The 49545-nt window shown below is 64.8% G+C and carries 45 protein-coding genes and 1 pseudogene (1 of these 46 running past the window's edge); 19 read left to right on the top strand and 27 right to left on the bottom strand.

The genetic code is table 11. The features are described from left to right. Positions 1-396: 396 nt before the first annotated feature. Entirely contained in the window at positions 397-1059 is a 663-nt protein-coding gene (locus D1Y85_RS20120) for a hypothetical protein (RefSeq protein WP_124152832.1), read from the bottom strand. A gap of 754 nt (positions 1060-1813) precedes the next feature. Here D1Y85_RS20120 and D1Y85_RS20115 point away from each other — a divergent pair. Then, complete coding sequence (locus D1Y85_RS20115; RefSeq protein WP_124152831.1) at positions 1814-2794, top strand: aldo/keto reductase; 981 nt, start codon at positions 1814-1816, stop codon at positions 2792-2794. A gap of 34 nt (positions 2795-2828) precedes the next feature. Here D1Y85_RS20115 and pdxR read toward each other — a convergent pair whose 3' ends face one another. Beyond that, entirely contained in the window at positions 2829-4307 is a 1479-nt protein-coding gene (gene pdxR / locus D1Y85_RS20110; protein WP_185219052.1) for a MocR-like pyridoxine biosynthesis transcription factor PdxR, read from the bottom strand. A gap of 169 nt (positions 4308-4476) precedes the next feature. Between pdxR and D1Y85_RS20105 the strand changes: the two genes are divergently transcribed. Continuing rightward, on the top strand, positions 4477-4938 hold the full coding sequence (locus D1Y85_RS20105) for a GNAT family N-acetyltransferase (protein WP_124152830.1): 462 nt from the start codon (positions 4477-4479) through the stop codon (positions 4936-4938). Positions 4939-4945: 7 nt separating this feature from the next. On the opposite strand, the gene D1Y85_RS20100 is transcribed toward D1Y85_RS20105, so the two are convergent. The 3 genes from D1Y85_RS20100 to D1Y85_RS20090 all read right to left on the bottom strand — a co-directional run bounded on the left by D1Y85_RS20100 (position 4946) and on the right by D1Y85_RS20090 (position 7564). Further along, positions 4946-5536, bottom strand: a complete 591-nt coding sequence (locus tag D1Y85_RS20100) for a DUF3501 family protein (RefSeq protein WP_124152829.1) — start codon at positions 5534-5536, stop codon at positions 4946-4948. Positions 5537-5582: 46 nt separating this feature from the next. Further along, complete coding sequence (locus D1Y85_RS20095; RefSeq protein ID WP_124152828.1) at positions 5583-6920, bottom strand: heterodisulfide reductase-related iron-sulfur binding cluster; 1338 nt, start codon at positions 6918-6920, stop codon at positions 5583-5585. A 221-nt stretch (positions 6921-7141) separates the two neighbouring features. Further along, a complete protein-coding gene (locus tag D1Y85_RS20090) occupies positions 7142-7564 on the bottom strand; it encodes a rubrerythrin family protein (protein ID WP_124152827.1) in 423 nt (140 codons plus the stop codon). 315 nt (positions 7565-7879) lie between these two features. On the opposite strand from D1Y85_RS20090, the gene D1Y85_RS20085 reads away from it, so the two are divergent. Then, a complete protein-coding gene (locus D1Y85_RS20085) occupies positions 7880-8239 on the top strand; it encodes a DUF3564 domain-containing protein (RefSeq protein ID WP_124152826.1) in 360 nt (119 codons plus the stop codon). A gap of 370 nt (positions 8240-8609) precedes the next feature. Then, entirely contained in the window at positions 8610-9386 is a 777-nt protein-coding gene (locus tag D1Y85_RS20080; protein WP_124152825.1) for a DNA/RNA non-specific endonuclease, read from the top strand. Between the two features lie 33 nt (positions 9387-9419). Here D1Y85_RS20080 and D1Y85_RS20075 read toward each other — a convergent pair whose 3' ends face one another. The 3 genes from D1Y85_RS20075 to D1Y85_RS27965 are packed head-to-tail and all read right to left on the bottom strand — an operon-like array spanning position 9420 to position 11014. Then, complete coding sequence (locus D1Y85_RS20075) at positions 9420-10007, bottom strand: BPSL1445 family SYLF domain-containing lipoprotein (RefSeq protein ID WP_124152824.1); 588 nt, start codon at positions 10005-10007, stop codon at positions 9420-9422. A 51-nt stretch (positions 10008-10058) separates the two neighbouring features. Next, positions 10059-10841 carry a peptidoglycan DD-metalloendopeptidase family protein gene (locus D1Y85_RS20070; protein WP_246024992.1) on the bottom strand — a complete coding sequence of 261 codons (783 nt, stop codon included), beginning with the start codon at positions 10839-10841 and terminating at the stop codon, positions 10059-10061. 50 nt (positions 10842-10891) lie between these two features. Then, a complete protein-coding gene (locus D1Y85_RS27965; RefSeq protein ID WP_281278307.1) occupies positions 10892-11014 on the bottom strand; it encodes a hypothetical protein in 123 nt (40 codons plus the stop codon). A gap of 270 nt (positions 11015-11284) precedes the next feature. Between D1Y85_RS27965 and D1Y85_RS20065 the strand changes: the two genes are divergently transcribed. Then, complete coding sequence (locus D1Y85_RS20065) at positions 11285-11545, top strand: hypothetical protein (protein ID WP_124152822.1); 261 nt, start codon at positions 11285-11287, stop codon at positions 11543-11545. Positions 11546-11625: 80 nt separating this feature from the next. Here D1Y85_RS20065 and D1Y85_RS20060 read toward each other — a convergent pair whose 3' ends face one another. From D1Y85_RS20060 to rarD, 3 genes are all read right to left on the bottom strand, one after another. Next, positions 11626-12330 (bottom strand): dienelactone hydrolase family protein, encoded by a 705-nt coding sequence (locus tag D1Y85_RS20060; protein ID WP_124152821.1) that lies wholly within the window; start codon positions 12328-12330, stop codon positions 11626-11628. Positions 12331-12474: 144 nt separating this feature from the next. Beyond that, positions 12475-13116, bottom strand: a complete 642-nt coding sequence (locus D1Y85_RS20055; protein ID WP_124152820.1) for an HAD family hydrolase — start codon at positions 13114-13116, stop codon at positions 12475-12477. A gap of 364 nt (positions 13117-13480) precedes the next feature. Further along, positions 13481-14374: an EamA family transporter RarD gene (gene rarD / locus D1Y85_RS20050; protein WP_124152819.1), complete on the bottom strand. Its 894-nt coding sequence runs from the start codon at positions 14372-14374 to the stop codon at positions 13481-13483. A gap of 338 nt (positions 14375-14712) precedes the next feature. Between rarD and egtD the strand changes: the two genes are divergently transcribed. Then, positions 14713-15699, top strand: a complete 987-nt coding sequence (gene egtD / locus D1Y85_RS20045) for an L-histidine N(alpha)-methyltransferase (protein ID WP_124152818.1) — start codon at positions 14713-14715, stop codon at positions 15697-15699. Between the two features lie 18 nt (positions 15700-15717). On the opposite strand, the gene D1Y85_RS20040 is transcribed toward egtD, so the two are convergent. Beyond that, complete coding sequence (locus tag D1Y85_RS20040; protein ID WP_124152817.1) at positions 15718-16014, bottom strand: acylphosphatase; 297 nt, start codon at positions 16012-16014, stop codon at positions 15718-15720. 369 nt (positions 16015-16383) lie between these two features. Here D1Y85_RS20040 and hpnA point away from each other — a divergent pair, with 369 nt between their 5' ends. Further along, positions 16384-17397, top strand: a complete 1014-nt coding sequence (gene hpnA, locus D1Y85_RS20035) for a hopanoid-associated sugar epimerase (RefSeq protein ID WP_124152816.1) — start codon at positions 16384-16386, stop codon at positions 17395-17397. 190 nt (positions 17398-17587) lie between these two features. Next, on the top strand, positions 17588-18280 hold the full coding sequence (locus D1Y85_RS20030) for a hypothetical protein (RefSeq protein ID WP_124152815.1): 693 nt from the start codon (positions 17588-17590) through the stop codon (positions 18278-18280). A 105-nt stretch (positions 18281-18385) separates the two neighbouring features. On the opposite strand, the gene D1Y85_RS20025 is transcribed toward D1Y85_RS20030, so the two are convergent. Both D1Y85_RS20025 and hpnC read right to left on the bottom strand, forming a co-directional pair. Then, positions 18386-19564 carry a glycosyltransferase gene (locus D1Y85_RS20025; protein ID WP_124152814.1) on the bottom strand — a complete coding sequence of 393 codons (1179 nt, stop codon included), beginning with the start codon at positions 19562-19564 and terminating at the stop codon, positions 18386-18388. Continuing rightward, positions 19561-20430 (bottom strand): squalene synthase HpnC, encoded by an 870-nt coding sequence (hpnC, locus tag D1Y85_RS20020; protein WP_124152813.1) that lies wholly within the window; start codon positions 20428-20430, stop codon positions 19561-19563. Before hpnC ends, D1Y85_RS20025 begins: the two co-directional genes overlap by 4 nt. Before the next feature lie 349 nt (positions 20431-20779). Between hpnC and ispH the strand changes: the two genes are divergently transcribed. Beyond that, positions 20780-21724, top strand: coding sequence for a 4-hydroxy-3-methylbut-2-enyl diphosphate reductase (gene ispH / locus D1Y85_RS20015; protein ID WP_124152812.1), 945 nt, complete (start codon positions 20780-20782; stop codon positions 21722-21724). An 11-nt stretch (positions 21725-21735) separates the two neighbouring features. Further along, on the top strand, positions 21736-22887 hold the full coding sequence (hpnH, locus tag D1Y85_RS20010; RefSeq protein ID WP_124152811.1) for an adenosyl-hopene transferase HpnH: 1152 nt from the start codon (positions 21736-21738) through the stop codon (positions 22885-22887). Between the two features lie 140 nt (positions 22888-23027). Here hpnH and D1Y85_RS20005 read toward each other — a convergent pair whose 3' ends face one another. From D1Y85_RS20005 to D1Y85_RS19990, 4 genes are all read right to left on the bottom strand, one after another. Continuing rightward, complete coding sequence (locus tag D1Y85_RS20005; RefSeq protein WP_124152810.1) at positions 23028-24143, bottom strand: succinylglutamate desuccinylase/aspartoacylase family protein; 1116 nt, start codon at positions 24141-24143, stop codon at positions 23028-23030. 182 nt (positions 24144-24325) lie between these two features. Continuing rightward, positions 24326-25099: an ABC transporter substrate-binding protein gene (locus D1Y85_RS20000; RefSeq protein ID WP_124152809.1), complete on the bottom strand. Its 774-nt coding sequence runs from the start codon at positions 25097-25099 to the stop codon at positions 24326-24328. Between the two features lie 521 nt (positions 25100-25620). Continuing rightward, entirely contained in the window at positions 25621-25827 is a 207-nt protein-coding gene (locus tag D1Y85_RS19995) for a YbdD/YjiX family protein (protein ID WP_124152808.1), read from the bottom strand. A gap of 26 nt (positions 25828-25853) precedes the next feature. Further along, the gene (locus tag D1Y85_RS19990; protein ID WP_124152807.1) at positions 25854-27947 is read right to left on the bottom strand and encodes a carbon starvation CstA family protein; all 2094 of its coding nucleotides are present in this window, start codon (positions 27945-27947) and stop codon (positions 25854-25856) included. Positions 27948-28168: 221 nt separating this feature from the next. On the opposite strand from D1Y85_RS19990, the gene D1Y85_RS19985 reads away from it, so the two are divergent. Together D1Y85_RS19985 and D1Y85_RS19980 are read left to right on the top strand one after the other, a co-directional pair. After that, a complete protein-coding gene (locus D1Y85_RS19985) occupies positions 28169-29611 on the top strand; it encodes a cache domain-containing protein (RefSeq protein WP_124152806.1) in 1443 nt (480 codons plus the stop codon). After that, the gene (locus D1Y85_RS19980) at positions 29608-30246 is read left to right on the top strand and encodes a response regulator (protein ID WP_124152805.1); all 639 of its coding nucleotides are present in this window, start codon (positions 29608-29610) and stop codon (positions 30244-30246) included. The genes D1Y85_RS19985 and D1Y85_RS19980 overlap by 4 nt, the downstream gene beginning before the upstream one ends. 55 nt (positions 30247-30301) lie before the next feature. On the opposite strand, the gene D1Y85_RS19975 is transcribed toward D1Y85_RS19980, so the two are convergent. Then, on the bottom strand, positions 30302-30901 hold the full coding sequence (locus tag D1Y85_RS19975) for an MlaC/ttg2D family ABC transporter substrate-binding protein (RefSeq protein ID WP_124152804.1): 600 nt from the start codon (positions 30899-30901) through the stop codon (positions 30302-30304). 190 nt (positions 30902-31091) lie between these two features. Here D1Y85_RS19975 and hpnN point away from each other — a divergent pair, with 190 nt between their 5' ends. Beyond that, positions 31092-33728, top strand: coding sequence for a hopanoid transporter HpnN (gene hpnN, locus D1Y85_RS19970; RefSeq protein ID WP_124152803.1), 2637 nt, complete (start codon positions 31092-31094; stop codon positions 33726-33728). Continuing rightward, positions 33718-34737, top strand: a pseudogene (locus D1Y85_RS19965) (MlaA family lipoprotein); the annotation flags it as partial. The gene hpnN and the pseudogene D1Y85_RS19965, both read left to right, overlap by 11 nt. A gap of 704 nt (positions 34738-35441) precedes the next feature. On the opposite strand, the gene D1Y85_RS19960 reads toward D1Y85_RS19965, so the two are convergent. After that, a complete protein-coding gene (locus D1Y85_RS19960; RefSeq protein ID WP_124152802.1) occupies positions 35442-35942 on the bottom strand; it encodes a MarR family winged helix-turn-helix transcriptional regulator in 501 nt (166 codons plus the stop codon). Between the two features lie 190 nt (positions 35943-36132). Between D1Y85_RS19960 and D1Y85_RS19955 the strand changes: the two genes are divergently transcribed. From D1Y85_RS19955 to D1Y85_RS19945, 3 genes are all read left to right on the top strand, one after another. Next, complete coding sequence (locus D1Y85_RS19955; RefSeq protein ID WP_124152801.1) at positions 36133-37182, top strand: alpha/beta fold hydrolase; 1050 nt, start codon at positions 36133-36135, stop codon at positions 37180-37182. A 64-nt stretch (positions 37183-37246) separates the two neighbouring features. Continuing rightward, positions 37247-37663 carry an organic hydroperoxide resistance protein gene (locus tag D1Y85_RS19950; protein WP_124152800.1) on the top strand — a complete coding sequence of 139 codons (417 nt, stop codon included), beginning with the start codon at positions 37247-37249 and terminating at the stop codon, positions 37661-37663. 106 nt (positions 37664-37769) lie between these two features. Next, entirely contained in the window at positions 37770-38870 is a 1101-nt protein-coding gene (locus D1Y85_RS19945) for a thioredoxin family protein (protein ID WP_124152799.1), read from the top strand. Between the two features lie 54 nt (positions 38871-38924). On the opposite strand, the gene D1Y85_RS19940 is transcribed toward D1Y85_RS19945, so the two are convergent. From D1Y85_RS19940 to D1Y85_RS19910, 7 genes are all read right to left on the bottom strand, one after another. After that, complete coding sequence (locus D1Y85_RS19940; protein ID WP_124152798.1) at positions 38925-39665, bottom strand: phosphorylase; 741 nt, start codon at positions 39663-39665, stop codon at positions 38925-38927. Then, positions 39662-41713, bottom strand: coding sequence for a squalene--hopene cyclase (shc, locus tag D1Y85_RS19935; protein WP_185219051.1), 2052 nt, complete (start codon positions 41711-41713; stop codon positions 39662-39664). The genes D1Y85_RS19940 and shc overlap by 4 nt, the downstream gene beginning before the upstream one ends. Beyond that, positions 41710-42978, bottom strand: coding sequence for a hydroxysqualene dehydroxylase HpnE (hpnE, locus tag D1Y85_RS19930; protein WP_124152797.1), 1269 nt, complete (start codon positions 42976-42978; stop codon positions 41710-41712). The genes shc and hpnE overlap by 4 nt, the downstream gene beginning before the upstream one ends. Further along, positions 42978-43829, bottom strand: coding sequence for a presqualene diphosphate synthase HpnD (gene hpnD, locus D1Y85_RS19925; RefSeq protein WP_124152796.1), 852 nt, complete (start codon positions 43827-43829; stop codon positions 42978-42980). The genes hpnE and hpnD overlap by 1 nt, the downstream gene beginning before the upstream one ends. Positions 43830-44060: 231 nt before the next feature. Further along, positions 44061-45017, bottom strand: a complete 957-nt coding sequence (locus D1Y85_RS19920; protein ID WP_124152795.1) for a sensor domain-containing diguanylate cyclase — start codon at positions 45015-45017, stop codon at positions 44061-44063. Beyond that, entirely contained in the window at positions 45014-45637 is a 624-nt protein-coding gene (locus tag D1Y85_RS19915; RefSeq protein ID WP_124152794.1) for a chemotaxis protein CheC, read from the bottom strand. The genes D1Y85_RS19920 and D1Y85_RS19915 overlap by 4 nt, the downstream gene beginning before the upstream one ends. Further along, a complete protein-coding gene (locus D1Y85_RS19910; RefSeq protein WP_124152793.1) occupies positions 45630-46007 on the bottom strand; it encodes a response regulator in 378 nt (125 codons plus the stop codon). The genes D1Y85_RS19915 and D1Y85_RS19910 overlap by 8 nt, the downstream gene beginning before the upstream one ends. Positions 46008-46592: 585 nt before the next feature. Between D1Y85_RS19910 and D1Y85_RS19905 the strand changes: the two genes are divergently transcribed. Further along, positions 46593-48866: a hybrid sensor histidine kinase/response regulator gene (locus tag D1Y85_RS19905; protein WP_124152792.1), complete on the top strand. Its 2274-nt coding sequence runs from the start codon at positions 46593-46595 to the stop codon at positions 48864-48866. Between the two features lie 170 nt (positions 48867-49036). Then, positions 49037-49545, top strand: partial view of a hypothetical protein gene (locus D1Y85_RS19900; protein WP_124152791.1) — the 5' portion only. It continues 178 nt past the right edge of the window; the window shows 509 of its 687 coding nt (coding positions 1-509); its start codon is at positions 49037-49039; its stop codon lies off the right edge, out of view.

Genomic DNA, 49545 nt, shown 5'->3' with positions numbered 1-49545 from the left:
TTCGGCTTCCGCGCACAGCGCCTGGTAGGCGTCCATGCCGGACACCGTGGCACTCGCTACGATCTGTGCGGACGGCGCGAAAACGCGGTCTTCCCGCAGTACGGATTCCAGCATTTGATTGTCTCCATCATCTGTTCTACCGCTGCGTGAGCGATAGCTACCTTATTTATTGGTTACATCGAAACTGCAGGCGACTCTTGTTTTTATGGAATGTCGCGTTACGTATTCATAACCGCATTCACTTACCTCAAACTTACGCAATGCCCTTCAGAACGCCGTGGTTTGATCTGCGCACGGGTCACGGCGAAGGACGCAGCGTCGCACGCAGTGATGGACACGGCCACCTGTGCGGCACCACGCTCGTTCCGCGCAGCATCGTGCACGTTGTGCAGGGTTTCAGTGGATCGTCCGCGTTGTTTGCGATGCACCGCACGATCGTGCGGGCGTCGATATCCAGCACACCGTATCAGCGTCGTAGACAGTCCAGTGATCGCCATCGGGCTCCGCGCGTGTCAGCGAAGCAACCTCCAGCGCGACGCTGAGCGCACACGCGAATGTCATGTCGTCCATCATCGCAGTACGATCGATCGATTCCGGGTAGCCGTGCGCGCCAACGCACTCCCATAGCTCGCGCATGATGTCGAACGCCCACTGGCTGAAGTTGAAGACCGGATCGAGACCGAGGTCGGGCAGCTCGAATGTGGTTTCGAGATAGCACAGGCCCGGCGCGCCATTTGCAACGGTCAGCGCACCTGTCGAATCGCATGCGAACGCGAACGTCATTGCGCAGTTGAGCGCTCCGTTCACGTCGCGGATATCACCATGCAGATCGAAGGCCTGCAGCGGAATGCACCTCCAGTCGTCCGTGTCGTCCTGCGCACGATGGATATTGCGCAGCGTGGCGTAGACGCAGGCATGAAGGCGCGAGACGAATACGGCGAGGCCGCCATGTCCGCCCCATCCTGCACACGCGGGTTCGGCGAAACACGAACCGTCACGCCGATGTACGCGGCGCACGACAACCCAGAGAGCGAATGGCGCGATGTAGTCAGTCGGCATCGGGCAGAAGGGAGAAGTTAGTAGAGTCTTGAGCGCGAAAACAGGCGGCTGAGACGTCGCCACCACACAAGGCGATTGCCCAGAGCGGAAACGATCGATCCCTGCCTGTTCGCGCGAAGCGCTGCCGCAACGTCGTCCCCGACCCAGAACGTGCTTGTGATTCGTCGGTGATCCGCTGCCGGTGTGTCTTGTCCCGGCGCCAACGCCGCACTAGAAGTCGGTGAATGCGGTCTCGCGTGTTCCGGGTGCTTTGTCAGGTTCGCCATAGACAACGCATGGTCAAGAAGCGCAAATCCTTGACGATACGTTGTGCTTTCCATGCAACCGGCGTCTTGTGGCGCGACACGCGGTTCTCTGTCATCGACGGACACGAATCCGAATTCGTCGACCGGAATGCAGTAGTCAGCATTGTTTTGTCCCACAGTGGCTCCCACCGGATCGAAACGGTCACAATGCAGCGGGCCAATGGACCAAGGCCGATACGCACTCCGAATCATATTGGTTTGATTATCCTGCTCAGGATAAATATTACCCGACACAAATTAACACATAATTCGTTAACCTAGCTTTCTCGAAATTCGACACTTGATCGCCATACATCCTCGCCGAGGGTAACGCGCTTGCTGCGCAATCGCTCAGGCTGAGATACGCTGGCGAAATCGTCGTCAGGCGCCAGGCGGGAATCGCACTGCCTGCGCGCGACATCGCGACAACGTCGCTTGAGTCATCCGCTTTCGCACAAGGAGCAACAGCAATGGACTACGTCAGATTCGGCTCGACCGGCCTGGAAGTTTCGCGTCTGTGTCTCGGTTGCATGACCTACGGCGTACCCGGGCGCGGCACACACCCGTGGACGCTCGACGAAGACGCCGCGCGCCCGCTCATTCGCCAGGCGCTCGACGCCGGTATCAACTTCTTCGACACCGCCAACACTTACTCAGACGGTACCTCCGAGGAAATCGTGGGCCGCGTGCTGCTCGACTCCGTGAAGCGCGACGACGTCGTGATCGCGACGAAGGTCTACAACCGCATGCGTCCTGGCCCGAACGGCGCGGGCCTCTCGCGCAAGTCGATCTTCGCGGAGATCGATAACAGCCTGCGGCGCCTCGGAACCGATTACGTCGATCTCTACCAGATCCATCGCTGGGATTACGACACGCCGATCGAAGAAACGCTCGAAGCGCTGCACGATCTCGTGAAGGCGGGGAAAGTGCGCTATATCGGCGCTTCGTCCATGCACGCATGGCAGTTCAGCAAGGCGCTCTATACCTCGTATCTGAACGGCTGGACGCCGTTCGTGAGCATGCAGGATCACCTGAACCTGCTTTATCGCGAGGAAGAGCGCGAAATGCTGCCGCTGTGCGCCGATCAGGGCATCGCCGTCATGCCGTGGAGCCCGCTCGCACGCGGCCGCCTCACGCGCGACTGGAACGAGACGAGCGAGCGCGAGCGTAGTGACGCCTATGGCAAGCGGCTCTACGAAGCCACCGCCGATTCCGATAGCTCGGTCATCGCTGCCGTTTCGGCGGTTGCGAAGGCGCGCAACGTGTCGCGCGCGCAGGTTGCGCTCGCGTGGTTGCTGCAGAAGCAGGAGGTGACTTCGCCCATCATCGGCGCCTCGAAACCGCTGCATCTCGAAGATGCCGTCGCGGCGCTCTCGCTCGATCTCACCGACGAGGAGGTCGACGCGCTCGAAGCGCCGTACGTCCCGCACCCGGTGGCCGGGCACGAGTGAGCCGCAGGTCGGCGTCGTCAGTTAGCCCCGTCGGTCAGCCGGCACCGCCCAGCATCGCGCGCACCACGCGCGCGAGCGTCGCCATCAGTGTGTCGGCGACGCCTGGCGGCGCTTCGGCATAGCCGAGCAGAAAGCCGTTGTAGCGCGCGATGTCCGGACCGGGGAGGCAGTATGCGCTAAGCGGCGACAGATTGAGGCCATGCGCGTGCGCGGCCTCGCTCACGTCGATATCGCACAACGGCACGTCGAGGCGCACGGTTAGATGCATGCCACCCGCGTCGGCGGACACCGTCACGATTCCCGCGAGATGCCGCTCGATCGCGGCGACCAGACCATCGCGGCGCTGCTCGTAAAGCTTGCGCATACGACGCAGATGCCGCGCAAAACGCCCGCTTTCGATGAACTCGGCCAGCGCCATCTGCTCGGCTACGCGCCCTTGCCGCCAGAGCGCGCCGACGGCCTTAGCAACCTGCTGCGCCACGCCCTGCGGCACCACCATGAAGCCGATGCGCAACGCCGGAAAAATCGTCTTGCTGAAGGTGCCGAGGTAGACCACGGGCGTGTCATCGGCCAGCCCCTGGATAGACGGCAGCGGCGGGCCGCCATGGCGCAGCTCGCTGTCGTAGTCGTCTTCGATGATCCACGCGCCGCACGCGCGAGCATGCTCGATAAGCACGAGGCGGCGCTCGAGGCTCAGCACGCTGCCAAGCGGATACTGATGGGACGGCGTGAGATACACGAGACGCGGCGGCGCGTCGCGCCAGTCCGCCGCACTCGGCGCCATACCTGTTGCATCGACGCTCACCGGCACGAGTTGCAATCCCGCTGCCAGCATGGCGACACGCGCGCCGAGATAGCCGGGATTTTCGATCCACACGCGTTCGCCCTGATCGGCAAAGAGGCGCGCGCACAGGTCGAGGCTCGACTGGGTGCCATCGGTGATGAACACCTGTTCCGGCTGGCAACGCACGCCGCGCGACACGCGCACGTACTGCGCAATCGCCTGACGCAACGCCGGATGGCCCGCGCTGTCGCCGTAACTCATATCGCTCGCGCGCAGACGGCGCATCGCTCGTTCGACCGACGTGCGCCACTGCACGAACGGAAACGCGTCGAGCGCGGGGACACCGGGGCGCAACGCCGTGACGCCGCCAGGGCTGCCGCGTCGCGGCGGAAGTTCGCGCACGCGGCGCGACAGAAGCGGCCCACCTTCGCTCGCCCGCGCCGCATGCGCTTGCAGCGCCGCATCGCCGTGCGTCACTGCATTGACGATCGAACCGTGGCGCGTGGCCGTGACGAAGCCCTCTTCCACGAGCCGTTCGTACGCGTACAGCACCGAATTGCGCGCGATGTCCAGTTGCTCGGCGAGCGCGCGGCTTGACGCGAGCCGCGTGCCCTCACCGATGTCACCGTCGAGAATCGCGCGGCGCAAACTCTCGTATAGCAGGTCCTGTTGCGTGAGCTTGCGCGCCGTGCGGCGCGCATAGGCCGCCATCATTAAAGCGTAGTCCAACCCGTGGCTCCATGAATTCTCGCTGTCGTGGGACTAACAATGGTGCCACAGATCGCTTACGCTTGGACGTGTCGTCGGCCGAAGGGCGCCGGTTTGCCACGTGCGCCCGCTCACCGCACTGACTCACCGATTCCCCACGGCATTCCAAAACGAACGAAGGAGAACGATCTTGACCGACACCCTCGAAGTGCGCGCCGTCACACGCGCCGACTACGACGCCTGGCTACCGCTGTGGGATGGCTACAACCGTTTCTACGGTCGCTTCGGACCGACCGCGCTGCCGGAATCGATCACGCGCACGACGTGGTCACGCTTCTTCGACGGCATCGAACCGATGCACGCGCTCGTCGCGCTGCGCGGGGGGCGTATCGTCGGCCTCGTGCACTACATCTTTCACCGCAGCACGACACTCGACGGCCCGATCTGCTATCTGCAGGATCTGTTCACCGTCGAGGCCGAACGTGGCAAAGGCGTGGGGCGCGCACTGATCGAAGGTGTCTACGCCGCCGCGAAGGCGGCGAACTCACCGCGCGTGTACTGGCACACGCACGAGACGAACCACACGGCGATGCGCCTCTACGATGGCGTCGCCGACAAGCCCGGCTTCGTCATGTACCGCAAGGACGTTTGAGACGGCGTCAGTCGAGATCGGCGACAAGCGATGCGCGCGTGTCGCCGTCGATCGTCTGCGTGGCCACGCGATAGTTCGGATGATCGCAGCCGATCATGAGCGCGGCGCCCTCGCGCAATCGCGCCTTCATTTCAGGCGTTAGCTCGAAGCGCACGAAATGGACCGCCGAGGTCTTCTCGGCGTTCTCGCGTTCGAGGTCTTCGTCGGCGATCGCATAAACCGGCGCTTCGCCCTCCACCTGCACGAAGATGCGATCCTCGATGCCGATGAGCCGCGCCAGCGCGGCGCGGCGCTCAATCTCGCTTTCGTACTCGATCTGCATCGTCGCCTTGAGATTGCTGCCATCGGGCACGAGCGGCAGATACGCTTCCAGCTCGCCCTGAATGCCGTCCTCGTCGAAAATCTTTTCGATGTGCAGCATCTCCTGGATCTGATAGCGGATCGTCGCTTCGTCTTCGAACAGGAACGTCAAGTGATTGCCGAGCGCGACAGCGCGCCGCTTCTTGTGTTCGATGATGCGGTTGCGCATGTCGCCGCGCACTTTGGCGTAAGCCTCCAGCGTCAGCAGCGAATTTCTCGCGATTCTCGCAATAGTCATCGTCAGAGCCTCATGTCGTCAATGGACATAAATTGCTTCGGATACCTTAGATACCATAAGCGCGACGCAGCAGCGTGAGCGGATGCGCGAGTGGCGGATCGCCGAGCTGATTCTCGCCGATGCCCTGCGCAATATGATGACCCGCCAGCGCGCAATCCGATGAGATAAACGCCGGCTCACCCTGCGCCATCTGCTTGAAGACGGGCTTGCCGATCTTCATCGACATCGCGTGAAATTCCTTCTTCACGCCGAACGTGCCCGCGTGTCCCGAGCAGCGCTCTACCACGTTGACCTTCGTTTCGGGCACAAGCGACAGCAGATCGGATGTCTTGCGCCCGATGTTCTGCACGCGCGCGTGGCACGGCACGTGATACGAAACGTTGCCGAGCGGCGTCCGGAAATCGGTCTTGAGCAGGCCGTCGCGATGCCGCGAAACGAAGTATTCGAACGGATCCCAGAACGCTTCGCTCACCGCGCGCGTGTCGGGGTCGTCGGGAAACATGAGTGGAAGCTCGTGCTTGTACATCAGCACGCAACTCGGTACGGCGCCGATCAACGCGTAACCTTCGCGCGCGTACTGCGCGAGGACGGGCATGTTCTGCGCCTGCTTCTGTGCGACGCCCTCCAGATTGCCCTGTTCGAGCAACGGCATGCCGCAGCACGCTTCGCTCTTCACGAGCACCCAGGGAATGGCGTTGTGATCGAGCACGGCGAGCAGGTCGTGGCCGATGCCGGGCTCGTTGAAGTTCACATAGCAGGTCGCGTAGATCGCCACCTTGCCCGGTGTGCGCTCGCCGTCGCGCACTTCGCTCGATGCGGCACGCTTCGCAGCGCTGCGGAACTTGCGCGCCGCGAAGTCGGGCAGCCATGCCTTGCGGTCCACACCGAGCGCGTCCTCCATCAGGCCGCGCATCGCCTTTGTGTGATTCACGGCATTAACGGTCTGCGTGACGACCGGAATGCCCGCGAAATGCCCGAGCGCATCCGTGTTCGACAACACACGGTCGCGCAGCTTCACCTCGCCGTTGCGATAGTCGATGGCCTTCGCGCGCAGCATCAGGTGCGGGAAATCCACATTCCACGGATGCGGCGGCACGTAAGGGCATTTCGTCATGTAGCAGAGGTCGCACAGGTAGCATTGATCGACGACCTGACCGAACTTCGACTTGTCGACGTCGTGCGCCTCGCCGCTGTCCGTTTCGTCGACGAGATCGAAGAGCGCCGGAAACGCGCCGCACAGCGACACGCAGCGGCGACAGCCCGCGCATATGTCGAATACGCGGGCCAGTTCCGTGTCGAGCTTTTCCTTGTCGTAGAACGCTTCAGACTGCCAGTCGAGTGGATGCCGCGTCGGTGCTTCGAGACTGCCTTCCTTGTGGGGCATGACGTCTCCAGTTCTAGTTATGAGGGCGCGAGCGCGGGTGGCCAGCCATGCGTTTGCCGCGCACCGGTGCGCAACCGGCGCGCCAATCGGCAACAACCCGGACACAGGCCGGACACATTCCGTGTTCAACGCGCGCACGTGGCACACCGGCCCACGCGCACCGCTACCGTGTGCGTGTGGGCGTTTCTCGCGCGAATGCCGGATGCATCACCGGCGCGCGATCAGTCCGCGAGCACCTCCAGCGCCTTCGTATAACGATTCGCGTGGCTGCGCTCCGCCTTCGCCAGCGTCTCGAACCAGTTTGCGATTTCGTCGAATCCCTCGTCGCGCGCTACCTTCGCCATGCCGGGGTACATATCGGTGTATTCGTGCGTTTCGCCCGCAATCGCCGACTGGAGGTTCAGCCGCGAAGAGCCAAACGGCAGGCCCGTCGCCGGGTCGCCGACGGCTTCCAGATATTCGAGGTGACCGTGCGCGTGGCCGGTTTCGCCTTCGGCTGTCGAGCGGAACAGCGCGGCGACGTCGTTCTGGCCTTCCACATCGGCCTTGGCCGCGAAGTAAAGGTACCGGCGATTCGCCTGCGATTCGCCCGAGAATGCATCCTTGAGGTTTTGTTCCGTCTTCGAGCCTTTTAGCTGTGTCATCGATTCCTCCATCCATCAGCGTGATATGTGGGGACGCAGCGCTTCCTGCAATCTTGCAGTGCAGCAGGACAGTGATAAGACGCGGTTACGCCGCATCTATTAATCTAGGAGCCGGCTGGGACGTTCCCAATTGTGATTTTCAATCCCGCCGATAGTCGGCGATGGCCGCCGATGGCCGCGCCCAGCAACGCGCGTGCCGCGACTATATTCAGCAGCGACGAATTGCCTCGACCAACATGCACATTACGCTCTTGCAGCCACACGCAAACGTCCTACAGTTAATTGCTCACCTCAACACGCTCTATCGGAGCTGACATGAGACTTACCATCCTGATCAACGGTTCTGACCCGACCGTCAATCACGACTACGCCGTTCTATGGCTCGATACCGACCAACGCCGTTGGTCGCGGGAGTCGCACGACGGCATCGACCTGCCCAAGTGGGGCGAGGTGCACGACGCAGACGGCGTGACATCGCTGTGCGCGCCCCTCGACGACTCGCCGCTCTGTACATTGCGCGGTCTGCATGTCAATCGCCGGCAGGAAATCAGCTCGTCGGACGGCGACGCCACCTGGTCGTGCGAAACCTCGCACGCGCCGATGGAAGGAAAATGGCGTCTGCAAGCGGTCGACCGCCAGGTCGTGCACGCCGAACACGCATTATTCGCGGGCTGACGACGTAGCGCGTTGCGCAGTCCCGCTTCGGTTCCACCCGGAATCACTTTAGTTTTTCGCAAGCACGCGGCGCCGCACATCCGGCGCCGCGTCGCGTTGCGTTGTATCGCGCGTGCATGGCCGCGTGGATGCGTGATACGCGCGCGGGCCGCCCGGGGCCGCCACTCGTCGCACGCCCCTCATTCATGAATACACCTGGCGCGGAAGGCGCGGGCATCGTATCGATCACACTCGACGATTCCCGGTGCCGCCCATCGGCCGCCAATGCCCGCCGCATGAAACCGGCGCAATGGCGTGGCTGGCCGCGTGCGAACGCGCCCGTTATACTTTCAGCCCGCCGTCACCCTGCCCGAGTTTGCCTGCCTTGCCGATGAAGAAGTTCGCTGCCTGTCTCCTGATGGCTGTCGCAAGCCATGCGTTCGCCGCGCCGGACTGTACCGCGTTCGCTCCCGGCGGTCAGTTCCCCACGGTCACGAATCCGCGCATGGCGCCAAAGACGCGCGTGCTCTGCTATTCGGATTTCGCGGTGCTGCATTCGGGCGTCACTCACGGTCCGCTGTGGTCCGCCGAGCATCTCACGCGCGAACACCTCGAAGCAGCGAAGGACATGACGCGCACGAACCGCTTCTTTGAAGACGACCGGCTGCCGGCCGGGGAAGGCGCGACGCTCGCCGATTACAGGCGCAGTGGCTTCGACCGCGGTCATATGAGCCCGGCAGGCAACCGCTGGAATCCGCAGGCGATGGCGGAGTCGTTCTCGCTCGCGAACATCGTGCCGCAGGACCGCGAGAACAACGAACGTCTGTGGGCACGCATCGAAGCAGCCGTGCGCCGGCTCGCCACAAAATATGGTGAAGCGTGGGTCGTGACTGGCCCGCTCTTCACGGGCGCGCAATTGCAGACGATCGGCCAGTCGCGCGTGCTGGTGCCGACGCAGATTTACAAGGTCGTGTACGTGCCGTCTCAGCAGCTGGCGTTCGCGATCGTCGCCGACAACACGAGCGCCGAGCGCTACGACGTGCGCTCAGTGCGCGCCCTCGAACAGCAGAGCGGGATCAGTTTCCCGGGCATCCCCGCGAGTGCCGCCGAAGCGGTGAAAGTGTCATTCAACGGCCGCACATTCGCCGTGCGCAAGTGGGGTTGGTGAGCGAAGCGCTCGCGCGCGCTGACTTCGCGTGAGTTACGGGCTCTCGATGTCGAGGCGCGAGACCTTCGCGCCTTCAAGCGACACGCCCGCCATCAGACCGGTGTTCGTCAGCACGAACGCCTCTATGGGATTGACCGCCGTCGAGGTATCCACCTTCCCGTTCGCGCCCATCTTGACGAGGGCGACCGTCGCATCGGCGCCCGCTGACCATCCGCTGCTGTGCATGAAGCGTTCGAGCGCGCTCTGCGTCATGAACGCATAGACGATAGCGCGCGACTGCACGCCGAACTGGAACCCGAACGAGCCGCCGATCGAATTGAAGTAGCCAGCCGTGCGTCCGTCGATGCGCAGCGCGCCGCGCCCGTAATTGCCACCCACGAAGAATCCTGCGCCGATCACGGAAGGGAACACGAGCACACCGCGCGCTTTCCCGATGAGTTCGCCGGAGCCCGGCACCGTGCTGTAGAGTCGCGCGAGCGCGGCGTCGCAATCGGTATCGATTTCACGGCGCGCCTGCGCGTTCTTGCTCGCGGTGTCCGTCGACAAGCTCGTCGTCGTGCAGCCCGCGAGCGCGCCCGCGGCGACGGCCAGGCCGCCAGCAAGGAATTGCCTTCTGTTCATTGTTCGTTCGCCATTGCGATGCATCGGCATCGCTTCTGTGTTCGTGTTCATCTACGGGCGCGGCGTCGGCAGGCGCGGGAGCGGATTGACCGGCTTGCCGTCCTCGCGTATCTCGAACACGAGCGACGCCTTGCCCGCCTGGTCCGTGCCGCTTTGCGCGATGACGTCACCCTGCTTCACCGCCTCTCCCTCTTTCACGAGCAGCTTGCTGTTGCGGCCGTACGCCGTGATCAGTTGCGTGTCGTGCTTGATGATGACGAGATTTCCGTAAGCCTTGATGCCGTTGCCCGCATAAACCACACGGCCCGCCGCGGCGGCTTTGACCGCCTGGCCCGCCGCGCCCACGATCACCACACCGCGCGACTTGCCCTCCACGAACGGCGTGTTCACGCCGCCGTTCATGGGCCAGACGAAGCGCGACCTGGTGTGGTTCGTGGCGGCGGTGGGCGTGGGGGCGGCCGTCGCTGGCTGCGCCTGGGCGCTACCGGAGGTGGTATCGGCGCCGGGCGGCGTAACGCGCAGCAGTTGGCCCACCTGCACGAGGCCCGAGTCGGGCAAATTGTTCCAGCTCGCGACGTCGGCCACGCGCTGGCTGCGCGTTGTAGCGATGTGATAAAGCGTGTCGCCCGGCTTGACGCGGTAGTAGCCCGGCGGCGCATCGGCATCGGGCGCCGCCGACGCAGGTCCGGTGGGCAGGAGCGGTGGCTGCGCCTGCTTCGCGGGCGCGGATGCCGTGTTGCCTGCATCGCTTGAAGAAGCAGGCCATGGTGTGAACGTGCAGCCGCACAACGCTGCGGCCACCGCGACCGAACACGCGGCGCCTCGCGTCGTCAAACCCAGACTGAATCCGCGACGCACCGCCTTGCAAATCAGTACGCGCATCATCAGTTATGCGAATCGTTTGTTTCAGACAGGTGCGCAGCGCCTGCGAGTGCGTCCAGTGTGCCACCGTCGTTGAAACGGGTGACGGCCCCGATAATTTCCGCTATTTTTTCAAGATTACTCACGACACGTTCCTTCTTCCTGCGAATTGCGAGACGCGCGACAAGCACGCGGCGCCACGAGGCACAAGTGCGAAATGATCGTCGCTTTACGCGACGGCCCGCCGTGCTACGCGCGCGGACATTGACCGATGTCAGTCGACAAACGGCGAAACTTCGCGTTTCTAACAAAGTTTTAACAATGCGCGCAGCGCGGGAAGAATGAAGAAGACGTTCGAGACCATCGCGAGTGGCTATCTATAATGCCGACGGTGGCACTTCAAGGAGGATCGCAAGGTGTTCGACGCATACGCAAACGACGACGACGTCCTGAACGTCGAGGGAGACGCGCTCACGGTCACGAACGGCACGACGCGCGTGACACTCTCTGGCACGCTCGCACTCACGCGCGACAAGTGCGGGCTTGCAGCCGCACTCGCGCTCAAGGCGGCACTGGATAGCGTCGTGCAGAAGTTGCAGGCCGATCCGCACCTGCCCGCACGGATTGCCGACGAGCCCGACGAAAAGCCTGGCGTCGTCGACAATCCGTTCCGTTGAACGCGCCGCGCGGGCGCTGGTACGACGGCTTGCGCGACGAATTCATGACAGCAGCGCGCTTCCCGCAGCGCGTTTAAATCCTAGATGGGGCCGAGCACGCGGCGCAGCATCGCGAGCGAGCGCGAATACGCCATCGTCGCTGCGGACTCGTCATAGTGCGGCCGCGATGGTGACGCAAACGCATGGTCACAGCCTTCGTAGGTGTAAAGCTCGACGCCGGGTTTGCCCGCCAGCGCCTTCGCAATGCGCTCGCGCGTGGCGGCATCGCAATAGGCGTCGTCGGCTGCGAAATGGAGCATCAGAGGGCACTGGATCTTCTGCACTTCGCCGAGATAATTTTCGATGCCCACCGCGTAGTAGCCGATCGCGCAATCGGTGTCGGTGCGAGCAGCGGCCAGAAACGCGATCCGTCCGCCGAGGCAGTAGCCGAGCACGCCAGCCTTGCCGCTATGTGACGGGAGCGCCCGCAGCGCGACGAGCGTCGCGGCGACGTCGTCCGCGGCGAGATCGTTATCGAAGCGCTCCAGCAGCGCGAGCGCCTTTGCGAGGTCCTCGTCTTCGTAGCCAAGATCGACGCCCGGTTCAAGCCGCCAGTAAAGGTCCGGCACCATCGCGACATAACCCTCTTCGGCGTACTGGTCGGCCATCGTCCGCATGTACGCGCTTACGCCGAAAATCTCCTGCAACAGCACGAGTCCCGGTCCGCTGCCCTTCGCCGGCAGCACCGTGTAGGCGCGAAACGTGCCACCATCGCGCGATTTCACCTGGGTCCACTGTCCGTTCATGGGCTGCCTCCTTCCGTTCGGGTGGATGGGTAGCGGCCCTTACCACTGATCCGCGATCAGCCGTCGATGCCGCATATCGATGCCCAGCATGACCCGGAAGCAATACGCGAGCCCGTGAACGGTGAAGCCCCTTTCACGCGCCGTTCAAGGCGTGCCGAAACCACCAGCGGCCACGAGCGGCGGCAGCGCCGAGGTCCCGCGTATCCACGCATGATTCGCGAGCGCGGCCATTTCGCGGTCGCCGCGGCTGTCGCCGTAAGCGTAGAGCGTGGCAGGCGCGCGCTCGCCCCACCATGCGCGCAGTCGCGCCACCTTCTCCGGTCCCCAACAATTCCGACCCGCCAGTCGCCCCGTATAAACGCCGTCGCGCCAATCCAGTTCGCTCGATAGCACGGTCTGGATTCCAACGGTCGCCGCCCATTTACGCAGATACACCGAAGGCGACGCGCTCACCAGCACGACCTCATGTCCGAGCGCCTGATGCTCACGCACGCGCGCCAGCATCTCGGGACGCAGAAGCGCGGGTAGTCGCGTGTCGACGAAACGCTGCGCGGCCACTTCGAGCGCGTCGCGCCGCACTGGTCCGAGCATCGCGTACATGAATCGCGCCTTCGTGGGTCCACGCTCGGACCAGCCGGGCGCAATGCCCGCCAGCCACGGCAGGCAACGCAGCGCAGCAAGCGCAAAGCGCACCGGGCCCCCGACGTCCAGCAGGAACGCGCGGAAGCTGTCTGTGGTGGTGATGGTGCCATCGAAATCGAAAGCGGCGACGACGCGGTCGTTCATGTTTCAGGAGCCGGACGGTGGAAAGAGTGAAGGGGGAGCGATGCCGCGGTGGGCAGCAAAACCGGCGTCATTGTCGATGTAAACCGGAAATGGGTGCAATGCCCGGATGAGCCGTCGTTCAGCGTGCGCCGGATACGTTGATTATTTCGATCAACATCGATTCACATCGATCAATATCGTTCCATTAGCGCCAGGCGAAGCGTGCGCATTGCGTGCGAGCCCACCGCGTTCGGACAATGTGTCGAGGGCGGGCAGCGCGGGGATTGGACAATCCGGCGCGCGAAGCGGCCGGCGGGCGCTCGCAGGCCGCCAACGCCGCCGCGCCGCGCGCTGGCGGGCAAAGCACCTCGACTCGCGACGCGCCCTAGCGCGACAACCGCACGAGCCGCGCGCTATGCAGCGCCGTCAACGCGACGGCCATCCAGATCGGCACATAAGTCGCGAGCTGGCGCGCGCCGAGATGTTCGCCGAGCAACGTCACCGAAACGATCACAAGCAGCACCGGCTCGACGTAGCCAAGGATGCCGAACAGCGCCATCGGCAGCAGACGGCTCGCCTTGAGGTACGAAGCGAGCGCGACCGTGCTGATCGCGCCCAACCCCGGCAGCAGCGCGAACGCCAGAACCGGTCGCGCGTCGAGTAGTGCGAGCGAACCGCGCGCCCACACATAGAAGATCGCGACCGGCAGCAGCAGCACCATTTCGATGGCAAAGATCGTGACCGAGTCCGCGTGGATCTTGCGGCGCAACACAAAATACGGCGGATAGCCGAGGCAAACGAGGAGCGTCGGCCACGAAAACGCATGCGTGGCCCAAAGCTCGTGTGCAACGCCGACCGCCGCGCACATCACGGCGAGCCACTGGAGCGCGTCGAGCCGCTCGTGGTAGTAGAAGCGCCCGACGAGCACCATGATGAGCGGCAACAGGAAATACCCGAGCGACACTTCCAGCAAGCGCCCGTGCAGCGGCGCCCAGAGAAATACCCAGAGTTGCGAGCCGAGCAGCGCCGCGCTCACCGCGAGCGCGAGCGCCGTGTACCGCTGAGTCACCATGCGCGCGGCGAGCTCGCGCAGTTGCGCGCCGCGCCCGCGCATGAATATGAGCGCGAGCGCGCCCGGCACGGTCCAGATCACGCGCCAGGCAAAGATGTCGAGGCCATCGAGCGGCTTGAGCAGCAGCGCGTAAGCCGACAGCAGCGCGAACAGCGCCGATGCGCCAGTCGAAAGCGCAATGCCACGTCCAGGTTCGTACTGGTTCATCGGCGTGCTGCCGTCGGGAAGTTGCGAGCGTTTCGGGAAAGGCGAGCGGCGCGTCGTCCCTTGGGCGCAGGCGCGCAGGACGCGTGTGAAGGCGTTGTCATTGGTATCGGTCGGGGGAAAAGGCTGCGGCCGGTGCGCCCGGCCGCCAGCGCGCATTCTAGACTGGTTAGCACTGGTTAGCACGTGCCGGACGTGGCAGGCACGCGCGGTGCTGTCGTCCATGATCGCTGCGAGTCCGGAAGCATCCGGCAATTTAGTCCGTGCAGATCGCGCCACAATGGACTAGAACGTAAGTCTCGCAACGGAACTGCCAGCCGTCCTACGCAACTGGAGCCCGCATGAGCCGTCCCGCGCCCCGCCCTGCTTCCGCCCGCCCGTCTCCCGCCCTCGTCACTTTCGCCGCCGAAGTCCGCGACGGCCTCACGCATGCGCCGCAGAAAGAACTGCCTTCGAAGTATTTGTATGACGAAGTCGGTTCGGCGCTGTTCGAAGTGATCACCGTGCTGCCCGAGTACGGCGTGACGCGCTCCGAAGAGCGCCTGCTCACGCGCTACGCCACCGAAATCGTCGATGCACTGCCCGCCGATGTCAGCGTCGCCGAACTCGGCAGCGGCAGCGGCCGCAAGACGCGGCGCATCCTCGAAGCGCTGTGCCGCAAGCGCCCCATTTCGTATAGTCCGATTGAAATTTCGCGCACCGCGCTGCAATTGTGTCGCCGCGAACTCGCCGATATCGAACGCATCTCGATCGTCGGCTACGAGCGCGACTACCTCGCGGGTCTCGCCGAAGTGAGCCGCAACCGGGCGAGCGGCGAGCAACTGCTCGTGCTCTTTCTCGGCAGCACGATCGGCAATTTCGCGCGGCTCGCCGCCACGCGTTTTTTGCGCGACATCCGCGCGATGCTTCAGCCCGGCGACACGCTGCTGCTCGGCACCGACCTCGTGAAGCCCGTGAAAACGCTGCTAGCAGCCTACGACGACTCGATCGGCGCGACCGCTGCATTCAACCTGAACCTGCTCGCGCGCGTGAACCGTGAACTCGACGGCAACTTCGAACTCGCCGCCTTCGAGCACGTCGCGCGCTTCAACCCCGACGCCCGTAGCATCGAGATGCACCTGCGCGCAAAAACGCACGTCGAGGCGCGCGTGGGCCTGGCCGGACTAGCCGTCACGCTCGAAGCGGGTGAGACGATCTGGACCGAAAGCAGCCACAAGTACCACGCCGACGAGATCCCCGCGATCGCCGCCGACGCGGGCTTCACCTGCGCGCAGCAATGGGTCGAGAAGGAGTGGGGATTCGCGGAGAGCCTGCTGACCGCGACATGACGTTTCCTGACGCGATGCTCAGTGCTGCTCGAAGCGTTCGTAGCGCTTGTCGGTGAATTGCTCTTCGCTAATCACTTCCATCACGCGCGCCGACGGCGGTCCGTGACGCAGCCACGAGAGCATGCGGTCGACCTGATTGGCCGCGCCCTGGATCACGGCCTCGACGGATCCGTCCTCCATGTTGGCAACGTAGCCGCGAATGCGCAGCGCGTGCGCCTGGCGCACGGTTGCGTGCCTGAAGCCCACACCCTGCACCGTTCCGCGCACGCGCACGTAGTACGTTTCGACGCGCGAATCCAGATCCGGTCCGGTCATCGTTCAATCTCCTTCGTCTGTCTTGTCGACCAGAGTTGGCGCTTTAGCTGTCGGCCGGAGTTAGCGCTTCAGCGCTTACTCCGGCCCCATGCAGCGCACTTACTCTGGTCCCATGCAAAGCTGTCGGCCGGAGTTAGTGCTTCAGCACTTACACCGGCCCCATGCAAAGCTGCCCTTCCATCTGCGCGGGATTGTAGACGCCATCGCGCGCTCGCGTAGCGCATCGTTGACACGCGCCGTGCGTTTCGCGCGGACGGCGGCGCCAGAGAACCCGCGCGCCACGTACAATCCGTGCCACACCGGCTGCACTACCGCCCTCTTTTTTGCAGCCAAAGCAACTGAATCAACCGACGAGGAAGCGAAACCCCCATGACCGCCAACCACCGCGATCTCGTGCTGATCACCGGCGCGTCCGGCTTCGTCGGCTCGGCCGTCGCCCGCATCGCACAGGAAAAAGGCTACGCCGTGCGCGTGCTGGTGCGCCCGACGAGCCCGCGCACCAACCTCGCCGCGCTCGACGCCGAAGTCGTCACCGGCGACATGCGCGACGTCGCGTCGATGCGCGCGGCGCTCGCGGGCGTGCGCTACCTGTTCCATGTCGCCGCCGACTATCGCCTCTGGGCACCCGACCCGCACGAAATCGAGCGCGCGAACCTCGAAGGCGCCGAGGCGACGATGCGCGCGGCACTCGACGCGGGCGTCGAGCGCATCGTCTACACGAGCAGCGTCGCGACGCTCAAGGTGACGAGTTCGGGCGCCTCCGCCGACGAAACCTCGCCGCTCACGGCGGATCAGGCCATTGGCGTGTACAAGCGCAGCAAGGTGCTGTCCGAGCGCGCGGTCGAGCGCATGATCGAACGCGACGGCCTGCCCGCCGTGATCGTCAATCCGTCGACGCCGATCGGTCCGCGCGACGTGAAGCCGACGCCGACGGGTCGCATCATCGTCGAGGCGGCGACGGGCAAAATCCCCGCATTCGTCGATACGGGCCTGAATCTCGTGCACGTCGACGATGTCGCGCACGGCCACTTTCTGGCGCTGGAGCGTGGGCGCATCGGCGAGCGTTATATCCTCGGCGGCGAGAATCTGCCGCTGCAGCAGATGCTCGCCGACATCGCCGGCATGGTCGGCCGCAAGCCGCCGACTGTCGCGCTCCCGCGCTGGCCGCTTTATCCGATCGCGCTCGGTGCGGAAGCGGTCGCGCAATTTACGAAGCGCGAACCGTTCGTCACCGTCGACGCGCTCAGGATGTCGAAGAACAAGATGTACTTCACGTCGGCGAAGGCGGAGCGCGAACTCGGCTATCGCGCGCGGCCATATCGCGAGGGGCTGAAGGACGCGCTGGCCTGGTTCAGGGAAGCCGGTTATCTGAACGCGAAGTGAAAACGCAACGGCGCGCGCATGGTGCACATGTCACGCGCCAACGCCGCTATCCGACACCTTTTTTCTCGTGCGGATTGGCGTGATCGGTTCGCATTTTGTTACAACTTTTCTTGCGACCTGCGTGCCACGCCATAAGGGCAATCGCGACGTGCTGTGGGTAAAATCGCCGGTCTTACCTGAGAAGCCTCGCATGAATCTACACGATCAGATTGGCGCGCTCGAGGCTGGCGTCGACCAGCTCCTCGTTGCCGCCACCGCCAGCACGTCGCGCGCAGCAGAGGCGGCGTGTGCGGACCAGCCCGCCACCGCACACGCGGATACCACCGACACCACCGGCGTCACGCTCGCGCATGCCGGGCAGCCGCAAGCGCAAGCCGAGGTCCGCGCAGACGTTGGCCACGCGCAGCCTGCCGTCAACGCCAACGCTGGCGTTGACGCGGCTGAATCAACCGATACGGCAGAAACGGTGTTCGCAACCGAAACCGCTGTCGAGAGCACTCCCGAAGCTGCCACGCCCGCACAGGCGAGCGCAACGCAGCCCGACGAATCCGCCGGGACTGGACCGACACTCGAGATCAACCGTCCGTCCCAGAACGTGATCACGATGACGATCGGCGACCAGACGGTGTCGCTGCATCCGTTGCAGGTCGGACAACTGATCGAGGAACTGGCGAACGCGCGCGCTTCGATGCAGCCTGAGCCGCCGCCCGGCATTCCGCCCGGCTGGCGATTCGCGTCGACGAAAAATCCCGCGATGGCGGTGCAGAAGCAGTCGAACGGCGACCGTCTGCTAGTGCTGCGGCATACGGGTCACGGCTGGGTGCCGTTCACGTTCTCGCCGGACATGGTCGTCCAGATGTACATGATGCTGACGCAGCGCTGAAGCGCGTCAGCCGCACGCACCAGTAAGAAAGCCGTCGCATGCGACGGCTTTTTTTTCGTACCCGGAAACGCGAGCAATCCGGCGAGCGTCCCCGTAGAAACGCGCTCAGCGCTCCTGCGCCGGCGCCTGCACACGCGCCTTCCACTGCCCACCCTTGCCGCGCCAGAAGCGCCACGCCGAGGCAAACGTCGCGCCCACATAGAACAGCGCGACGAGCGGCAGGAACGGCGCCCACAGCGGCGAGCGGCGATAGTACGCGAGCATCGGCGCGTAGGCGCAGCACATGAGCGCCCACGCGACCCAGGCGGGCCACCCCGCCGCGCCGAGCACGAGCGCCACCACGGGCGGCGCGAGATAGATGACCGTCATCCCGACTATCGTCCCCGCGAGCTGCCAGGCTGAGTAGTGCAGTTGCGTGAACGCCGTGCGCGCGATCATGTTCCAGATGTCCTTCCAGGAATCGTATGGGCGCAGCGAGACGCTCTTGTCTGCGACATCGAGCCGGATCGGATGGTGCCCATCACCGCGATGCTTGATGCGCGCGGCGAGACTGCAATCGTCGATGAGTTCGGCGCGGATCGACTCGATGCCGCCCGCCTCGTCCAGCGCCGCGCGGCGCACGAGCATGCATCCGCCCGCCGCCGCCGCCGTCTTGTTGCGCGGATTGTTGACCCACGAGAACGGGTACAGCTTCGCGAAGAAGAACACGAACGCCGGAATCAGCGCCTTTTCCCAGAACGAATCGCAACGCAGCCGCACCATCAGCGAAACGAGGTCGCGTCGTTCGGCTCGCGCGCGTACGACGAGTTGAGCGATCGCGTCGGCGGGATGGCCGATGTCGGCGTCGGTGAGCAGCAGCCACTCGGCCGGAAGCCCGCGCGTGCGCACCGCCTCGATGCCCTGCGACTGTGCCCACACCTTGCCCGACCAACCCGCGGGCAGTGGCTTCGCCGCGATGACCGAAAGTTTCTCCGGGCACTGCAGCGCGAGCGCGGCCGCACGTGCGGCTTCGGCGGTGCCGTCGGTGCTGTGATCGTCGATCACGATGACGTGGAACTCGCCCGCGTAGTCCTGCGTAAGCAGCGAGGCGACTGCTTCGCCGATTGCGTCGGCCTCGTTGCGGGCTGGCACCACGGCGCAGACGGCGGGCCAGCCGGACGCCGGCTCGACTACCGGCAGCGGCAGCGGCGGACGCGCGCGCCAGAAGCCGCCACGCGCGAACAGCAATACGAGCCAGATCAGCAGCGAAAGACAGGACAGGGCAAAGAGGATCGTCGTCATCATGCGTTGTTGCTCTTGATTGAAGGTGCGCGTACGCTCAGGCGCCGCGACAGCCGCATCGCGGCCGTCCGGTACAGCACCACGGCCCAGTCGGAGCCGGCAAGCGTGGGACGCGCGGTGAATACGTCGTAGTCGGCACGCTCGATGCGCTCGAGCAGGCGCAGCGCGCCGTGGACGACGCCGCACAGTTCGAACCCGAAGCGGCCCGGCAGGCGCAGCGCGAGCGATGCGCCGCTCACCATCAGTGCGCGCGCCTCGCCCACCTCGTGGCGCATCAGCGCGCGCCAGCCATCGTCGACGATACCCGCCGCGATTTGCGCCTCGGTCACGTTGAAGCGCTCGCGGTCGGCCTGCGGAAGGTAGATGCGGCCGCGCCTGTAGTCCGCGCTCACGTCCTGCAGGAACGTGACAAGTTGCAGCGCCGTGCAGATCGCGTCGGAATCGGCAAGATTTTCCGGCGTCGCCTCGCCGATCAGATGCAGCATCAGGTGGCCGACCGGATTGGCCGACCGGCGGCAGAAGTCGAGCAGATCGATGCGGTCGGTGTAGCGCACCACATCGATGTCCTGAGCGAACGCCGACGCGAGGTCGTAAAACGGCCGCATCGACAGGCCGTGCGCCCGCACCACGTCCGCAAGCTTCGCAAACAGCGTTGGGTGCACGCGTGCCTCGCGGCCATGCGCCACCGCGTCGAGACCATCGCGAAAATCCGCGAGGCGCTCGTGGCGCTCCGTCGGGCTCCAGTCGCCTTCATCCACGATGTCGTCGGCGGTGCGCGCGACGTGATAGATCACACCGACTGGCGCCCTTAGCGCCCGCGGCAGCAGCACGCTCGCGACCGGAAAGTTTTCGTAGTGCGCGACTTCCATCAAAGCGTCCAGAATGAGGTCAGATCCGCGAGCGCCGGGCTGCCTGGCCCCGCGGACCCGATAGTTTAAGGGTTCCGGCGCCATGTTGCAGCGCGGCATCGCGTAAGGGCCATCCGGCGACGCGTCAGAGCCCGGGCGACGACATCGGCCAGCGCCGGGTGTTGCGCATGCCCCATCCCGCGGTGCGCCACGCAGCAAACGGACGGCGATGGGGTTAAAATGCGCGTCTGGTTTTAGGCCCGGCCCGACACAGGCTGGGCCCAAGTATTTAATTAATAATTCGGTCGCGTCGATCAAGTCATTTTTACCGGCTTGCTCGGAGTCCGCGCCAGCCGGAGTGCACCGCCTTATGCGAGTCATCCTTGCCCAACCCCGCGGCTTTTGTGCGGGGGTTGTCCGCGCAATCGAAATCGTGGATCGCGCCCTGCAAAAGCATGGCGCCCCCGTTTACGTGCGCCATGAAATCGTCCACAACCGTCACGTGGTCGAAAACCTGCGCAACAAGGGCGCGCGTTTCGTGGAAGAACTCGACGAAGTGCCCGAGGGCGCAGTCGCGATTTTCAGTGCGCACGGCGTTGCGAAGACGGTCGAGCGCGCCGCAGACGAACGCAGCCTCGACGTGCTCGACGCCACCTGCCCGCTCGTCACGAAAGTGCACGTGCAGGGCCGTCAGTACGTCGCGCAGGGCCGCACGCTGATCCTGATCGGTCACGCGGGCCACCCGGAAGTAGAAGGCACGATTGGCCAGATTCCGGGCACCGTGCTGCTCGTGCAGAGCGAGGAGGAAGTCGCGAAGCTGGACCTGCCGCTCGATGCGCCGCTTGCTTACGTCACGCAAACGACGCTTTCGGTGGACGACACGCGCGGGATCATCGACGCGCTGCACGCCCGCTTCACCGACATGGTCGGCCCGGACACGCGTGACATCTGCTACGCGACGCAGAACCGCCAGGCCGCCGTGCGCGAGCTGTCCACGCAAGTGGACGTGCTGCTCGTGGTGGGCGCGACGAACAGTTCGAACTCGAACCGTCTGCGCGAGATCGGCAGTGAGTCGGGTGTGGCGAGCTACCTTGTCGCCGACGGCTCGGAGGTCAAGCCCGAGTGGTTCGACGGCGCGACGACGGTGGGCCTGACGGCCGGTGCGTCGGCGCCGGAAGAGATGGTCGAGAACGTGATCGACGCGCTGCGCGCGTTGGGGCCCGTCGAGGTGTCGACGATGACGGGCATCGAAGAAAAAGTCGAATTCAAGCTGCCGTCGAAGCTGCTGCAACCGCTCGTCGCGCGCGAAGTTTAAGGAGGACTGTCTTGTCTATTCCGCTGCTCCAGAAGGTCCGCGTTGGCGCGTATATCGCTCGCCAGCATTTCAGCGGCAATAAACGCTATCCGCTCGCGCTCATGCTCGAGCCGCTGTTTCGCTGCAACCTCGCCTGCAACGGCTGCGGCAAGATCGATTATCCGGATCCCATCCTGAACCAGCGCCTGACGCTGGAAGAATGCCTCGAAGCCGTCGACGAGTGCGACGCGCCGGTCGTTTCCATCGCAGGCGGCGAGCCGCTCCTGCACAAGGAAATGCCCGAAATCGTGAAGGGCATCATGGCGCGCAAGAAGTTCGTGTATCTGTGCACGAACGCGCTGCTCATGGAAAAGAAGATGGACGACTACGAGCCGAGCCCGTACTTCGTCTGGTCGGTCCACCTCGACGGCGACCGCGAAGCGCACGACCATTCGGTCTCGCAGGAAGGTACCTACGACAAGGCCGTCGCGGCCATCAAGGAAGCGAAGCGCCGCGGTTTCCGCGTGAACATCAACTGCACGCTGTTCAACGACGCTGTGCCTGAGCGTGTCGCGAAGTTCTTCGATACGTTGAAGCCGATCGGCGTGGACGGCATCACGGTCTCGCCGGGCTATGCCTACGAGCGCGCGCCGGACCAGCAGCACTTCCTGAGCCGCGAGAAAACCAAGACGCTGTTCCGCGAGATTTTCAAGCGCGGCAACAACGGCAAGAACTGGTCGTTCAGCCAGTCGAGCCTGTTCCTCGACTTCCTCGCGGGTAACCAGACCTACGAATGCACGCCGTGGGGCAACCCGGCGCGCACGGTGTTCGGCTGGCAGAAGCCGTGCTATCTGGTCGGCGAAGGTTATGTGAAGACCTTCAAGGAACTGATGGAAACCACCGAGTGGGAGAAGTACGGCACCGGCAACTATGAAAAGTGCGCGAACTGCATGGTCCACTGCGGCTTCGAAGCCACCGCCGTTCTGGACACGGTCGCGCACCCGCTCAAGGCGATGAAGGTCGCGCTCGCAGGCCCGAAGACCGAAGGCGCGTTCACGAAGGACATCCCGCTCGACGGCCAGCGTCCCGCCGAGTACGTGTTCTCGCGTCACGTCGAGATCAAGCTCGAAGAGATCCAGAAGGCCGTGCAGACGAAGAAGCCGGCCACCGTCGCCGCAAGCTGACGCGCGCGATATCGGGTGCCCGATGAGGGCGCCCCGGAAGCTTCCACGAGGGCGCAACGGTTCAGACCGTTGCGCCCTTTCTCTTTTGCTCGACAGCGCGATTGCGCGAGCCGCATCGGCGCCTGCGCGCCGCTATGCGCTCAGTTCGTCAGCAGCGCGCCACTCCGGAGCGGTTCGGCACCGGCAACCCACGCCACCACCATTCCCGCGGTCGCGAAGCGCGTGCGCTGTCGCGCGAACAGCACCCCGGCGACGGAACTCGTAATCGTGACGACGCGATCGGTCAACGGATCGACGATGTCGGCAATCGGCTCGCCCGGCTCGACCCTCGCGCCAACCGGCGCGCGGAACACGAGCACACCGGAGATTGGCGCGGGAAGCGTCTCGGTGCCGGACAGCGGCGTGGCCTCGAACTCGAGCGGCGGCAGTGGCGCGGGCGTGGCGTCAATGACGCCGCGGTGCGTCAGGTAGTCGACGATCGCCTGGGCGTCTTTCTCCGCGAACGCATAGCTCACATCCGCCTGGCCGCGCAGCTCGATCGTCACCGAAATCGTGCCCATCGGAATCGGATAGCGCTCGCCGTAGCGCGCGCGCAGTTCGGACCAGCAGAAGCTGTGGATTTCGTCGAACGGAGTGCCAAGCGCATTAAGTGCGAAGAGCGATGCCTTCGCGTCGAGGTAGCGCGCGAGCGGCTCGACATCGGGCCACAAGTCGGGGTTGGTGTAGAGATGCATCGCGGCTTCGAAGTCGCAGTGCAGGTCGAGCACCACATCCGCATCGTACGACAGGCGCTGGAGCGCGAGGCGCTGCGATTCAAGCTCGGTGGTCGGCATCTCTTCGGCCAGCGCCTCGCGCATGGCGGCACGCACGGCGAGCAGGTTCTGCTGCTCGTCACCGGTCAAACGGGGCTCGATGCGCGGCATCACAAGCTCGGCGAGATCGTGGAAGTTGCGGTTGAAGTTGGACGCGGTGCTCGTTTCGAAGCGGCCGACCAGGTGGCCAAGCAGCCGCTGGTTGAGGCCGATCGGATTGGACACGGGCACGACGACAATTTCGCCGCGCAGCTTGCCGGCCGCCTCGAGCGCCGCGAGGCGCTTGCGCAGTTCCCAGGCGACCAGCATGCCAGGCAGCTCGTCCGCGTGCAGCGACGCCTGGATATAGATCTTCTGGCCGCCCGACGGCCCGTAGTGGAAGCTCGTCAGGTGCCGTTCGGTGCCAAGCGCCGGGGAAATCAACGGATGGGTTTGCGTCTGCATGATCGTGTGAGCGCGCGATATGAGGAAATGGGGTTCCGGTGATTATCCCCCGCCCGGCTGCCCAGGGTGGCAGCCGGCAGGCTCGAAAACAGAAGAGGCTCCGTCGTGTGCGGAGCCTCTTGTGCTTTTCAGCCGGAGAACGCCGGGTGCAAGGCACAGGTAGCTCCCTGCACCGTTGCGTGTCAGCCGCCGTGCACGTCGAACGGGAAGTACCGGGCTTCGATCTTCTTGTAGGTGCCGTCCTTGACCATATCGCCGAGCGCCTGGTCGATCTTCGCCTTCAGATCAGCGTCTTCCTTGCGCAGGCCGATGGCCGCGCCATTGCCGAGCGTCTTCAGATCTTCCGGCTCTCCGCCCGTGAACGCGAAGCCCGCGCCGCGCGGCTTGGCCAGGAAGCCGAGTTCGACTTGCACGCCGTCTTGCAGCGCCGCGTCCAGACGGCCCGAAAGCAGGTCCGTATAGACCTGATCCTGGTCCTGGTAAGACACGACGTTCACACCCTTCGTCGCCCAGTTGGCCTTCGCATAGGTTTCCTGGATCGAGCCCTGCTCGACACCGACCGACTTGCCTTGCAGCGACGCCACCGTCGGCTGAACTTTTGAACCCTTCTTTGCGACGAGGCTGGTCGGGGTACGCCACATCCGGTCCGAGAATGCGATCTGCTCTTTACGTTGCGGGGTCATCGACATCGCCGACAAAACCCCGTCGAATTTCTTCGCCTTCAGCGCGGGAATCATGCCGTCGAATGCGTTCTCGACCCAGACGCACTTCGCGTTAATGCGCTTGCAGATCTCGTTGCCGAGGTCGATGTCGAAGCCGACCAGCTTGCCGTCCGCACTCTTCGATTCAAACGGGGGATAACTCGCATCGACGCCGAACCGGACCGTGGACCAGTCCTTCGCGAAGGCGGAGGTTGCGATCGCAAGGATCGCCATGCAAAAGGCAAGTTTCTTCATTGACCTGGAGTCTCAAGTAGGTTCTTCAGCGCCGCCGCGAGAGGTGGCATTTCCAACTAGAGGCGCGTCGCCTGAGTAGTTGTATATACAAGATATGTGATTAGGGTCGGAGATATAACCAGGGTTTTCGCCGACGTGATTTCGCCTAAATCAATACCTGTCAGCCATTCATGCCTGATTTGCTCTGACAGAAAAATACTTAGCATCGATTGAAATTCTATGTTGACTAGACAACAACGAACTTATCTTGCTCGCGACAACCTGCGTGACCGGCCACACGAGATCGACACCGCTCATCAACTGTCGGCCGGCGAGGACAGTAACCGTTGCGTCGGGCAAATCCAGCCGCGAGTCCTGAAACCACGCAAACCGCAAACGCGTCCGATCCCAAACCCTTGTTTAGTATTCCCAGGCTCGACCCCATCCGTTTCCGGGCAGAAGTGACAAAAAAGGCGCAACGGGCGGTAACCCGTTGCGCCTTCATGGCGTGCATCAAATGCGCCGCGCCGTATCTCAGGGCTTCAGCAACACTTGCCCGTCCGGGACCGATACCGCGCGTCCTGCCGCTCCCGGAAGAATTCCTCGTAAGTCATCACCGGACGATCGGGATGCGTCGCGCGCATGTGCGCGACGTAGCCGTCGTAATCCGGCAGACCGACCATCAGACGCATCGCCTGACCGAGATATCGACCTGCGGTCTGCACGTTGTCGCGAAGTTCCGAGAACATGATGTACCTCGTCTGCAGTGTCGTCTTTAGTGAGCAGCGGTCGTGCGGCCCACCAGGCTCGCCGCGTCGGCGGGCATCGGCTCGAACGGCGTTTCCTGCACGGTCGGATGACCGATGCGACGCGCGCGCGCAATCGCGATCAGACCGTACACGACGATGCTCGCCACCACGACAATGAAGAGCCCCGAGAGCGCGGCATCGACGTAGTCGTTGAAAATCATGCGCTGCATCTGTTCGATCGACTTCGCCGGCCCGACGATCTTGCCTTCGGCAGCCGCCGCCGCGAGCTTCTGCGCATGCGCGACGAAGCTGACCTTCGGGTTGCTGTCGAAAATCTTCTGCCAGCCGGCCGTCATCGTGCAGATGAGCAGCCAGACCGTCGGCGCTGCGGTGACCCACGCGAACTTCTCACGCTTCATCTTGAACAGCACGACGGTCGCCAGCATCAGCGCGATACCCGCCAGCATCTGGTTCGAGATGCCGAAGAGCGGCCACAGCGTGTTGATGCCGCCGAGCGGATCGACCACGCCCTGATAGAGGAAGTAGCCCCACGCGGCCACGCACAGCCCCGTCGCGATCAGGTTGGCCGGCAGCGATTCCGTGCGCTTGAGCGACGGATGGAACGTGCCGAGCAGATCTTGAAGCATGAAGCGGCCTGCACGCGTGCCCGCGTCGACAGCGGTGAGGATGAAGAGCGCTTCGAAGAGGATGGCGAAGTGATACCAGAAGCCCATCATCGCCTCGCCGCCGATCACCTGGTGCAGGATCTGCGCCATGCCGACCGCCAGCGTCGGGGCACCGCCCGCGCGCGCGACGATGCTCGTCTCGCCGACGGCCTGCGCCGTGTGCGTGAGCATGTCAGGCGTGAGCATGAAGCCCCAGTGGCCGACCGTTTGCGCGACGGCATCCGGCGTCGTGCCGAGCACGGCGAGCGGTGCGTTCATCGCGAAGTACACGCCCGGCTCGATCACCGAAGCGGCGACGAGCGCCATGATCGCGACGAACGATTCCATCAGCATCGCGCCGTAACCGATGAAGCGTGCGTTGGTTTCGTTATCGAGCAGCTTCGGCGTCGTACCCGAGGCGATCAGCGCATGGAAGCCCGACACCGAGCCGCACGCGATCGTGATGAAGAGGAACGGGAACAGGTTGCCCGACCAGACCGGACCCGTGCCGTCGATGAACTTCGTGAAGGCCGGCATCTTCAGTTCCGGCGCGACGATCAGAATGCCGATCGCGAGCGCGAGAATCGTGCCGATCTTGAGGAACGTCGAGAGGTAGTCGCGCGGCGCGAGCAGGAGCCACACCGGCAGCACCGAAGCGACGAAGCCGTAGCCGATCAGGATCCACGTGAGCTGCGTGCCGGTGAACGTGAACCAGGCGGCGAGCGTCGGCGAATCGTGCACGTGCTGGCCGAACGCAATCGACGCCATCAGCAGGATGAAGCCGATGATCGAGATCTCACCGATCTTGCCCGGGCGGATGTAGCGGACGTACAGGCCCATGAAGATCGCGATAGGAATCGTCGCGGCGACCGTGAACGTGCCCCACGGCGAGTTCGTCAGCGCCTTCACCACGATCAGCGCGAGCACCGCGAGAATGATGATCATGATGAGGAACGTGCCGAACAGCGCGATCACGCCAGGCACGGGGCCGAGTTCCATCTTCACGAGGTCGCCGAGCGAGCGGCCGTCACGACGCGTCGAAAGGAACAGCACCACGAAGTCCTGCACGGCGCCCGCGAACACCACGCCCGCGAGAATCCACAGCATGCCGGGCATGTAGCCCATCTGCGCGGCCAGCACCGGACCGACCAGCGGACCCGCGCCCGCGATCGCCGCGAAATGGTGGCCGAACAGCACGAATTTGTTGGTGGGCACGTAATCGAGCCCGTCGTTGTGGCGCACGGCCGGCGTCATGCGCAGGCCGTCGAGTTGCAGCACCGTGTTCGCGATGAAGCGGCTATAAAAACGGTACGCAATCAAATACACGCAGACCGCGCAGATCACGATCCACAATGCGCTGATTCGCTCGCCGTGTGCAAGCGCGATGGTGCCGAACGCGAACGCGCCTAGTAGCGCGACCAACGTCCAGACGACAAAACTGGATGCCCGATTCATGGCGTCTCCTGTTTTTGTTTATAGGAATAAGTCATACCCGGTACGGAGACCGGGCCCCATTGCGCATGCACTCAACGGAACATCGCGGCGAATTGCAGCGCAGCGCATGACGCATGTGTGCCATGCTCTGGGCGTGTAGTATTCGCTTTCGCCAATAGCCTTACAAGCGGACTACTACGTAAGCGGTCTACGTGGAATTACGTAGCCGCAGGCAGTTCACCATGACCCTGAAGACGAAGATTTTTCTGCTCGCCGTTGTGCCGTTTCTGGCCGCGATCGCGGGCGTCGGCATCGGTGTGCGCTACCAGGCCACTACGCTCGCGCAGACGCAGCACGCGACGACGCAGGGCGCCTACCTTTCGAGCAAGCAGGAAGAGTTGCGCCACTACGTCGAACTCGCGATGAGCGCAATCGAGCCGCTCTACGACGCGAGCGCCGACGCCTCGCCCGCCGATATCGCCGCGCGCCAGGGCGAGGCACTCGCCACGCTGCAAAAGATGGACTTCGGCCCGGATGGCTATTTCTTCGTCTACGACATGCATGGCCGCTCGCTGATGCACCCGCGCGAGCCCAATCTCGTAGGCCGCAATCTCTGGAATCTGCGCGACCCGCAGGGCACGCTCACCATCCAGCGGCTGATCGCCGCGGCCTCGCAGGGCGGCGGCTTCGTGCAATACACGTGGATGCGGCCCACCACGGGCAAACTCGCGCCGAAGCTCGGCTATGTCATTCCGCTCAAACGCTGGGGCTGGATGATCGGCACCGGCATCTATCTCGACGATGTCGATTCCACGCTCGCGCACATCGACGAACGTGCGTCCGCCAACATCGAACACACACTGTGGTGGCTCGGCGCGATCGCGCTAGCGGGCGTCGGCGCAATCGCGCTCGGCGCGTTGGTGCTCAACGTAACGGAATACCGCAGCACCGATGCGAAGCTCAAACGCCTCGCCCAGCAGGTGGTCGAATCGCAGGAGGAGGAGCGCGCGCGGCTCTCGCGCGAACTGCACGACGGCATCAGCCAGATGCTCGTCTCCGTCAAGCTGATGCTCGAATCGGCACTCGCGCGGCTCGAAGGCAGCACGACGCGCGACCCGGCCGCCGAAAGCTCGCTCGCCACGGGCCTCACACGTTTGTCCGAAACGCTGCGCGAAGTGCGCCGCATCTCGCACGCACTGCGTCCGTCGATGCTCGACGACCTCGGCCTCGCCGCAGCGCTCGAACAGCTCACGCGAGAACTCAGCGCGGAGTCGGGCATTGCGATCAGCGTCACGCAGTCCGTCTCGCCCCCGCCACCGCGGAAGGCGCGCGCCGTGGCACTGCCCGACGCGGTAAACACAGCGCTCTTTCGCATCGCGCAGGAGGCACTCACGAACATCCTGCGCCACGCCCACGCGCCACGCGCGGCACTTACGCTCGACGTGACCGCCAGCGGCGTCACGCTGACCGTCGCCGACAACGGCCGCGGCTTCGACGTGGTGCACGCCCAATCCGATCTGCGGGCGGGGCTCGGGCTGCGAAACATGCGCGAGCGGCTCGAATCGCTCGGCGGGGAACTCACGATCAGCTCGCAGCCCGGACACACGGTCCTGACCGCCTGGGTGCCAGTCACGGCGACGAAAGCCACTGCAACGGTATCGGCAACAAGTAAAGAGACATCATGAACGAAACAGCCAGGCGGGCGCGCATCGTGCTCGTCGACGACCATCCGCTCGTGCGCGACGGCCTGCGAGCCCGGCTCGAAGCGGTCGCGGGATTCGTTGTCGCCGGCGAGGCCGACAACGCCGACGAGGCGCTCGCCCTCGCCGCCACGCTCGAACCCGACCTCGTGCTGATGGACGTCGGCATGGCCGGGATGAACGGCATCGCGCTCGCGGGCATCTTTCACGAGCGCTTTCCTGCGATCCGCGTGCTGATGCTCTCGATGCACGACAACGTCGAATACGTGACCGAAGCGGTGCGCGCGGGCGCGAGCGGCTACGTGCTGAAAGATTCGCCGTCGACGGAAATCGTGCGCGCGATCGAGGCGGTGCTCGCGGGACAGACGTTTTTCAGTGCCGGCCTGGGTGCGCGGATAATTCAGGCGTCGGCGAAGGCGACGCCGGTCGAGCGCCTGACACCGCGCGAACTCGACATCCTCGACGCGCTTGCGCAAGGGCTATCGAGCAAGCAGATCGCGCAGCGCGAGGGGCTCTCGGTGCGCACGGTGGAGACGCACCGGCTCAACCTCAAGCGCAAGCTCGATATCGAAGGTCAGGCGGAACTGATCAAGTTCGCGGTGGAGAACCGCAGGAAGTGACCGGGCGGGCCGCGAAGCCCGTGCCCGGTTTTTGCTGGTGCGCTGCGTCAGCCCGTCAGCTGCGCGCGTTGTGGTCGACGAGGAACTTGATGAGTCCGTCGATGCCGCCCTTGGCGATCTGTTCGGCGAACTGCGTCTGGTACACCTGGATCAGCCAGGCGCCCATCATGTTGATGTCGTAAATTTTCCAGCCGGATGGCGTGTTCGTGAGGCGGTAGTCGATCGCATCGTCGCCGCCGTTGCTCATCACGTGCGATTGCACGACCGTGTCCTTCGCGCCCGCGGCCGTGTTGGACGGCAGGAACTTGAAGTTCACCTGCGCATCGCGCAACTGGGAAAGCGACGCCGCATAGGTTTTCACCAGCAGCAGTTGAAACTGCTCATACAGCTTCTGTTGCTGCTCGGGCGTGGCGGTGCTCCATGCCTTGCCGATGGCGATGCGCGTGGTGCGCTGAAAGTCGGTGGCCGGAACGAAATGGGTTTCGACCACCTGGGTGATCCTTGCCATGTCGCCGCCGCGTGCCTGCGGGTCGGCCTGCATGGCCTTGACGGTGCCTTCCACGGCGTTTCTGACCGTGGTATCCGGCGAACTCTGGGCAAAGGCGGCGCCCGACACAAAGGCGGCTGCAAGAAATGCGGTGAAATAACGTTTCATACGCTCATCGGAACAGTAAGATTCAAGCGCCGGGCCGCGGTGGGCCGCAGTGGCGCATACCGGACGGGCGAATCAGTATAACGGCTTTGCGGACGTCGCTTGTGTGTGCGAGCCGCGCCCGAACGGGCGACGCCGGTATACTTATGCGCTTCGCCAAGAATAACGTCATTGACAGGGCTCCCTCGCCTGTATGCTCAAGCCATTCATCATCCACCTCGTCGCCTGGTCGGTACGACGCGCAGCGTGGGTCATCTCTCTCTCGGTCGTGCTGGCCGCGCTGTGCGGCGTATACGTCGTCCAGCACTTCAAGATCAACACGGATGTCAGCGGACTCGTCGAGAACAAAGGGACGTGGGCTGAGCTCGGCGAAGCCATCGACCGCGCCTTTCCGCAGCGCGATCAGGCGCTGCTGGTCGTCGTCGAAGCCGGCGTGCCTGAATTTGCCGACGCCGCCGCCAACAAGCTCGCCGGCGCACTCCGGGCGAACGCCAGCGAATTCACCGCGGTAACGCAGCCCGCGGGCGGACCGTTCTTCGAACACAACGGCCTGCTGTTCCTGCCCACATCGGACGTGCTTTCGACCACGGGCCAGCTCGTGCAGGCACGACCGCTCGTGAACCAGCTCGCGAGAGACCCGAGCCTCGCGGGCCTCGCCGGCACGCTCTCGACGACGCTGATGCTCCCGCTGCAGATCGGCCAGGTCAAGCTGCCGCAGATGGCCGATCTGCTTGGCCATGCCGCCGGCGTCGTCGATCAGGTCGTTGCCGGCAAACCGGCGGCGTTCTCCTGGCGCGGGCTCGTCGACAAGGATTCGGCCGTCACGCCCGCGTTCGCGTTCATCACCGTGAGGCCCGTGCTCAATTTTGCGGCGCTCAAGGCGAGCGCGAACGCGTCGGACGCGATCCGCGAGACCGCCGCGTCGCTGCACCTCGACACCGACTACGGCGCCCGTGTGCGCCTGACCGGCCAGCAGCCGCTCGCGGACGAGGAATTCGCCTCCGTCCAGGATGGCGCCGAGCTCAACGGAGCGCTCACCGCCATCGTCGTGCTTTTTATCCTGTGGATCGCGCTGCGCTCGGGCAAGCTGATCGGCGCCGTGCTCATCACGCTCGTGATCGGCCTCGTCATCACGGCCGCGCTCGGCCTCATGATGGTCGGCTCGCTGAACATGCTCTCGGTTGCGTTCATGGTGCTGTTCGTCGGCCTGGGCGTGGACTTCGGCGTGCAGTTCGGCGTGAAGTACCGCGAGGCGCGCCATCTCGACGACCGGCTCGACTTCGCGCTCCTCAAGACGGCGCGCATGATCGGCGTGCCGCTCACGCTCGCCGCCATCGCCGTCGCCGAAAGTTTCTTTTCGTTCCTGCCGACCGCCTATCGAGGCCTCGCCGAACTCGGCCAGATTGCGGGCGTTGGCATGTTCGTCGCGTACCTCACGAACATGACCCTGCTACCCGCGCTCATCAGCGTGTTCAAACCGCACGGCGAAGCGCAGTCCCCTGGCTTCGCGTTTCTCGCGCCCGTCGACACGTGGCTCGCCGAGCACCGCAAGGCAGTGCTCATCGGCACGCTCATCGTCGTCATTGGTGCGACGCCGTTGCTGTTCAACCTGCGCTTCGACTTCAATCCGCTGCACCTGAAGGACCCGCGCACGGAGTCGATGGCCACGCTCATCGCGCTGAAGAATTCGCCGGTGATCTCGATCAACAATGTGAGCGTGCTCGCGCCGTCGCTCGAGGAGGCGGACAAGATTGCCGCGAAGCTCTCCAAGCTACCGGAAGTCGGCCGCACGACGACGTTGAGTACGCTGATCCCCGACGACCAGCAGCAAAAGCTCATGCTGATCTCGAGCGCCGCGCAGCAGCTCTTGCCCGCGCTCACGCAACAGCCGTCCGCGCCGGTGACCGACGAGGTGCGCGTAGCGACGCTCAAGCGCACCGCGAACCAGCTCTCGCTGGCCGCGGAAGATCATCCGGGCCCGGGCGCGGCGGAGGCGCAGCATCTGTCCGCGGCGCTGACAAAGCTCGCCAGCGCTGACGCAGCTACGCGCGATCGCGCCGAGCGGGCCTTCAGCGCGCCGCTCAAGCTCGCGCTATCGCAACTGGCCAACCTGCTGCAGCCGACGCCGATCACGCGTGAGTCGCTGTCGCCCGAAATGGTGCGCGACTGGGTGGCGCCGACGGGCGAGGCGCTCGTCGACATCGCGCCGCGCGTGCCGGGGGGCATCGATCCCAACGACGACCGGATGCTCGCGCGCTTCTCGCATGCGGTGAAGGCGGCGGAGCCTCGCGCGATCGGCGGGCCGATCTCGATCCTGCATTCGGCGAACGTGATCATCCTCTCGTTCCTGCAGGCGGCGGCATGGTCGGTACTGCTCATCACGGTGCTCCTGTGGATCACGCTGCGCCATTTCGGCGACGTGCTGCGCACGCTGATTCCTCTGCTGGTATCGGCGCTCGTGACGCTGGAGCTGTGCGTCGTGTTCGGCATCCAGCTCAATTTCGCGAACATCATCGCGCTTCCGCTGATGCTGGGGGTTGGCGTCGCGTTCAAGATCTACTTCGTGATGGCGTGGCGCGCGGGCCAGACTGGTCTGCTCCAGTCGAGCCTCACGCACGCGGTGCTCTTTTCGGCTGCGACGACCGCCACCGCGTTCGGCAGCCTCTGGCTGTCGCATCACCCGGGCACGTCGAGCATGGGCAAGCTGCTCGCGCTATCGCTGTTCTGTACGCTGATCGGCGCGGTGGTGTTCCAGCCAGTGCTGATGGGCAAGCCGCGCGTCGTGAAACGCGCGGGGTCGCAACGCCGGGAATCAATCGATGAAAAATAAACGAGCCGCGCTGATCATGGCCGCGGCGAGCCTCGTGCTCCTCGCGACGTCGGGGTGCGCCACCGGCCCCAATAGCACACCGGGCGATCCGTTCGAACCTGCGAACCGCGCCATCTTCAAGTTCAACGACGTGGTCGACCGAACCGTCGCCCAGCCCGTCGCCAAGGGCTACCAGAAGGTGACGCCGCAGCCACTGCGCCAGGCAATCAGCAACTTCTTCTCGAACCTCGGCGACATCGGCAACTTCGCCAACAACCTGCTGCAACTGAAGATCGTCGACGCGACCGAAGACCTGATGCGAATCGCGATGAACACGACTTTCGGCCTTGGCGGCTTGATCGACTTCGCGACGCCCGCTGGCCTGCCGAAGCACCATCAGGACTTCGGTCTCACGCTCGGCCACTACGGCGCGCCCGCCGGTCCGTACCTCGTGCTGCCGCTGTTCGGGCCGAGTTCGGTACGCGACGGGATCGGCATGGCGGTCGACGTGAAGTTCAACATACTGAACTACATCGAGCCCGCGGTACGCAATCCGCTGTACTTGTCGCAGTTCGTCAGCACGCGTTCCGACCTGCTCGGCGCGACCAATCTGCTCGAGCAGGCGGCGCTCGATAAATACTCGTTTGTGCGCGATGCGTTCCGCCAGCAACGCGAGTCGCTGCTGCGCGGCGCGGCGGGCAGACAGGCGCTGCCGGACTATGGCGATCCGGACCACCCGGGTGGCTCGGACAAGCCGAACGGTGTACCCAATTACGAGGATCCGGGTGATTCCGGCGGAACGGGCGGTAAGGGCGGTCCGAACAGTAACGGCTTGCCGAATTACGACGATCCAGGCGCGTCTGACGACAGCGGCAGCGCAAACGGCACGTCGACGGCAACGGCAACGGGGACGGCCGGTGAAGCTGCCGTCGCGGATGGCGCCGCGGCTGCGATTGCCGCGCCCGCAGGCGCGTCCGGAACGGCTGTGGCGGTTGCACCGGCGGTGCCTGCGGCCGCATCGGCATCGGCTCCGGTTGCGGCGTCTGCCGTTCCAGCGCAAGCACCTGTAGCGCCAGCAGACACCACGGCGAATCCCACCGTTCCGGTCCCTGCTTCGGCCCCTGTCGCGAATGCCCCTTCCGCCGCCCCTGCTGCACCAGCCAGCGCGTCCGGGACGACCGGGATTGCCGGACCGGCAACACCTGCGGCCGCATCGGCTCCGGTTGCGGCGTCTGCCGTTCCAGCGCAAGCACCTGTAGCGCCAGCAGCCACCACGGCGAATCCCACCGTTCCGGTCCCTGCTTCGGCCCCTGTCGCGAATGCCCCTTCCGCCGCCCCTGCTGCACCAGCCAGCGCGTCCGGGACGACCGGGATTGCCGGACCGGCAACACCTGCGGCCGCATCGGCTCCGGTTGCGGCGTCTGCCGTTCCAGCGCAAGCGCCTGCTGCGCCAACAGGCGCCGCAGCACTGCCTGCCGTCCCGGCGTTCGCTCCTGCCGAGTGACTTACGCCCCGCTACGGCGGGGCGGTAACCTGAAACACGTCTTCACGCCGGTTCGCGCGACCTGCGAACGCTCGTGCGCGTTGGCCGCCGCAGCCCGCACGCGAATCGCAGCGCGCCCTCAACTGCGATAGCTGCGCCCTGAGGCCTCTGACGTGGTCGCTTCACACGCGTCACCCGCCGCAGTTCGCTGACCACCGCCCGCGCGCGACTCACATTCGACCCGGCACTCCTTACTCGTCGGGCAAAACGACGCTCTCGGTGACGTCGGCTACGCTTTCCGAAGCGGCAATCAGATTGCTGCGCAGGTTGACGATGGCCTTCTGCAGCGCACGGAATTCCTCCGGTGCCAGGCCTGCCGCCTTCGCCGTCACCTCGCGGAAGGCGAACGCCCTTTCCCGCAACGCGCGGCCTGCCTCGGTCAAGAACACGCGCACGCTGCGCTCGTCCTCGCTGTCACGCTCGCGCCGCACGTAGCCCATCGCCTCCAGACGTTTCAGCATCGGCGTCATCGTGCTCGGCTCCAGGAACAGCTTTTCGCTCAGACCCTTGACGGTCTGGTTGTCCTCTTCCCAAAGGCAAATGACGGTCACGTATTGCGGGTACGTGAGGCCAAGCCTCTCCAGCACCGGCTTGTAGACCCGCGAGTAGGCGAGGTTCGTGGAATAGATGGCGAAGCACATGAAGTCGCCGAGCTTTGCCGTTTCCTTGCCGGGTTCGCCTTTCTTGCTCATCGGGCACCTCCCAAAATATTTATCACGATAATCATTATTGTACTTGAACATCGAGAACAACCCAGCTATAGTTCGCTCACAAATGATTATCGCGATAAATAAATGGGAATTGTGACGCACCAGCGTCGCGCAAGAGAAGCAACGGAACACGTCCGCACGGTCTGGCATCCGCCACCACAGGAGAAAGCAAATGAGCAAAAGCCTCAACCTCAGTCCCCGCCGCATCGTCGCCGCACTCGTCCTTGCTGGAGCGCAGTTAGCCCTGCCGGGCGCGGCACACGCCCAGTCGGCAGACGATGTACCGGCCGCGATTGTGAACACGACGGCAACCCGGACACCCGCCACGTTCAAGTCGATCAAGCAGATCGACGCCGGCGTGCTGAACATCGGCTACGTCGACGAAGGTCCGGCCGACGGTCCCGTGGTCATCCTGCTGCACGGCTGGCCGTACGACATCTACAGCTACATCGACGTGGTGCCGATCCTGACCAGGGCAGGCTATCGCGTGATCGTTCCGTACCTGCGCGGCTACGGCACGACGCGATTTCTCGACGCGAATACCCCGCGCGACGGCGAGCCGGCCGCGTTCGCCTCCGACGTCATCGCCCTGATGGATGCGTTGAAAATCGACAAGGCCACCCTCGCCGGCTACGACTGGGGCGCGCGTACCGCCGATATCGTGGCGGCCCTGTATCCGCAGCGCGTCAACGGACTGGTTTCGGTGAGCGGTTATCTGATCGGCAGCCAGGAAGCGGGCAAGCAGCCGTTGCCGCCGGGGGCGGAACTGCAATGGTGGTACCAGTTCTACTTCGCCACCGAGCGCGGCCGCCTCGGCTATGAAAAGAACCACCATGATTTCGCCCGGCTGATCTGGCAAACGGCTTCGCCGCAATGGCACTTCGACGACGCCACCTTCGAGCGCAGTGCCGCCGCTCTGGACAATCCGGATCAGACCGCCATCACGATCCATAACTACCGCTGGCGTCTCGGTCTGGCAAAAGGCGAGCCCCAGTACGACGAACTGGAAGCGCGGCTCGCGAAGTTCCCTGCCATCACGGTCCCGACGATCACCCTGGAGGGCGATGCGAACGGCGCGCCGCATCCCGATCCGGCGTCATACGCGAAGCACTTTACCGGCAAGTACAAGCACGAGCTGATCACCGGCGGCGTGGGTCACGACCTGCCGCAGGAAGCACCACGCGCCTTCGCCAATGCCGTGATCGAAGTCGGCCATCTTTGAGCGCCACGCATTCAGCAATCCGAAACATCTAGTTTTGTCGTTCAATCACCCGAAAGGAAACATCATGAGCACGATCGAAAACGTCCTCTACACTGGTAAGACCCACACGACCGGCGGCCGCGACGGCGTCGCGCGAAGCGACGACGGCCGTCTCGACATCAAGCTTTCGCCTCCCGGCGGCAACGGCGCAGGCACGAACCCGGAGCAGCTTTTCGCCGCGGGCTGGTCAGCCTGCTTCATCGGCGCAATCGGACGGGCTGCCAAAGAGAAGCGTGTCGCCGTGCCCGCCGATACGGCCGTAGATGCCGAAGTCGACCTCGGTACCGGCGATGGCGGGTTCTTCCTGCAGGCGCGTCTCACGGTGAGCCTGCCCGGCCTGCCGCGTGCTGTCGCTCAGGAGCTGATCGAGGCCGCACACCAGCTTTGCCCTTATTCGAAGATGTCACGCGGCAACATCGACGTGACCATCGCGCTGGCCTGAGCCATCGTCGAAACCACCCGGACTGCACGGGAGCGAGCTGGTGCTGGTCCGCCACTCGCTCGGCGGCATGTCCGGCTGAAATCACTTCACAGCGCGGAGATTTTTCATGACCTCGATGCTCAAAAAACTCTCCATCGCAGCCGGTGTTTGCGCCGCGCTTGGCGTCGGTGTGGCCACGTTCACAGCCTTGCCCGCTGCCAGTGCGGCGGGAGATAAATCCATGCAAACGTATCGAAGCGACTTGCCGAAGCTGGGCCCTCTTCCGTCGCTGGCTGGAGCGTCGACGTGGCTGAATTCTTCCCCGCTCGACGCGGCACAAGTGCGCGGCAAGGTCGTGCTGGTCGACTTCTGGACGTACTCCTGCATCAATTGCATTCGCACGTTGCCGCATGTGCGCGCGTGGGCGCAGAAATACCGCGACAAGGGTCTGGTCGTGATCGGCGTACACACGCCGGAATTCGACTTCGAGAAAGACACCGGGAATATCAGCAAAGCGATAGCGCGTTTCAAGCTGGATTACCCGATTGCGGTCGATAGCGACCATCACATCTGGGACGCCTTCCACAACAACGCGTGGCCGGTCTTCTATATCGCCGATGCGCAAGGGCAGGTGCGGGCGCGCATCGTCGGCGAAGGCAATTACGACAAGGTGGAGAAGGCGATCCAGTCGCTACTCGCCGAAGCCGGCAAGCACAACGCGATGGGCGCTCTCACCGCGCCGCAGGCCAACGATGAGCAGGCCTCGCCCGACATCGCGCACCTGGGCTCGGGCGAAACCTATGTCGGTTACGCGCAGGCGTCGAATTTCGTCGCGCGCGGCGGCTTGAAGGAGGACGTTGCCCACGACTACGTGGCAAGCACGCCGGGGCTCAATGAATGGAGTTTTTCCGGAAACTGGACGGTCGGCGCGGAGCGCGCAAGCCTGAACCGGGCAGGCGGCGGCATCGTTTATCGCTTCAGCGCGCGCGATTTGCATCTTGTCCTGGGACCGGGTGCCGGCGGAAGTCCGGTGCGATTCCAGGTGACGGTCGATGGCGGCGCGCCGGGCGAGAATCACGGAACGGACACCGATGCCAACGGTAAAGGCGTCGTCACCGAAACGCGCCTTTACCAGCTCGTGCGCCAGACCGGCCCAGTGAAGGAACACACCTTCGAGATTCGTTTCCTCGATCCCGGCGTCGACGCGTTCGCCTTCACGTTCGGCTGATCGGGTCCGGGGCCGGTTCGCGCCAATAACAGGTCACTCGATGACCCGGGCGGATCACGCAGGGAAAAGGGCTCCAGATTCCACGAGCACACGTCGCGCGGCAGCGAGGGACTGGCGAGCCGCGCGGGCATCGGCGGCGATGCGCAGCAGGCCGCCCAGCTGCGCGGGCTCGCGAGCGAGTTCACGCAGGACTGGAAGGATCGCCGTCGAGCCATCGTCGCGCAGGCCCGCCATAGCCGCCTTGGGCAGGCTGCGCCACGCCGGATCGACAATCGCGCGGCACACGGCGAACGGCAGGCCGCGCGCGGCCGCGGCGACCGCGGCCAGATGCGATTCCATGTCGACGGCCAGCGCGCCGCCCGTCGAACGATGGAGCGCGGCCTTGTCCGCCGCGCCCGTGAGCGGCTTCGCGACAGCCGCCTCGACGCCGCGCCGCACGCGGGCCGCGAGCGGCGACGCCTGCAACGCCCCGGCAAGCCGCGCGGACCACGCGACATCGGTTTCGATGCGCCCGAATGGGCCGTCCACCGCGTCGGCAATGACGATCGTTCCCGGTTCCAGATCGGGTGCGAGTCCGCCCGCAGTGCCGAAGCTGATCACACCCGAAGCCCCGCGCTGGAGCGCGGACTTCAGCGCGCGGTCGAGCAGGTCGGCGCGCGCGGCAAATACCGCCACGACGTCGTCGTGCCCGTCGCCTTGAGCGACGCGCGCCTCGAACGCCATCCCCGCGACGGCGATCACGGGCCGCGCGTCGTTGCGCCCAGCGCGCGTCGATGGCGTAGCGGGCACCGTCACAACCCGACCGTTACGAGCGTCGTACCGGACCGCTTGACGTTGCGATATCGTGCGAGCGCCCACAGCGGGAAGAACTTGCGATAGCCGTGATAGCGCAGGTAGAACACGCGCGGGAAGCCGGTTGCCGAGAAGCGCGTCTCATCCCAGAGGCCATGCTCGCACTGCGTCTTTTGCAGCCATTCGATGCCGCGCGCAACCGCCGGATGATTCACCTCGCCCGCGGCGATCAGCCCGAGCAGCGCCCAGGCCGTCTGCGACGCCGTGCTCGCAGCACGCTCATAGCCGCGGTATTCGAGCTTGTAGCTCGTGCCGTCCTCGCCCCAGCCGCCGTCCTCGTTCTGGATCTTCACGAGCCACTGCACGGCGCGCTTCATGTGTGCGTCATCGTGCGGGAGGCCCGCCGCGTTCAGCGCGCAGAGCGCCGTCCACGTTCCGTAGATGTAGTTCATGCCCCAGCGGCCGTACCAGCTGCCGTCGGCTTCCTGCTCTTCGAGGAGATAGTTGTACGCCCGGCGCGCCGGTTCGCTCGCGGACGGTATCTCGCCGATCTGCGCGAGCATCGACAGGCAGCGGCCCGACACGTCGGCCGTCGGCGGATCGAGCAGTGCGCCGTGATCGGAGAACGGAATGTTGTTGAGGTAGTACTGCGTGTTCTCGGGCTCGAACGCGCCCCAGCCGCCGTTGCTGCTCTGCATGCCGACCACCCACTCGCGCGCGCGGGCGATGGATTCGTCGTATGAATTCGTGTTGTCGAGCTTGTCGACGCGATGCATCGCCAGCGCGACGACCGCGGTGTCGTCCACGTCGGGATAGTGCGGGTTCGCGTACTGGAACGCCCAGCCGCCCGGACGCACATCGGGACGTCGCGAGATCCAGTCGCCGCGCACGTCGAGGATCTGGAGCGGACGCAGCCATTCGAGGCCGCGGCGCGCCGCTTCTTCGGCGCGCGCCTCGCCCGTTTCGAGCAGCGCGTGCGCCGCGAGCGACGTGTCCCACACCGGCGAAAGACACGGCTGGCAATACGCCTCGTCTTCGTGGATCACGAGCAGCTTCTCGACCGACTGGCGCGCGATCGCGCGATGCGGATGATCGGCCGGATAGCCGAGCACGTCGTACATCATCACGGAGTTGGCCATGGCCGGAAAGATCGCACCGAGGCCGTCGTCACCGTTCAGGCGTTCGTCGACGAACGCGACCGCCGCGTCGATCGAACGCTGGCGCAGATAGTTCGGAAGCAGCGGATCGGCTACACGCAGCACGCTGTCCACGGCGCGGAAGAAGCTGAACCAGCCCTTGCTCTGGTGCGGTGCGCGCTTGTTCAGGCCCGTCGTGACCGGCGCACGATGGAACAGTTCGTCGATCCGCACGCCGCGCGGATTTCTCGCGACGGGGCGCTTCGCGTTCAGCACGAGCAGCGGCACGATCACCGTGCGGGCCCAGTACGACACCTTCGAGAGGTGGAACGGGAACCACTGCGGCAGCAGCATGATTTCGACCGGCATCATCGGCACCGCATACCAGGTCACCACGCCGAAGAGCGCGAGCAGGATGCGCGTGAACACGTTCACGGATTCCGCACCGCCCGCCGCGAGAATCGCCTCGCGCGCGCGCACCATGTGCGGGGCGTCGGGCGCGTCGCCGATCATCTTCAGGGCGAAATACGCCTTCACGCTCGCGCTCACGTCCATCGCACCTTCGGCGAAGAGCGGCCAGCCGCCATCGGGCAGCTGGATGCGGCGCAGGTAGCGCGCGATCTTCTGTTCGAGTTCGAGATTCGGCGTCTCGCCGAGGTAGTGGACGAGCAGCACGTATTCGGCAGGAATCGTCGCGTCGGCCTCGAGTTCGTAGACCCAGTGGCCGTCGGCTTGCTGTGCCGCGAGGATCGCGTCGGTTGCTCGCGCGATGCTCTCGTCCAGCGCGTCGACCGGCGCCGCGGCCCCATCCGTGGCCGCGGTGTGGGCGAGCGGATCGGCGGGAGTGCTGTCGGCGGCGGTGGCGACGCCGCTTGCGAGGTCTTCGGTCGGCATGGCTTGGGATAGGTCGGTCATCGGTGTTCCATGTTTTCTGTGAGCAGCAGGTCCGCGGCCTTGCGGGCGGAGCGGAGCGCGCCTTCGATCGTCGCGGGTAGACCGGTGGCCGTCCAGTCCCCTGCTAGCATCAGATTGTTCCAGCGTGTGCGCGTCGCGGGACGACGCAGTTCCTCATCAGGTACGGCCGCGAACGTCGCACGCGGCGTCTGCACCACCTGCCACGGCGGCAGACGGTCGACAGGCAGCGACGCCGCCTCGGCCACGTTCGCCCAGACCTTGCGCGCGAGCGTCTCGGGCGGCACGTCGAGTACGGCGTGCGCATCGTGGATCGTCGCGGAAAGGCGTCCAGGCGCGGCGAATAGCCAGCCGGCCGTGCCGTTCAGCAATATCATCGGCGACGCGAGCCCGTGCGGCGGCTCGATCGCGAAGTGCACGCTGACGATCGAGGTGAAACGCTGCGGCGTCTGGATCGCGGGCACGAGCGTCTGGGCGGCCTCGGGCGGCACCGCCAGCACGACGGATTCGTCGGCGCCCACCACCACGCGGCCATTGGCGAAATCGAGTGCGACGACGCGGCGCGCCGCGTCGTCGTACACGATCTCCACAAGCGGCGACTTGAGCCGGATCGCCGCGCCACCGTGCTGCAGCATGCGCAGCGCCGGATCGACGAACGCGCTGGAAAGGCCGCTCTTCGCGACGAGCGGGCGAAACGCGTCGCCGCCGGCGACGAGCGCGTCGCGCAGCATGTTCGCCGCAAGCTCGCCGCTCGCGACGCGCGGCTCGACGTTGAGCCCCGCGAGAAACAACGGATGCAGCAGCCGGTCCCACAGCGTGCCGTTGCAGCGCATGACCTGCGCCAGCGTTCGGCCAGGCTTCGCGAACAGAAGCGGCAGCAACCCCAGATAATCGACGGTCTTCGTACCCGGCACGCGCGCGTTCGTATCGCCGATCCAGAACGGCACACGGGAGCGCGAGAAGCGCACGGTCCAGCGCGCGCGCGCCGCAAGATCCATGAACGCGAAGCCAGGATCGGCCGGACTGACGAGTGCGTCGGCCGCGCCGATCGCTCGCGTGTAGGCCAGCGTGTTCGCGTGCGACGCCAGCATCAGATGATTGCCGCAGTCGAGCGTCGCGCCGAACGCGCTGTCGTAGTAAGACCGGCAGCGTCCGCCTGCCTGCCCGGCTGCCTCGTACAGCGCGATCTGCACCCCGCGCCGCTGCAGCCGGACCGCCGTCGCGAGGCCAGCGAGCCCCGCGCCGATCACATGGACAAGCCTCGGCATCAGAACAGCGCGTAACGCGCGACGATCCACATCAGCCGGGCTTTCGGCTTGGTGATTTTCGTGCGCGGCAGGTCGAAGCCGCGGTCCAGCGTTTGTTCGAGCAGCACGCGATACACGCCCGACATGATGCGCGGCGCCTTCACCTGCGCGCGCGGCGCGGCGTCCATGATGGCGTCGGCCCGGGCGAAATACTGCTTCGCACGCTCGGCGAGCGTCTCGCACACGCGCGAGAGCGACGGATCGGCGGCAATCTGATGAGGACCCGCTATCGCGATGCCTTCGCGCGCGAGCAGCTCGCGCGGCAGATAGCTCCGGTTGATGTCGGCGTCTTCGTCGATGTCGCGCAGGATGTTCGTGAGTTGCAGCGCGCGCCCCAGATGGTGCGCCAGTTCGCGGCCCGGCTCCTCGGCCATCCCGAAGATCCTCACCGATAGACGGCCCGCCGCGCTCGCCACGCGATCGCAGTAGAGGTCGAGCGTGGCTTCGTCGGGCGCGCAGATGTCTGCCGCGGCGTCCATCGCCATGCCGTCGATCATCGCGTGGAAATCCTCGCGGCGCAGACCGAACGTGTGGATGTGGCGCGTCAGCGCCGCGAGTGCGGCGGGCGGCGTGCCGGCGTAGCAGGCGTCGATGTCCGCGCGCCACCGGTCGAGCCCGGCCGCGCGCTCGGCACGCGGCCGGTCGCTGTCGGCGATGTCGTCGACGGCGCGGCAGAACGCGTAGACCTGGTACATCGCGTCGCGTTGCGACACGGGCAGGATACGCATCGCCAGATAAAACGAACTGCCCGACGAGGCGGCAGCCGCATCAATTTGTTGTGTATCGTCCACGACGAGGTTGGAAACGGCCAAGACGATCTCCGCTGAGGGGGCGCCCGCAACGGGGGCTATCAGATATTCAGGCCCGCGGGTGATTTTCGCTCGCGCGGGTCGCCCGCGCGCGCGGACACGCACGAGGCAGCCGGTTCGCGTGCATCCTCATGGATGCCATTTGCGGCCGGAAACGGGCAAAAGTATATCAACCTTTGCATGGCGCCGCAGTCGGGCACCCGCAGATCCAGGACAAACAGGGGACGGATGTCCTCAGCCAAGCGCAACCGAGCGGTTGCGTCCCTCGCGTTTGGCGCGATAAAGGGCCTCATCGGCTTCGTTGACCACGGCCTCGTAGTCGGGCACGCCCACCCGTGCAGCGGCCCCGCCGACGCTCGCCGTTACGCAGACGGCCACGCCCTGCACCTCGATCGGTGTATCGGCGATCGAGCGGCGGATCTTCTCGGCGACGCCCATTGCATCGCCGAGCGGCGTGCACGGCAAGAGCAGCGCGAATTCCTCGCCGCCGAAACGGCCGAACACATCCTGCTTGCGCACCATGTCCGACACGCGCTGCGCCACTACGCGCAGCACCGTATCGCCCGCGACGTGGCCGAACTGGTCGTTAATGAGCTTGAAATGGTCGAGATCGAACAGCAACATCGAGAGGTCGCCGCCGTAGCGCTGCCAGCGCGTGAATTCGTCGGTGAGCCGCGCCTCGAAAAAGCGCCGGTTCGCGATGCCGGTCAGGCCATCGCGGTCGGCAAATTCGCGCAGTTTTTCGACGGCCTCTTCGCGCTCGCGCTGCATGATGCTCACGTGTGTCACGTCCGAAATCGTGACGCAGACGGCAATCACCTCGCGACCATGCATCAGCGGCATGAACGTGCAGTCCTGCTGCATATGGTCGACACCGCCCGTGATGGGCCGATCGTGATCGAAGCGGAACAGCCAGGGCCGCTGCTCCCACGAGCTGAACGCGAAGCTGCCGAGCTGGAACACGCTCTCGACCTTGCGTGCAAGCCATGCGCGCGGCAGCTCGGGAAACATGTCGAAAACCGGGCGGCCGATGACCGCCTCCGGAGCGAACCCGCTGTGGTCCTGCATGAAGCGGTTCCACATCAGCACGTTCATGTTCCGGTCCAGCACGAAAATGCCGAAACCAACCCGCTCCACGACGAGATCCGACAACGACGGCAACGGAACCGGCAGATCGGCTGATCCGGTCATAGGCTGAGCAGCAGGGCGTCGATAGCCCGGCTGACATGGTCGAGCGATTCTTCGGCCATCAACATCACGAGGTGGGCGCGAAAGCGCTGGTCCTCCAGCGCGAAGTTCACTTCGACGAGCAAGGCGAGGTCCCAGGCGAGAAGCCCCGGCCGGAACACTTCATCGAGCATGACGTGCTCGCCGAGCAGGCCCGGCTGCGTAAACACGGGCAGTCGCCCGAGCTGGTCGAGCATCGCCGAGACGCACGCGCCCGTGAGCGCGTTCGCCACGTCGAAGATCAGTTCTTTTTCGTCTTCCGGCTCGCAGCCAAACGCGGCGTAGGGACCGCCCAGCAGCGTGCCGAGCGCCATGATTTCGCCGCTTCGGCAGATCACGAGCGCCTCGCCCTTGATCTCCGAGCGAAAGCCCTGGCGCACGGCCGTCACCGGGCCGTCGATGCCGGTCATCTCGCGCAGCGCGAGCGCAGCCTCAGCCACCTCGACGACACGCACGCGCGGCACCGACAACTCGATGAACGAGCCGAGCAGCCCCGACAGCCGCGTGGCGGCCTGTCCCATCCCCAGATTGGCGATCTCCTGGAGGGCGTCGCGCTGCACTTCCGTGAAGACTGGATTAGCCATACAACCCGTACTCCTTCAGGATGGGGAGCAACGCCTCCTGGGTGACCGGTTTCTCGACGAAAGCCACGGCGCCCAGAGTGCGCACGCGCTCCTTGGCCAGCGGCTGGATATCGGCGGAAACGACGATCACGAACGAATTCAGATCCTCGTGCTGCAGTTCCTCGAGCACCTGAAACCCCGTCATGTCGGGCATCGTGAGGTCGAGAAACATCACCGCCGCGCGGCCGGCGCGATAGAGCGTCAGCGCTTCACGCCCATTCGACGCATAGGAAATCTCGACACGCCAGTCCTCGGGCAGCGCTTTCGCGAGCACCTTTCGGGCAAGCAGAGAATCGTCGGCAATCACGATAGGTAAGGACGGCGCGAGCATGGGTATGCGAAACAAATATGCGTTGGACGGACTGCATTGCCACGTTATAACGGCGGCACGAGCGATTTCTTTAGGTTTCTTTAATTTTCTTCAGGCCCGCTGCTGTCGGAGAGGGTTCGTGCAGCGAAGAGGCGCGTTATCGCGCGGCACCGCCCGTAAGCCGTGCCGTTCCTGTTCGCATGAGAGAAGTCACCCCGCAGTGGCACCGTGCGTGAAACGTCACGGTGAACGAAGCCCCAGTGTACGTATGGCCCTTTATTAGTATTTTGTTCGATTCTCGAATCAATTGAAGTGAAATGCAACTCGCCAGAAAGGCGTAATCCAATAGATTTAACTCAAATGCACACACTCAAAGAAAATAAACGATCATTTCCTTACTAGAATAGCGGCAATCCTGCTTTTGTGTACGTTTGCGCTTTGTGGATTTTCGCGAATTCAGCAGGGCGAGAAACCCGATGTACACGCCGGTTCTGCGCCATTGCGCCTGCGCCGTGCAGTTTCGCGCCATTTTCTTGTCGCCTCGGAGCACGAGCGTGGTCGTTTATGATGTCGGAAGCCTCTGCTGTCGAATTCCGCCCTCCCAAAATGACTCCTGATCGGCCCCCGCGGCCAGACGATCGCGTTCCCGCGCCGCCCCGCAACGTTGCGCCGCTACCGGCGGCGCCCAGCCACGACTTCAAGGTACGCCGGCGCACGCTGATCGCGCTCCTGATCGCGGCGATCGTGCTGCCGTGCGTCTACGTCGCCGCCATGGCCTACAACGACCTGCGCATGCGCGAAGCCGACGCCACCGACACGACGCTGCGCACGGTGCGTGTTGCACAAGAGCATGCGGTGAAGGTCTTCGACATGAACGAGGCACTCAACGCGCGCATCCTCGAGCTCGTGCAGGGCCTCGACGATAACGGCATCCGCGCGACGGAACCCCTGATACACGAAAAACTCGACGCATTCGGCGGCGGTTATCCGCAGGTGGCGTCCCTGTCGATCTTCGGGCACGACGGCGACCTGCTCGCGAGCAGCCGCCAGTCTCCGCCGCCGCCGGTTTCGATTGCCGCACGCGAGGACTTCGTCGGCATCCGCGATGGCCGCATGATCGATCACGTTTCGCCCGTGGTACCGAGCCAGCTGACCGGCAAGCGCATGTTCAACACCAGCGTCGCTCGCGAGAACAATGCTGGCGCGTTCGCGGGCCTCGTCTCGGTCGCGCTGCGGCCCGAGTATTTCAGCGCGTTCTACCGCGACCTGCTGGGCGCGCAATCGCCCATGGACCTGGGCCTCGTGCGCAGCGACGGCTCGATCCTCGCGTTCTATCCCCCGCCGCGCACCGGTGCGACGCACATCACGCCGCACACCGCGTTCGGTGACGCACTCGCCCGCGGCGCCGATTCCGGCGTCGTGCAAATGCACTCGCAGGTCGTGGGCGACGACGTGATTCTCGCGTTCCGGCGCGTCGGCTCGTATCCGGTCTACGTGTCGTGCGGCTATCGGACCTCGGCAATCTGGGCGGACTGGCGGCGACACCTGAGCGTGTTGATCATTTCGATGTTCACGCCGTCGATCGCGCTCTGGTGCGTGATCTGGCTCTCGCTGCGCCGCCTTGCAGCCGAGGAGGAATCGTGGGAGCGCTGGCAGGCCGAGGCATCGATGCGACGCTCCATCGAATCGGCCTACCGGCAATCGCGCAAGATGGAGGCGCTCGGCAACCTCGTCGGCAGCGTCGCGCACGACTTCAACAATCTGCTGATGATCGTCTCCGCGAACGTGCAAATCGCACGGCGCCGCGGCGCTGCGGGCCTCGAACGCGAACTGTCGGCGATCGAGCGCGCGCTCAAGAGCGGTCAGTCGCTCACACGCCAGTTGCTCGGCGTCGCGCGCAAACAGCCGCTGCGTAACGAGACCATTCTGATCGGCCGCTGGCTGCCGGCTAGCCGCGAGTTGCTGGGCGCGTCGCTCGGCGCGAAGGTGTCGCTCGTGCTCGACGTCGACGAAGACGTGTGGCCTGTGCTGGTCGACGTCGCGGAATTCGAACTCGCGCTCATCAACCTCGCCGTCAACGCGCGCGACGCCATGCCCAACGGCGGACGCTTCACCGTTCGCGCGCGCAACATCAGCTTCCGTCCGGGTGAAGGATTCCCGCTCGACGGCGACTTCGTGCAGATCTCGCTGGAAGATACGGGCGTCGGCATGCCGTCCGACGTGCTCGCGCGCGCCTTCGAGCCGCTCTACACCACCAAGCCGAAGGGTATGGGCACCGGCCTCGGCCTGCCGCAGGTGTTCGCGTTCTGCGAGCGCTCGGGCGGTCTCGCCGCCATCGACAGCGCAATCGGTGCCGGCACGTCGGTGCACCTGTACCTCCCGCGCACGCTGCAAGCACCCGCCGCGCAACGTCCGCCTGAGCCGCGCAAGGCTGACGCAAGCCCGCCAGAGGGCCTGCACGTGCTGCTCGTGGAGGACAACGACGAAGTCGCGGCGGGCACCGAAGCGGTGCTGCAGATGATGGGTCATCAAGTCGCCTGCGCGAACGATGCGGCGGGCGCGCTCGCGCTAATGGAGGCGGGGCATGCGCCCGCGGATGCGAGCGGCGAAGCCACCTCGCGCTTCGACCTAGTTATCTCCGATATTCACATGCCCGGCGAGATGAACGGCATCGACCTCGCGGAGGCGCTGCAGGCCATCGAACCGAAACTGCCGGTCATCCTCGTGACCGGCTACGCGGAGGAGCTGGAGCGCGCGCGTAACGTCGATGTGCGGGTGTTGTCGAAGCCGTTCGATATCGGACTGCTCGAGAAGATGCTGGAGCAGATTCAGCGAGATCGGTCTCAACGGGCGCAGCGCGAGCGCGACGCGACACTCTGAGGTCGGCTTGCGCAGCGGATCGTTGGACGGCGTGGCATTCGGACTGAGGCGGGTCCGATGTGGGGGCGGTGCGGCGACGCGGCACGGCGTTTGCGGCGCCGACCGACGCACGATGCGCGATTGAGCGCATCATGTGATCCTCACCTGGCTTTGCAGTCGAGGAGGGCACCATGAGACAGACTGTGACCGGTCGCTTCAAGACCTGGAATGACGCAGTGCACGCGCAGGACGTACTGATGCTGAAGGGCTTTGCGGCGGGAGACATCGAATTGCCCGCGCATAGCTCAAGCGTCCTCGCAGGAATCGAGCGCCTCATTGGCAGCTTCTTCGCGAATGATCCGCTGGCGCGAGGCGGTCACGACGCGGAGCACGCGCCGATGGCGCCTGGCGACATGGTGCTGGTCGGCGTGCACGTCGCTGACGAAGACCACGCAGAGCTCGCTCGCGACACGCTACGCGACGAGCACGCGATCGACATCGCGACTCGCGGCCCAGGCTGGGCCTGGGCGACGCAGGATACGCCCGTCGCACGCGAACACTCGGCCCTTGAGGAACTGGGGCTCGCGGGATTGGCCAACGCAGTGCGGCAGCGCGTTGCTGCTGCGTCTTCACCGACGCCGGCGGCTGAGCGAAAGACGGCGGACTTGTCCGGTTCAGGCAATCCCGGCAACGAGGCCGA

Source organism: Paraburkholderia dinghuensis (assembly GCF_003837865.1).
Classification (GTDB): domain Bacteria; phylum Pseudomonadota; class Gammaproteobacteria; order Burkholderiales; family Burkholderiaceae; genus Paraburkholderia; species Paraburkholderia dinghuensis.
Note: the sequence above shows the minus strand (reverse complement) of the source record. Positions and strands in the feature narration are given on the sequence as shown.

Excerpts from the sequence above, each read along its gene's own strand:
- D1Y85_RS20120 (WP_124152832.1), bottom strand. The coding sequence starts at position 1,059 with ATGCCGACTGACTACATCGCGCCATTCGCTCTCTGGGTTGTCGTGCGC.
- D1Y85_RS20115 (WP_124152831.1), top strand. The coding sequence starts at position 1,814 with ATGGACTACGTCAGATTCGGCTCGACCGGCCTGGAAGTTTCGCGTCTG.
- D1Y85_RS20100 (WP_124152829.1), bottom strand. The coding sequence starts at position 5,536 with ATGACTATTGCGAGAATCGCGAGAAATTCGCTGCTGACGCTGGAGGCT.
- D1Y85_RS20095 (WP_124152828.1), bottom strand. The coding sequence starts at position 6,920 with ATGCCCCACAAGGAAGGCAGTCTCGAAGCACCGACGCGGCATCCACTC.
- D1Y85_RS20090 (WP_124152827.1), bottom strand. The coding sequence starts at position 7,564 with ATGACACAGCTAAAAGGCTCGAAGACGGAACAAAACCTCAAGGATGCA.
- D1Y85_RS20085 (WP_124152826.1), top strand. The coding sequence starts at position 7,880 with ATGAGACTTACCATCCTGATCAACGGTTCTGACCCGACCGTCAATCAC.
- D1Y85_RS20080 (WP_124152825.1), top strand. The coding sequence starts at position 8,610 with ATGAAGAAGTTCGCTGCCTGTCTCCTGATGGCTGTCGCAAGCCATGCG.
- D1Y85_RS20075 (WP_124152824.1), bottom strand. The coding sequence starts at position 10,007 with ATGAACAGAAGGCAATTCCTTGCTGGCGGCCTGGCCGTCGCCGCGGGC.
- D1Y85_RS20060 (WP_124152821.1), bottom strand. The coding sequence starts at position 12,330 with ATGAACGGACAGTGGACCCAGGTGAAATCGCGCGATGGTGGCACGTTT.
- D1Y85_RS20055 (WP_124152820.1), bottom strand. The coding sequence starts at position 13,116 with ATGAACGACCGCGTCGTCGCCGCTTTCGATTTCGATGGCACCATCACC.
- rarD (WP_124152819.1), bottom strand. The coding sequence starts at position 14,374 with ATGAACCAGTACGAACCTGGACGTGGCATTGCGCTTTCGACTGGCGCA.
- egtD (WP_124152818.1), top strand. The coding sequence starts at position 14,713 with ATGAGCCGTCCCGCGCCCCGCCCTGCTTCCGCCCGCCCGTCTCCCGCC.
- D1Y85_RS20040 (WP_124152817.1), bottom strand. The coding sequence starts at position 16,014 with ATGACCGGACCGGATCTGGATTCGCGCGTCGAAACGTACTACGTGCGC.
- hpnA (WP_124152816.1), top strand. The coding sequence starts at position 16,384 with ATGACCGCCAACCACCGCGATCTCGTGCTGATCACCGGCGCGTCCGGC.
- D1Y85_RS20030 (WP_124152815.1), top strand. The coding sequence starts at position 17,588 with ATGAATCTACACGATCAGATTGGCGCGCTCGAGGCTGGCGTCGACCAG.
- D1Y85_RS20025 (WP_124152814.1), bottom strand. The coding sequence starts at position 19,564 with ATGATGACGACGATCCTCTTTGCCCTGTCCTGTCTTTCGCTGCTGATC.
- hpnC (WP_124152813.1), bottom strand. The coding sequence starts at position 20,430 with ATGGAAGTCGCGCACTACGAAAACTTTCCGGTCGCGAGCGTGCTGCTG.
- ispH (WP_124152812.1), top strand. The coding sequence starts at position 20,780 with ATGCGAGTCATCCTTGCCCAACCCCGCGGCTTTTGTGCGGGGGTTGTC.
- D1Y85_RS20005 (WP_124152810.1), bottom strand. The coding sequence starts at position 24,143 with ATGCAGACGCAAACCCATCCGTTGATTTCCCCGGCGCTTGGCACCGAA.
- D1Y85_RS20000 (WP_124152809.1), bottom strand. The coding sequence starts at position 25,099 with ATGAAGAAACTTGCCTTTTGCATGGCGATCCTTGCGATCGCAACCTCC.
- D1Y85_RS19995 (WP_124152808.1), bottom strand. The coding sequence starts at position 25,827 with ATGTTCTCGGAACTTCGCGACAACGTGCAGACCGCAGGTCGATATCTC.
- D1Y85_RS19990 (WP_124152807.1), bottom strand. The coding sequence starts at position 27,947 with ATGAATCGGGCATCCAGTTTTGTCGTCTGGACGTTGGTCGCGCTACTA.
- D1Y85_RS19985 (WP_124152806.1), top strand. The coding sequence starts at position 28,169 with ATGACCCTGAAGACGAAGATTTTTCTGCTCGCCGTTGTGCCGTTTCTG.
- D1Y85_RS19980 (WP_124152805.1), top strand. The coding sequence starts at position 29,608 with ATGAACGAAACAGCCAGGCGGGCGCGCATCGTGCTCGTCGACGACCAT.
- D1Y85_RS19975 (WP_124152804.1), bottom strand. The coding sequence starts at position 30,901 with ATGAAACGTTATTTCACCGCATTTCTTGCAGCCGCCTTTGTGTCGGGC.
- hpnN (WP_124152803.1), top strand. The coding sequence starts at position 31,092 with ATGCTCAAGCCATTCATCATCCACCTCGTCGCCTGGTCGGTACGACGC.
- D1Y85_RS19960 (WP_124152802.1), bottom strand. The coding sequence starts at position 35,942 with ATGAGCAAGAAAGGCGAACCCGGCAAGGAAACGGCAAAGCTCGGCGAC.
- D1Y85_RS19955 (WP_124152801.1), top strand. The coding sequence starts at position 36,133 with ATGAGCAAAAGCCTCAACCTCAGTCCCCGCCGCATCGTCGCCGCACTC.
- D1Y85_RS19950 (WP_124152800.1), top strand. The coding sequence starts at position 37,247 with ATGAGCACGATCGAAAACGTCCTCTACACTGGTAAGACCCACACGACC.
- D1Y85_RS19945 (WP_124152799.1), top strand. The coding sequence starts at position 37,770 with ATGACCTCGATGCTCAAAAAACTCTCCATCGCAGCCGGTGTTTGCGCC.
- shc (WP_185219051.1), bottom strand. The coding sequence starts at position 41,713 with ATGACCGACCTATCCCAAGCCATGCCGACCGAAGACCTCGCAAGCGGC.
- hpnE (WP_124152797.1), bottom strand. The coding sequence starts at position 42,978 with ATGCCGAGGCTTGTCCATGTGATCGGCGCGGGGCTCGCTGGCCTCGCG.
- D1Y85_RS19920 (WP_124152795.1), bottom strand. The coding sequence starts at position 45,017 with ATGACCGGATCAGCCGATCTGCCGGTTCCGTTGCCGTCGTTGTCGGAT.
- D1Y85_RS19915 (WP_124152794.1), bottom strand. The coding sequence starts at position 45,637 with ATGGCTAATCCAGTCTTCACGGAAGTGCAGCGCGACGCCCTCCAGGAG.
- D1Y85_RS19910 (WP_124152793.1), bottom strand. The coding sequence starts at position 46,007 with ATGCTCGCGCCGTCCTTACCTATCGTGATTGCCGACGATTCTCTGCTT.
- D1Y85_RS19905 (WP_124152792.1), top strand. The coding sequence starts at position 46,593 with ATGACTCCTGATCGGCCCCCGCGGCCAGACGATCGCGTTCCCGCGCCG.